Origin of the sequence: Sphingomonas sp., assembly GCF_035714405.1 — a bacterium.
Taxonomy (GTDB): Bacteria; Pseudomonadota; Alphaproteobacteria; order Sphingomonadales; family Sphingomonadaceae; genus Sphingomonas.
The window spans coordinates 1-55,209 of the sequence record NZ_DASTMA010000028.1; the positions used below are offsets into that span (position 1 = coordinate 1).

The 55,209-nt window shown below is 67.3% G+C and carries 55 protein-coding genes and 2 pseudogenes (1 of these 57 only partly in view); 35 read left to right on the forward strand and 22 right to left on the reverse strand.

Translation table 11 applies throughout. The features are described from left to right. A pseudogene (locus VFQ64_RS14920) lies at nucleotides 1-765 on the reverse strand (chemotaxis protein); the annotation flags it as partial. 145 nt (nucleotides 766-910) lie between these two features. Between VFQ64_RS14920 and sdhC the strand changes: the two are divergent. The 3 genes from sdhC to sdhA are packed head-to-tail and all read left to right on the forward strand — an operon-like array spanning nucleotide 911 to nucleotide 3,527. Then, a complete protein-coding gene (gene sdhC / locus VFQ64_RS14925; RefSeq protein ID WP_325104141.1) occupies nucleotides 911-1,324 on the forward strand; it encodes a succinate dehydrogenase, cytochrome b556 subunit in 414 nt (137 codons plus the stop codon). Beyond that, the gene (sdhD, locus tag VFQ64_RS14930) at nucleotides 1,324-1,710 is read left to right on the forward strand and encodes a succinate dehydrogenase, hydrophobic membrane anchor protein (protein WP_325104142.1); all 387 of its coding nucleotides are present in this window, start codon (nucleotides 1,324-1,326) and stop codon (nucleotides 1,708-1,710) included. Before sdhC ends, sdhD begins: the two co-directional genes overlap by 1 nt. Continuing rightward, complete coding sequence (gene sdhA / locus VFQ64_RS14935; RefSeq protein WP_325104143.1) at nucleotides 1,710-3,527, forward strand: succinate dehydrogenase flavoprotein subunit; 1,818 nt, start codon at nucleotides 1,710-1,712, stop codon at nucleotides 3,525-3,527. The genes sdhD and sdhA overlap by 1 nt, the downstream gene beginning before the upstream one ends. A 2-nt stretch (nucleotides 3,528-3,529) precedes the next feature. On the opposite strand, the gene VFQ64_RS14940 is transcribed toward sdhA, so the two are convergent. Both VFQ64_RS14940 and VFQ64_RS14945 read right to left on the reverse strand, forming a co-directional pair. Then, on the reverse strand, nucleotides 3,530-3,847 hold the full coding sequence (locus VFQ64_RS14940; RefSeq protein WP_325104144.1) for a type II toxin-antitoxin system PemK/MazF family toxin: 318 nt from the start codon (nucleotides 3,845-3,847) through the stop codon (nucleotides 3,530-3,532). Further along, entirely contained in the window at nucleotides 3,844-4,125 is a 282-nt protein-coding gene (locus VFQ64_RS14945) for a hypothetical protein (protein ID WP_325104145.1), read from the reverse strand. The genes VFQ64_RS14940 and VFQ64_RS14945 overlap by 4 nt, the downstream gene beginning before the upstream one ends. Nucleotides 4,126-4,144: 19 nt before the next feature. Between VFQ64_RS14945 and VFQ64_RS14950 the strand changes: the two genes are divergently transcribed. Then, entirely contained in the window at nucleotides 4,145-5,008 is an 864-nt protein-coding gene (locus VFQ64_RS14950; protein WP_325104146.1) for a glycoside hydrolase, read from the forward strand. Nucleotides 5,009-5,153: 145 nt separating this feature from the next. Here the strand turns inward: VFQ64_RS14950 and VFQ64_RS14955 are convergent, their stop codons facing one another. After that, nucleotides 5,154-6,161, reverse strand: a complete 1,008-nt coding sequence (locus VFQ64_RS14955; RefSeq protein ID WP_325104147.1) for an SDR family oxidoreductase — start codon at nucleotides 6,159-6,161, stop codon at nucleotides 5,154-5,156. 91 nt (nucleotides 6,162-6,252) lie between these two features. Between VFQ64_RS14955 and VFQ64_RS14960 the strand changes: the two genes are divergently transcribed. The 7 genes from VFQ64_RS14960 to zapE all read left to right on the forward strand — a co-directional run bounded on the left by VFQ64_RS14960 (nucleotide 6,253) and on the right by zapE (nucleotide 13,198). Next, a complete protein-coding gene (locus VFQ64_RS14960) occupies nucleotides 6,253-7,275 on the forward strand; it encodes a C13 family peptidase (RefSeq protein WP_325104148.1) in 1,023 nt (340 codons plus the stop codon). Between the two features lie 24 nt (nucleotides 7,276-7,299). Next, nucleotides 7,300-7,878 (forward strand): ATP-dependent Clp protease proteolytic subunit, encoded by a 579-nt coding sequence (locus VFQ64_RS14965; protein WP_325104149.1) that lies wholly within the window; start codon nucleotides 7,300-7,302, stop codon nucleotides 7,876-7,878. Between the two features lie 123 nt (nucleotides 7,879-8,001). Continuing rightward, a complete protein-coding gene (gene creD / locus VFQ64_RS14970; protein ID WP_325104150.1) occupies nucleotides 8,002-9,378 on the forward strand; it encodes a cell envelope integrity protein CreD in 1,377 nt (458 codons plus the stop codon). A 56-nt stretch (nucleotides 9,379-9,434) separates the two neighbouring features. Continuing rightward, entirely contained in the window at nucleotides 9,435-10,229 is a 795-nt protein-coding gene (locus tag VFQ64_RS14975) for a succinate dehydrogenase iron-sulfur subunit (protein WP_325104151.1), read from the forward strand. Nucleotides 10,230-10,485: 256 nt separating this feature from the next. After that, complete coding sequence (locus tag VFQ64_RS14980; protein WP_325104152.1) at nucleotides 10,486-10,935, forward strand: PaaI family thioesterase; 450 nt, start codon at nucleotides 10,486-10,488, stop codon at nucleotides 10,933-10,935. Next, nucleotides 10,932-12,104 carry an acyltransferase gene (locus VFQ64_RS14985; RefSeq protein WP_325104153.1) on the forward strand — a complete coding sequence of 391 codons (1,173 nt, stop codon included), beginning with the start codon at nucleotides 10,932-10,934 and terminating at the stop codon, nucleotides 12,102-12,104. The genes VFQ64_RS14980 and VFQ64_RS14985 overlap by 4 nt, the downstream gene beginning before the upstream one ends. Beyond that, nucleotides 12,101-13,198, forward strand: coding sequence for a cell division protein ZapE (zapE, locus tag VFQ64_RS14990; protein WP_325104154.1), 1,098 nt, complete (start codon nucleotides 12,101-12,103; stop codon nucleotides 13,196-13,198). The genes VFQ64_RS14985 and zapE overlap by 4 nt, the downstream gene beginning before the upstream one ends. A gap of 136 nt (nucleotides 13,199-13,334) precedes the next feature. On the opposite strand, the gene VFQ64_RS14995 is transcribed toward zapE, so the two are convergent. Both VFQ64_RS14995 and VFQ64_RS15000 read right to left on the reverse strand, forming a co-directional pair. After that, nucleotides 13,335-14,387: a phosphotransferase family protein gene (locus tag VFQ64_RS14995; protein WP_325104155.1), complete on the reverse strand. Its 1,053-nt coding sequence runs from the start codon at nucleotides 14,385-14,387 to the stop codon at nucleotides 13,335-13,337. Further along, nucleotides 14,384-15,478 carry a hypothetical protein gene (locus VFQ64_RS15000; protein WP_325104156.1) on the reverse strand — a complete coding sequence of 365 codons (1,095 nt, stop codon included), beginning with the start codon at nucleotides 15,476-15,478 and terminating at the stop codon, nucleotides 14,384-14,386. The genes VFQ64_RS14995 and VFQ64_RS15000 overlap by 4 nt, the downstream gene beginning before the upstream one ends. A 164-nt stretch (nucleotides 15,479-15,642) precedes the next feature. Between VFQ64_RS15000 and mdh the strand changes: the two genes are divergently transcribed. From mdh to VFQ64_RS15035, 7 genes are all read left to right on the forward strand, one after another. Continuing rightward, a complete protein-coding gene (mdh, locus tag VFQ64_RS15005) occupies nucleotides 15,643-16,605 on the forward strand; it encodes a malate dehydrogenase (protein ID WP_325104157.1) in 963 nt (320 codons plus the stop codon). Nucleotides 16,606-16,650: 45 nt separating this feature from the next. Then, nucleotides 16,651-17,535, forward strand: a complete 885-nt coding sequence (gene sucD, locus VFQ64_RS15010; protein ID WP_325104158.1) for a succinate--CoA ligase subunit alpha — start codon at nucleotides 16,651-16,653, stop codon at nucleotides 17,533-17,535. A 169-nt stretch (nucleotides 17,536-17,704) separates the two neighbouring features. Further along, nucleotides 17,705-20,662, forward strand: a complete 2,958-nt coding sequence (locus VFQ64_RS15015; RefSeq protein WP_325104159.1) for a 2-oxoglutarate dehydrogenase E1 component — start codon at nucleotides 17,705-17,707, stop codon at nucleotides 20,660-20,662. A 129-nt stretch (nucleotides 20,663-20,791) separates the two neighbouring features. After that, nucleotides 20,792-22,030, forward strand: a complete 1,239-nt coding sequence (gene odhB, locus VFQ64_RS15020) for a 2-oxoglutarate dehydrogenase complex dihydrolipoyllysine-residue succinyltransferase (RefSeq protein WP_325104160.1) — start codon at nucleotides 20,792-20,794, stop codon at nucleotides 22,028-22,030. 6 nt (nucleotides 22,031-22,036) lie between these two features. After that, nucleotides 22,037-22,597 (forward strand): Uma2 family endonuclease, encoded by a 561-nt coding sequence (locus VFQ64_RS15025; RefSeq protein ID WP_325104161.1) that lies wholly within the window; start codon nucleotides 22,037-22,039, stop codon nucleotides 22,595-22,597. Between the two features lie 26 nt (nucleotides 22,598-22,623). Further along, nucleotides 22,624-24,024: a dihydrolipoyl dehydrogenase gene (gene lpdA / locus VFQ64_RS15030; RefSeq protein WP_325104162.1), complete on the forward strand. Its 1,401-nt coding sequence runs from the start codon at nucleotides 22,624-22,626 to the stop codon at nucleotides 24,022-24,024. 265 nt (nucleotides 24,025-24,289) lie between these two features. Continuing rightward, nucleotides 24,290-25,078 (forward strand): methyltransferase, encoded by a 789-nt coding sequence (locus VFQ64_RS15035; RefSeq protein WP_325104163.1) that lies wholly within the window; start codon nucleotides 24,290-24,292, stop codon nucleotides 25,076-25,078. Nucleotides 25,079-25,081: 3 nt separating this feature from the next. On the opposite strand, the gene VFQ64_RS15040 is transcribed toward VFQ64_RS15035, so the two are convergent. From VFQ64_RS15040 to VFQ64_RS15050, 3 genes and pseudogenes are all read right to left on the reverse strand, one after another. Beyond that, nucleotides 25,082-25,210 carry a hypothetical protein gene (locus tag VFQ64_RS15040; RefSeq protein WP_325104164.1) on the reverse strand — a complete coding sequence of 43 codons (129 nt, stop codon included), beginning with the start codon at nucleotides 25,208-25,210 and terminating at the stop codon, nucleotides 25,082-25,084. A gap of 112 nt (nucleotides 25,211-25,322) precedes the next feature. Further along, nucleotides 25,323-25,994, reverse strand: coding sequence for a hypothetical protein (locus VFQ64_RS15045; RefSeq protein WP_325104165.1), 672 nt, complete (start codon nucleotides 25,992-25,994; stop codon nucleotides 25,323-25,325). Between the two features lie 6 nt (nucleotides 25,995-26,000). Next, nucleotides 26,001-26,192 (reverse strand): annotated as a pseudogene (locus VFQ64_RS15050) (hypothetical protein); the annotation flags it as partial. A gap of 274 nt (nucleotides 26,193-26,466) precedes the next feature. Between VFQ64_RS15050 and VFQ64_RS15055 the strand changes: the two are divergent. Then, nucleotides 26,467-26,790, forward strand: a complete 324-nt coding sequence (locus VFQ64_RS15055; protein ID WP_325104166.1) for a GCN5-related N-acetyltransferase — start codon at nucleotides 26,467-26,469, stop codon at nucleotides 26,788-26,790. 35 nt (nucleotides 26,791-26,825) lie between these two features. Here the strand turns inward: VFQ64_RS15055 and VFQ64_RS15060 are convergent, their stop codons facing one another. Further along, nucleotides 26,826-27,152 (reverse strand): hypothetical protein, encoded by a 327-nt coding sequence (locus tag VFQ64_RS15060; protein WP_325104167.1) that lies wholly within the window; start codon nucleotides 27,150-27,152, stop codon nucleotides 26,826-26,828. 126 nt (nucleotides 27,153-27,278) lie between these two features. Between VFQ64_RS15060 and uvrA the strand changes: the two genes are divergently transcribed. Beyond that, nucleotides 27,279-30,206: an excinuclease ABC subunit UvrA gene (gene uvrA / locus VFQ64_RS15065; protein WP_325104168.1), complete on the forward strand. Its 2,928-nt coding sequence runs from the start codon at nucleotides 27,279-27,281 to the stop codon at nucleotides 30,204-30,206. Nucleotides 30,207-30,242: 36 nt separating this feature from the next. On the opposite strand, the gene VFQ64_RS15070 is transcribed toward uvrA, so the two are convergent. The 3 genes from VFQ64_RS15070 to VFQ64_RS15080 all read right to left on the reverse strand — a co-directional run bounded on the left by VFQ64_RS15070 (nucleotide 30,243) and on the right by VFQ64_RS15080 (nucleotide 32,713). After that, nucleotides 30,243-31,961, reverse strand: coding sequence for a retron Ec67 family RNA-directed DNA polymerase/endonuclease (locus VFQ64_RS15070; RefSeq protein WP_325104169.1), 1,719 nt, complete (start codon nucleotides 31,959-31,961; stop codon nucleotides 30,243-30,245). Nucleotides 31,962-32,181: 220 nt separating this feature from the next. Then, a complete protein-coding gene (locus VFQ64_RS15075; protein WP_325104170.1) occupies nucleotides 32,182-32,481 on the reverse strand; it encodes a BrnA antitoxin family protein in 300 nt (99 codons plus the stop codon). After that, nucleotides 32,441-32,713, reverse strand: a complete 273-nt coding sequence (locus tag VFQ64_RS15080; RefSeq protein ID WP_325104171.1) for a BrnT family toxin — start codon at nucleotides 32,711-32,713, stop codon at nucleotides 32,441-32,443. Before VFQ64_RS15080 ends, VFQ64_RS15075 begins: the two co-directional genes overlap by 41 nt. A gap of 344 nt (nucleotides 32,714-33,057) precedes the next feature. Between VFQ64_RS15080 and VFQ64_RS15085 the strand changes: the two genes are divergently transcribed. The 3 genes from VFQ64_RS15085 (at nucleotide 33,058) to VFQ64_RS15095 (ending at nucleotide 35,441) form a co-directional block, all read left to right on the forward strand. Then, a complete protein-coding gene (locus VFQ64_RS15085) occupies nucleotides 33,058-34,449 on the forward strand; it encodes a hypothetical protein (RefSeq protein WP_325104172.1) in 1,392 nt (463 codons plus the stop codon). Nucleotide 34,450: 1 nt separating this feature from the next. Beyond that, entirely contained in the window at nucleotides 34,451-34,882 is a 432-nt protein-coding gene (locus tag VFQ64_RS15090; RefSeq protein WP_325104173.1) for a hypothetical protein, read from the forward strand. Nucleotides 34,883-35,021: 139 nt separating this feature from the next. Further along, nucleotides 35,022-35,441 (forward strand): hypothetical protein, encoded by a 420-nt coding sequence (locus VFQ64_RS15095; RefSeq protein ID WP_325104174.1) that lies wholly within the window; start codon nucleotides 35,022-35,024, stop codon nucleotides 35,439-35,441. Between the two features lie 179 nt (nucleotides 35,442-35,620). On the opposite strand, the gene VFQ64_RS15100 is transcribed toward VFQ64_RS15095, so the two are convergent. Further along, nucleotides 35,621-35,776, reverse strand: coding sequence for a hypothetical protein (locus VFQ64_RS15100; RefSeq protein ID WP_325104175.1), 156 nt, complete (start codon nucleotides 35,774-35,776; stop codon nucleotides 35,621-35,623). Nucleotides 35,777-35,787: 11 nt separating this feature from the next. After that, nucleotides 35,788-36,639, reverse strand: coding sequence for an SDR family oxidoreductase (locus VFQ64_RS15105; RefSeq protein WP_325104176.1), 852 nt, complete (start codon nucleotides 36,637-36,639; stop codon nucleotides 35,788-35,790). Nucleotides 36,640-36,786: 147 nt separating this feature from the next. Here VFQ64_RS15105 and VFQ64_RS15110 point away from each other — a divergent pair, with 147 nt between their 5' ends. The 4 genes from VFQ64_RS15110 to VFQ64_RS15125 all read left to right on the forward strand — a co-directional run bounded on the left by VFQ64_RS15110 (nucleotide 36,787) and on the right by VFQ64_RS15125 (nucleotide 39,921). Continuing rightward, nucleotides 36,787-37,368 carry an SRPBCC family protein gene (locus VFQ64_RS15110; RefSeq protein ID WP_325104177.1) on the forward strand — a complete coding sequence of 194 codons (582 nt, stop codon included), beginning with the start codon at nucleotides 36,787-36,789 and terminating at the stop codon, nucleotides 37,366-37,368. Further along, nucleotides 37,365-38,534 carry a zinc-dependent alcohol dehydrogenase gene (locus tag VFQ64_RS15115; RefSeq protein ID WP_325104178.1) on the forward strand — a complete coding sequence of 390 codons (1,170 nt, stop codon included), beginning with the start codon at nucleotides 37,365-37,367 and terminating at the stop codon, nucleotides 38,532-38,534. Before VFQ64_RS15110 ends, VFQ64_RS15115 begins: the two co-directional genes overlap by 4 nt. Nucleotides 38,535-38,650: 116 nt before the next feature. Then, nucleotides 38,651-39,433: an SDR family NAD(P)-dependent oxidoreductase gene (locus tag VFQ64_RS15120; RefSeq protein ID WP_325104179.1), complete on the forward strand. Its 783-nt coding sequence runs from the start codon at nucleotides 38,651-38,653 to the stop codon at nucleotides 39,431-39,433. Nucleotides 39,434-39,438: 5 nt separating this feature from the next. Next, entirely contained in the window at nucleotides 39,439-39,921 is a 483-nt protein-coding gene (locus tag VFQ64_RS15125) for a DUF4142 domain-containing protein (RefSeq protein WP_325104180.1), read from the forward strand. Nucleotides 39,922-39,959: 38 nt separating this feature from the next. Here the strand turns inward: VFQ64_RS15125 and VFQ64_RS15130 are convergent, their stop codons facing one another. From VFQ64_RS15130 to VFQ64_RS15145, 4 genes are all read right to left on the reverse strand, one after another. Next, entirely contained in the window at nucleotides 39,960-40,787 is an 828-nt protein-coding gene (locus VFQ64_RS15130) for a CoA ester lyase (protein WP_325104181.1), read from the reverse strand. Between the two features lie 220 nt (nucleotides 40,788-41,007). Continuing rightward, on the reverse strand, nucleotides 41,008-42,627 hold the full coding sequence (locus VFQ64_RS15135; RefSeq protein WP_325104182.1) for a choline dehydrogenase: 1,620 nt from the start codon (nucleotides 42,625-42,627) through the stop codon (nucleotides 41,008-41,010). Between the two features lie 12 nt (nucleotides 42,628-42,639). After that, entirely contained in the window at nucleotides 42,640-43,608 is a 969-nt protein-coding gene (locus tag VFQ64_RS15140; protein ID WP_325104183.1) for an NADPH:quinone oxidoreductase family protein, read from the reverse strand. Continuing rightward, on the reverse strand, nucleotides 43,605-44,165 hold the full coding sequence (locus VFQ64_RS15145; RefSeq protein WP_325104184.1) for a TetR/AcrR family transcriptional regulator: 561 nt from the start codon (nucleotides 44,163-44,165) through the stop codon (nucleotides 43,605-43,607). The genes VFQ64_RS15140 and VFQ64_RS15145 overlap by 4 nt, the downstream gene beginning before the upstream one ends. A 64-nt stretch (nucleotides 44,166-44,229) precedes the next feature. On the opposite strand from VFQ64_RS15145, the gene VFQ64_RS15150 reads away from it, so the two are divergent. Further along, the gene (locus tag VFQ64_RS15150) at nucleotides 44,230-45,774 is read left to right on the forward strand and encodes an acyl-CoA synthetase (protein WP_325104185.1); all 1,545 of its coding nucleotides are present in this window, start codon (nucleotides 44,230-44,232) and stop codon (nucleotides 45,772-45,774) included. Here VFQ64_RS15150 and VFQ64_RS15155 read toward each other — a convergent pair. Both VFQ64_RS15155 and VFQ64_RS15160 read right to left on the reverse strand, forming a co-directional pair. Further along, nucleotides 45,749-47,044, reverse strand: coding sequence for an Nramp family divalent metal transporter (locus tag VFQ64_RS15155; RefSeq protein ID WP_325104186.1), 1,296 nt, complete (start codon nucleotides 47,042-47,044; stop codon nucleotides 45,749-45,751). The two genes, VFQ64_RS15150 and VFQ64_RS15155, sit on opposite strands and share 26 nt — an antisense overlap. A gap of 42 nt (nucleotides 47,045-47,086) precedes the next feature. Further along, on the reverse strand, nucleotides 47,087-47,704 hold the full coding sequence (locus VFQ64_RS15160) for a DNA-3-methyladenine glycosylase 2 family protein (protein WP_325104187.1): 618 nt from the start codon (nucleotides 47,702-47,704) through the stop codon (nucleotides 47,087-47,089). A gap of 57 nt (nucleotides 47,705-47,761) precedes the next feature. Here VFQ64_RS15160 and VFQ64_RS15165 point away from each other — a divergent pair, with 57 nt between their 5' ends. The 7 genes from VFQ64_RS15165 (at nucleotide 47,762) to VFQ64_RS15195 (ending at nucleotide 54,590) form a co-directional block, all read left to right on the forward strand. Continuing rightward, nucleotides 47,762-48,079, forward strand: a complete 318-nt coding sequence (locus VFQ64_RS15165) for a 2Fe-2S iron-sulfur cluster-binding protein (protein WP_325104188.1) — start codon at nucleotides 47,762-47,764, stop codon at nucleotides 48,077-48,079. A 105-nt stretch (nucleotides 48,080-48,184) separates the two neighbouring features. Next, complete coding sequence (locus VFQ64_RS15170; protein WP_325104189.1) at nucleotides 48,185-49,288, forward strand: sn-glycerol-3-phosphate ABC transporter ATP-binding protein UgpC; 1,104 nt, start codon at nucleotides 48,185-48,187, stop codon at nucleotides 49,286-49,288. Nucleotides 49,289-49,325: 37 nt separating this feature from the next. Continuing rightward, a complete protein-coding gene (locus VFQ64_RS15175) occupies nucleotides 49,326-50,159 on the forward strand; it encodes a sugar ABC transporter permease (RefSeq protein ID WP_325104190.1) in 834 nt (277 codons plus the stop codon). After that, on the forward strand, nucleotides 50,159-50,977 hold the full coding sequence (locus VFQ64_RS15180; protein WP_325104191.1) for a carbohydrate ABC transporter permease: 819 nt from the start codon (nucleotides 50,159-50,161) through the stop codon (nucleotides 50,975-50,977). Before VFQ64_RS15175 ends, VFQ64_RS15180 begins: the two co-directional genes overlap by 1 nt. Then, the gene (locus tag VFQ64_RS15185; protein ID WP_325104192.1) at nucleotides 50,974-52,284 is read left to right on the forward strand and encodes an extracellular solute-binding protein; all 1,311 of its coding nucleotides are present in this window, start codon (nucleotides 50,974-50,976) and stop codon (nucleotides 52,282-52,284) included. Before VFQ64_RS15180 ends, VFQ64_RS15185 begins: the two co-directional genes overlap by 4 nt. Nucleotides 52,285-52,292: 8 nt before the next feature. Further along, complete coding sequence (locus VFQ64_RS15190; protein WP_325104193.1) at nucleotides 52,293-53,804, forward strand: alpha-N-arabinofuranosidase; 1,512 nt, start codon at nucleotides 52,293-52,295, stop codon at nucleotides 53,802-53,804. Nucleotides 53,805-53,864: 60 nt separating this feature from the next. Then, nucleotides 53,865-54,590: a FadR/GntR family transcriptional regulator gene (locus tag VFQ64_RS15195; protein WP_325104194.1), complete on the forward strand. Its 726-nt coding sequence runs from the start codon at nucleotides 53,865-53,867 to the stop codon at nucleotides 54,588-54,590. A 9-nt stretch (nucleotides 54,591-54,599) separates the two neighbouring features. Here VFQ64_RS15195 and VFQ64_RS15200 read toward each other — a convergent pair whose 3' ends face one another. Beyond that, nucleotides 54,600-55,209, reverse strand: the 3' portion of a protein-coding gene (locus VFQ64_RS15200; RefSeq protein WP_414712909.1) for an arabinan endo-1,5-alpha-L-arabinosidase. 419 nt of this gene lie beyond the right edge of the window; the window shows 610 of its 1,029 coding nt (coding positions 420-1,029); its start codon lies off the right edge, out of view; it ends in the stop codon at nucleotides 54,600-54,602.

Consider the following 55,209-nt stretch of genomic DNA (forward strand, 5'->3'; position numbering starts at 1 on the left):
TGCCGCCTCCACCTCGGTGCGCGCATCCTCGATCGCCCGGATCAGCCCCGCCGCGGTCTGCGCCGCCTCGCGCATCGCCACCGCCGACTGCTCCGCCGCCGCCGCAACCTCCGAAGCCTTGCCCAGGACGCCGCGTGCCGACGCGGAGCTCTGCGATGCCTTCAGCCGCAGCGCGCCGCCCTCCCGCGAGGTTTCCTCCACCATGGTGGCGATCTTCTCGCCGAAGTTGACGGCGAGGCGGTCGCGCTCGACACGTTCGGAGAAGCGACAATAGCCGTTGTAGATCGCGAAATAGATATCCGATTCCAGCGCGCCCAGGCGCAGCAGCAGGTCATGGAAGCGCGCGGCCTTCTCCCGATCGGTGACAGCCTTCAGGACGACCTTGTGGGTGGCGCGGCCGCCGGCGTCGATCATCGCCAGGATCGGCGTCAACCCGACGTCCATGGCATAGGCGGAGGCAACCGTACGCTCGGCCGACCTGACCCAGGCGTCCTCGTCGACCCGGTTGTAGCGGTTGCGCAGATAGGCGACCGCCAGTTCGTAGGTCTGCTCCTGGTCCTGCGGCGCCCAGTTCTGATGCTCGCCATAGACCTGCCGTCGGCGCTCCCAATGAACCTTGGCGATGGTGCGCGCCTCCGGTTCGATGACCGTCCACAGCTCACGCGCCAGGGCGACGTCGGCGGGCCCCAGACCAAAGGCGCGCAGGCGCTCGGCCAGGTCGATGGTCTTGGTGATGCTTTCGGGCGGGGGAAGGACGGCGGCCAAGGCATGTTCTCCGGAGTTGCTCCGGCTCTACGGCCCGCTTGGTTAAGAGGTGGTTAGAACCTGGGTCATCCCCACACCGCTTTGCATCGCTGGACCGCTTGCCTATAGGCCACGCCACGCCCGCCACTCGTAAGGACGCCCGCTCTTGGCCTCGCGCACATCCACCCGGCCGCTCTCGCCGCACCTCCAGGTCTGGCGCTGGGGCCCGCACATGCTGGTCTCGATCATCCACCGCGCGCTCGGCGTCGGCATGGCGCTGGTCGGCGCGCCGCTGCTGACCTGGTGGCTGGCCGCGACCGCGAGCGGCGAGGAGAGCTACACGTCCTTCATGGACCTGTTCACCACCGATGCCGGCGCGATGAACATCGTCGGCTGGGTGTTGGCGGTCGGGCTCAGCTGGGCGGTGCTCCAGCACATGATGAGCGGCATCCGCCACCTCGTGCTCGACACCGGCGCCGGCTATGAGCTGAAGCGCAACAAGATGGGCGCGCTCGCCACCATGTCCGCGTCCGTGACCCTCACCGCCCTGTACTGGGGCTACATCCTGGCGGCGAAATAATGGGTACGGGAACCAGCATCGGCCGCGTCCGCGGCCTCGGCGCCGCCAAGGAGGGCACCCATCACTGGTGGCGGCAACGCCTGACCGCCGGCCTCAACATCGCGCTGATGGCGTGGCTGCTGCTCGCCCTCGCGCGCCAGCCCGGCTTCGACTTTGCATCCGTCAAGATGTGGCTGTCGTCGGCCTGGGTGGCGGTGCCGATGGCGGTGCTGATCGCCAACGTCTTCTACCACTTCCGCCTGGGCCTGCAGGTGGTGATCGAGGATTACCAGCACGACCATACCCGCGTGGTGCTGATGGTGCTGCTCAACCTCTATGTGGTCGTGCTCGGCGCGATCGCGATCTTCTCCGTCCTCCGCCTCGCCTTCACCGGAGCCCCGCGCTGATGAGTTTTCCTGGTTCTTCTGGCGCCTACAAGATCGTCGACCACACCTATGACGCGGTGGTCGTCGGCGCCGGCGGCTCGGGCCTGCGCGCGACGATGGGGATCGCCGAAAGCGGGCTCAAGACCGCCTGCATCACCAAGGTGTTCCCGACCCGCAGCCACACCGTCGCCGCCCAGGGCGGGATCGCCGCGTCGCTCGGCAACAATTCGCCGGACCATTGGTCATGGCACATGTACGACACGGTCAAGGGCTCCGACTGGCTCGGCGACCAGGACGCGATCGAATACATGGTCCGCGAGGCGCCCGCCGCGGTGATCGAGCTCGAACATGCCGGCGTGCCGTTCTCCCGCAACGACGACGGCACCATCTACCAGCGCCCGTTCGGCGGCCACATGCAGAACATGGGCGAAGGGCCGCCGGTCCAGCGCACCTGCGCCGCCGCCGACCGCACCGGCCACGCGATGCTGCACTCGCTCTATCAGCAGTCGCTCAAGTATGACGCGGACTTCTATGTCGAGTATTTCGCGCTCGACCTGATCATGGAGAACGGCATCTGCCGCGGCGTCATCGCGCTGTGCATGGACGACGGCTCGATCCACCGCTTCCGCGCGCATCAGGTGGTGCTGGCGACCGGCGGCTATGGCCGCTGCTATTTCTCCGCGACGAGCGCCCACACCTGCACCGGTGACGGCAACGCGATGGTGCTGCGCGCCGGCCTGCCGCTGCAGGACATGGAGTTCGTGCAGTTCCACCCGACCGGCATCTACGGCGCGGGCGTGCTCATCACCGAGGGCGCGCGCGGCGAGGGCGGCTACCTGACCAATTCGGAAGGGGAGCGGTTCATGGAACGCTATGCCCCGTCGGCGAAGGACCTGGCGTCGCGCGACGTGGTCAGCCGCTCGATGGCGCTGGAGATGCGCGAGGGGCGCGGCGTCGGCCCGGAGAAGGACCACATCTTCCTCCACCTCGACCATATCGATCCCAAGGTGCTGCACGAGCGGCTCCCGGGCATCACCGAGACCGGCAAGATCTTCGCCGGCGTCGACCTCACGCGCCAGCCGCTGCCCGTCACGCCGACCGTCCACTACAACATGGGCGGCATTCCGACCAACTATCATGGCGAGGTCGTGCACCTCCAGAACGGCAACCCCGACACCATCGTCCCCGGCCTGTTCGCGGTCGGCGAGGCCGCGTGCGTGTCGGTCCACGGCGCCAACCGGCTCGGCTCCAACAGCCTGATAGATCTGGTCGTGTTCGGCCGCGCGACGGGCCTGCGCATCCGCGACATCATGAAGCCCGGCACCCCGCACAACCCGCTGCCCAAGGGTTCGGAGGAGCTGTCGCTCTCCCGCCTGGACACCTTCCGCAACGCGAAGGGCGGTTCGCCCACCGCGGTGATCCGCAACGACATGCAGCGCACCATGCAGAAGCATTGCGCGGTGTTCCGCGACAACGCGCTGCTGGGCGAGGGTCAGGCCAAGATCGCGGCGACCTATCAGCGCCTGACCGACGTGTCGGTGCAGGACCGTTCGCTGATTTGGAACACCGACCTGGTCGAGACGCTCGAGCTCGACAACCTGCTGGCGCAGTCGGTGGTGACGATGGAGTCCGCCGCCAACCGCAGGGAATCGCGCGGCGCCCATGTCAATGAGGACTTCCCGGATCGCGACGACGCGAACTGGATGAAGCACACGCTGATGACCTTTGAGGGCTGGGGCGGGCAGGGGGGTGCGACCGAAGTCTCGTACCGCCCGGTCCACGATTACACGCTGACCGACGACGCCGAGTACATCAAGCCGAAGAAGCGGGTATATTGATGTCAGCGGCCGAAGAGGCTCGCCAGCACATCTAGCGCGGCATTCAGGGTAGCTTGGTCGGCGCCCCCGACCCGCTTGATGCATCGGCGACGATCGACCGTTCTGATCTGATCAAGCAGGATCAATCCGGTTTTTCCCTTGAACGTCGTGGGTACCCGGAACGACGCAGGGTGGCTCCCGCCCGTCATCGGCGCCACGATCACGCGCCGGAGGATGCCGTTCAGCTCGTCGGGCGACACGATCACGCACGGTCTTGTCTTCTGGATTTCAGTTCCTACCGTCGGATCAAGCGTGACCAGCCATATGTCGCCCCGCTTCACTTGGCAGCGTCTTCAGCGTCGTCCCACACCCATTCATCATCCCCATCGTTGCCGAACGCGCACCATGCGGCCTCATCGGGATCCTCTTCAGCAGCAGCGACCAACGCAGCGTCTTCAGCCCAGCCTTGGCGCGGGTGCAGACGCGGCGTCGCGATCAGCTTCCCGCCCTCGACCTGCACGTCCATCGGCGTACCCGCCGTGGCACCAATCTCCTGCAATATCGCTTTCGGCACTATCATGCCGGTGGAATTGCCCATCTTGCGAAGCGTGGTCTGCATCAACGATAAATAGTTCGAGATGGCCGTAAGCACAATGTACAACTCACTGGCTGTTTCGATGCTAGCGGTGGTGATCGCATTTGCGCCGCCGCAACCGCAGCGGCCCGACTTGTTCTACACCCAACGCCTTGACGCCGGCGGCCTGCCTGTCATCGCCTCCGCCCGCGCGCCCGAGGAGGCGCTGGCCGCCGCCCGCGACGTCGTCACCGACATGCTCGCGGACCGGCCCGACCTCCGCCGCTGGCTGATTGCGAAAGGTTACCGCGTCGCGGTGATGGCGCCCGACGAGACCACCACCGACTTGCCCGAGCAGCGTCACTGGACCCGCCCCGCGCCTGACGATCCCCGCCTCACGCGGTGCGAGCGCAAGCATTATGCCACCCGCATCGGCGCGATGACGGACCGCGAATACTGGAACGCCCGCGCGCGCGGCATGTCCGGGCCGCTGACCAGCGCCGGGGCGGAGAACCTGCTGGCGCTGCCGGGCGACCGGTATCGCGGCGAGAGCATCCTGGTGCACGAGTTCGCGCATAGCGTCCTGCAGGCGGTCCGCGCGGTTGATCGGCCGCTCTTTGCTCGAATCCAGCGCGCCTATGCCGATGCGCTCAAGCGTGGCCGCTGGAAGGGCGAGTACGCCTCCACGACGATCGACGAATATTGGGCGGTAGGGACGCAGTTCCACTTCAACTCCGGGCGCCTGGTAAAGTTCGGGGAGGTCCAGGTGCTCTCCGACCGCGATCTCGCGCGCTACGATCCGGCACTCGCCGCCGTGCTGCGCGCGGCCTATGGCGACCGCCACCGCCTTGCCGGCGACCGCTGGTGGAACCATCCCGCACGGGTGCCGCCGGGGCCGCTCCCGAAGTTCACGGCTGAAGTTTGCTAAGAGTCGGCTGTTGCCAGATCACCCTTCCCGGCGGAAGTCGGGGCCCAGTCGGCCGCGCCGCGGACCAGGCTCCGGCGTCCGCCGGAGAAGCACCAGGTTCATCCGATCATGCGAGCGCACTCCGCCCGTCCGCTGCTCCCCGCGCTCAGTCGTCCTTCCGCCCGCGATTGGCGAACAACAGCGCCGCGGCCGCCGCGAGCACGCCCAGTCCGAGCGTCGTCTTCGGGTGCAGCACCGCGCTGGTGTAAAGGCTGTGCCGCAGCCGCGCCGGATGCTCGCCCGACCGCTCTTGTCCGGCTGGCCCCGCATCGAACAGGTTCGACGGCCCGGGCTGCGGCTTGTTCGGAGAATAAGCGCCCTTCGCCACCCGCGGCGCCAGCCATTCGTACAGGCCGGGAAAATGCTGCGAGAACAGCACTTGCGCGCGGCCGACGCCGCCCACCGTCACCTCGCGGCGCGGGTGTTCGCACGAGTCGAGGATCGCGTCCGCCACCAGTTGCGGATCATAGGCCGGCGGCGGAATCTGCGCCTCCTTGTCCGATCCGTGGTTCGACGCATGCTGGCCGATCGGCGTGTCGATGCCCGCCGGCTTCACCAGCGTGATCGAGATCGGCACGTCGTCGGCGGCAAGCTCCATGCGCAGCACCTCGACATAGGCCTTGGCGGCATGTTTGGTCGCCGAATAGATGCCCAGCGGCGGCGACGGCATGTCGCTCGCCAGGCTGCCGACCGTCACGATCGCGCCACCGTTCCTCAGATGCGACACCGCCGCCATGCAGCCATGCACGACGCCGAAATAGTTGGTGCGGAACAGCTGCGCCTGCTCGTCCAGCGGACAGTCGAGCACCGGCCCATAGATCGCGCTGCCGGCATCGTTGACCCAACTATCGATCCGTCCGAACTTCGCGACCGCCTGCGCCGCCGCCGCCTGCACGGCCGCGAAGTCGCCGACATCCGCCTCCGCGAAGTCGACACGGCCCCCGGCATTGTTGATCTCGCGTGCCACCTCGCCCAGCGTCTCGGCGGAGCGCGCGATCAGGAACACCGCCGCGCCCCGCCCGGCGGCGGTGCGCGCGGTGACCAGCCCGATTCCCGAACTGGCGCCGGTGATGACGATCACCTGCTCGGCGAGCGGCTTCAGCTTCAACGACATGCAAATCTCCTGTGCCCCGACGCAACCGGCGCGCCGCGTGCGAGGTTCCGGCGCTTGACACTCAACTCCCTGGGCCGAAACACAGGTTGCGATGCTCAGCCTCCTTCGCCCGCTTCTCGCCGCCGCCGCGCTGCTCCCGCTCACGGCCTCGGCGCAGACGCCTGGCTATCAGCCGCCGCAGCACCAGTACGCAGCCCCGCTGATCGACCGCGCCAGCCCGCAGGAGCTCGCCTTCCTCGCAGATCAGGGCATGGCGATCGAGCGCGACCGCCCGCCGGCGCAGCTGCTGGCCGAGCACCGCCGCCTCGCCACCGCGCTCGCGACATTGCAGCCGCAGCGCCCAGGCACCGTCGACGCCTATGTCGTTACCGTGGCGCTCGACAGCGACCCCGTGTTCGGCCGCGAGGCCCGCGAGGCGGCGCGCGTCCTCGCCCGCCGCTATGGCGCCCACGGCCGCAGCATCGTCCTCGCCGGCAGCGACGGTAGCGCCGAGAGCCGGCTGCCGATGGGCTCGCCCGCCAACCTTACCGCCGTGCTTGCCCGTGTCGCCGAGCTGATGGACGCGAACGAGGACGTGCTCGTCCTCTACACCACCAGCCACGGCGCGCCCTTCGGGATCGTCTACAACGATGGCGACCAGGGCTTCGGCGCGATCTCGCCGACGCGGCTGTGGACCACCCTGTCGACGCTCGGCATCCGCAACCGGCTGCTGCTCATCTCCGCCTGTTATTCGGGGATCTTCGTGCCGCTGCTGGCGTCGGACACCACCGCGATCGTTACCGCCTCGTCGGCCGATCGCACCAGTTTCGGCTGCCAGTCGGACAACGACTGGACCTTTTTCGGCGACGCGATGATCAACCACGCGCTGCGCAAGCCGGTGCCGCTCGCGATCGGGGCGGCGGACGCGGCGCGGCTGATCGGCGGCTGGGAGGCGAGCGGCAAGCTCGAACCCTCGCAGCCGCAGGTCTCGATCGGCGCCGGTGCCGCCACCTGGCTCGATAGGCTGGAGGCGCGCCTTCCGCCCGCCACCCCGCTCGTCGGCCGCCCGGCGACCGGCGCGCTGACCGCTGCTGCTGCAGCGCAGCAAAAGAAGCCGACGCGCGCGGAACGATAAGCGCCGGCGCCGGTTGGGCGGGCCATGACCGAGAACTACGACAGCATCGCCGTCAAATACCCGCTCCTCGCCGCGCCGCAGGTCCAGCTCGCCGGCGCCGTCGACTATAACATGTACAGCTGGTTCAAGACCCAGCTCGGCGGCGCGTCCGGGGACGGACCGCTGGTGGTCGCGATCACCACGCTCGGCGGCGATCCGGAGGTGGCGCGCGCGATGGCCGACGACATCCGCCTGATCCGCGAATATACCGGCCGCGAGACGCTGTTCCTGGGCAAGGTCGCGGTCTATTCCGCCGGCGCCACCTTCATGTCGGGCTTCCCCGCCGACAAGCGCTTCCTGACGCGGGGCAGCCGCATCATGCTGCACGAGCGGCAGATGAGCTCGACCATCGACCTGTCGGGCCCGCTCAACACGCTCCACTACAAGCTGGAGGCGAAGCTGGCCGAGATCGCGGACTCGATCCGCATCCAGGACGAGGGCTTCCGTGCGATGGTGCAGGGCACCCAGGTCCAGTTCGACGATCTGAAGCGCAAGGCGGCGTCGGCCTGGTACATCGAGGCGGAAGAAGCGCGCGACCTCGGGCTGGTGCTCGACGTGATTTGACGTCCGTCACCCCGGCTCGGCGACCCGCTCCACCAATCCTGCACACCCAATCCACCGAACCCATGCTGGCTAGCGCGCCCGCGCCGCGCCACTCCATCCTCGCCACAACAGCGAGGAGCCGCCATGTCCATCCGAAATCCCGACACCCGCGCGCCGGGCGTCAAACTGCTCGTCGCGGTGATCCTCGCCGTCATGCTCACCGTGCCCTTGTTCGCGGTCTATCTGCTCAGCTGGGACCGCCAGACCCAGGCGCAGACCGCGCGGGGCAGCATCGTCGCCGGCTGGGGCGGGCCGCAGCGGCTCGCCGGGCCGGTGCTCGTCATCCCCTATCAGGCGCAGGCGACGGAGACGGTGACCGAGAACGGCAAGGCGGTCGCCCGCTCCATCACCGTCCAGCGAGAACTCACGCTCGCGCCCGACCGGGCGAACCTCGCCGCCACCATCGCGCCCGAGCGCCGCAAGAAGTCGATCTACGAGGCCGTGATCTACACCGCGCGTGCGACCGGCACCGCCAGCTTCAGCCTCCCGGTCGATCTCGCCCGCAGCGGCGTCGCCGCCGCCCAGCTCGATCTCGCCCGCGCCGAACTCCGCTTCGGCCTCTCCGACCCGCGCGGGCTGGTCGGCACACCGCCCAGCGTCACCGTCGCGGGCCGCCCGGCGACGCTCAGGCCCGGCCGTGGTCCGGCGGAGACCGGCGGCTCCGGCTTCGTCGCCCCGGTCGACGCCTCGACCCTGGCCGGAGCGCCGCTGCCGGTATCCTTCTCCTTCGGCTTTCGCGGCAACGCCTGGCTCGGCCTCGTCCCGCAGGCGGGCGACACCCGCTGGCGCGTCACCTCACCCTGGGAAAGCCCGGGCTTTTCCGGCGGCTTCCTGCCGACGCAGCGCAGCGTCTCGGCCAAGGGCTTTGACGCCCGCTGGCAGGTCGGCAATCTCGCGCTCGGCCGCTCGCTCGTCGACACCGCCGATGCCGGCCGCACCGATGCGCCTGCCCGCAGCGCCGGCGAAGCTGCCGGGATCGCGGGCGACTACGAGGCGCGCGTCGATCTCGTCGCCCCCGTCGACCTCTACAGCCAGGTCGATCGCTCGGTGAAGTACGGGTTCCTGTTCATCGGCTTCACCTTTGCCGCGTTCCTGCTGTTCGACGTCATCGGCGGCGTGCGCGTCGCGGTCCCTGAATACCTGCTTGTCGGCGTCGCGCTGATCCTGTTCTTCGTCCTGCTGCTCGCCTTTGCCGAAGTGGTCGGGTTCGCCTTCGCCTATGTCATCGCGGCCGGCGCGATCATCGGGCTGCTGACCGCCTATTCGGCGGCGGTGCTGGGCAGCTGGCGGCGCGGCGGCCTCATCGCCGGGCTGCTCGCCGCCCTCTACGCGGTGCTCTATGTGCTGCTCAGTCTCGAGGCGTTCAGCCTGCTGATCGGCTCCGTCCTCCTCTTCGTCGCGCTGGCCGGCGTGATGTATGTCACCCGGCGACTGGACTGGAGCGGGGTGCGGGCGGCTTAAGGCGTTGTGAGTGGGGGCGAGGCTCGCTATCTCGCCCCCAACGCAAGAGGACCCAGATGGCCGATTTCCGCCTGCCCCCGAACAGCCGCATCCAGAAGGGCAAGGCGCACGCCGCGCCCGCCGCGGTTCAGGCCAAACCCGGCCGCCTGCGCAAGTTCAAGATCTACCGCTACGATCCCGACAGCGGCCAGAACCCGCGCTACGACACGTTCGAGCTCGATCTCGACCAGACCGGCCCGATGGTGCTCGACGCGCTCATCAAGCTGAAGGCGGAGCAGGATTCCACGCTGACCTTCCGCCGCTCGTGCCGCGAGGGCATCTGCGGCAGCTGCTCGATGAACATCGACGGCCGCAATGGGCTCGCCTGCACCACCGCGATCGAGGACGTGAAGGGCGAGGTGAAGATCACGCCGCTGCCCGCGATGGACGTGATCAAGGACCTGGTGCCGGACTTCACCCATTTCTACGCGCAATACGCCTCGATCAAGCCGTGGCTGCAGACCGTCACTACCGCGCCGTCGGGCAAGGAGCGGCTGCAGTCGCCAGAGGATCGCGCCAAGCTCGACGGCCTCTACGAGTGCATCCTGTGCGCCTGCTGCTCGACCTCGTGCCCCAGCTATTGGTGGAACGGCGACAAGTTCCTCGGCCCCGCGATCCTGCTCCAGGCCTATCGCTTCCTGGCGGACAGCCGCGACGAGATGACCGGCGAGCGGCTCGACGAGCTGGAAGACCCCTTCCGCCTCTATCGCTGCCACACGATCATGAACTGCGCCAACGTCTGTCCGAAGGGCCTGAACCCGGCCAAGGCGATCGCGGAGATCAAGAAGATGGAGATGGAACGCAGCCTCTAACGCCGCCTGCACACGCGCCGCGAAGCTGCTCGGGAGACCGGCAACTCGGCCGACAACTATCGCTGCGCAGCCCGACTTCTATCTTCCCTGGCGGAAGCCGGGGCCCAGTTGCCACGGTTCCGGTTGGGAAGGTTCGCCCTCCGCCACGAACAAGCTCGAAACTGGACCCCGGCCTTCGCCGGGGAAGCAGCAGTGGGACGCCGCTACGCCCTTTGTCCGGGGTGACGCAGCGATCCGACACCGCTAACGCACCCCCGTGACCGAACCCCTCTTCTGCTACGACGACGACCCCGCCGAACCCGGCTGGAAACGCTGGCAATTCCGCGATCCGACCCGCTTCAACGCCTTCATCGAACCCCTCCACGTCCGCATCGACGACGGGGTCGCCCGCGTCCGCATGCTGCCGCGCCGCGAGCACTCCAACATGCGCGATCATGTCCATGGCGGCGCGCTGCTCGGCTTCATGGACGTGGCGCTGTTCGCCGCCTCGCGCGGGCTCGGCGCGCTCACTGCCGGCGGCGCGGTGACGCTCGACCTGTCCGCGCAGTTCATCGGCGGCGGCCGGATCGACGAGCCCATGGAAGCCCGGATCGAGCTGCTGCGCGAGACCGGCCGCCTGCTCTTCCTGCGCGGCCTGATCGTGCAGGAGGGCCAGCCCACCATCGCCAGCTTCACCGGTACGCTGCGCAAGATGGGCGATCGTTGACCACCAGCGCGGTCGAGGCGCCGGTCGACGCCCGCCGCATCGCCGACACCGACAAGCTCGCCTTCGTCGACGCGCTCCGCGGCCTCGCCGTGCTGCTGGTGATCTGGGTGCATCACAGCCAGGCCTTCGACGCGCTGGCGCCGATCCGGTTCGCGGCCTCCTACGGCCAGATGGGTGTGCAGCTGTTCTTCGTCGCCTCCGCCTTCACGCTGTGCCGCTCGGCGCAGCTGCGGTCGGGCGAGCGCCACGCCACCCGCAACTTCTACCTGCGCCGCATCTTCCGCATCGCGCCGCTCTATTGGTGCGCGATCCTGGGTTACGGCCTGCTCGACGCGGCCCGCCGCGCCACCGGGCGCGCCGTCGGTGATAGTTCGTACACCGCCGCCAACGTCCTGCTGAACTTCCTCTTCGTGCACGGCTTGTCGAGTGCCGCGTACAATTCGGTGGTGCCGGGCGGCTGGTCGATCTCCACCGAGATGATGTTCTACGCGCTGTTCCCGGCGCTGCTGCCGGCCGTGGCGTTCACCTATCGCCAGCTGGGCGTAAGCGGACTCGCAGCCTGGACGGCGGCGGCGATCGGCGTCAGCCTGGTCGTGCAGACGGCGACGGCAGCGGCGGGCGGGCCGGAGATCGCCAACAACAACGTCGTCTATTTCAGTATCGCTAACCAGCTTCCCGTCTTCGTGATCGGCCTTGGTTGCGCCCTGCTGATCGCCGACGGAAGATTAGCGCCGCAGCCCGTACGCGACGCCGCGAGCTTCGCGCTCGCCACCATCGCCGCCTTCGCCTTGCTATACGGCGATCAGATCGGGCTGGCCGCTTGGATCGGACCGACTTTAGGCCCGCCGGTGGCGGCGGTCTCCTTCGTCTACCTGCTCAACCTAGCGCGCGCGGGGCGGCTGCCGGCGCTGGGCGGACTGCTCGCGCGGGTCGGACAGCTGTCCTATTCCATGTACGTCTGTCATTTCCTGTTTGCCTGGGCCGGGACCAACATCGTGTTGCGCACATTCGGCGCGACGCCGGGAATGCAGGCGCTGCTCTATCTGCCGACGCTCTTGCTCGCGATCGCCGGCAGCATGGCGGTGGCGAGCATCACCAAGCGCTGGATCGAGGATCCGGGCATCGCCCTCGGCAAGCGGCTGATCCGGCGGCTGCAACGTTCGGCATGAGCGGGGTCCTCGCCGCCTATGACGCGCTGGTCGCCGCGGGCGAGCTCCGCCCCGATCCCGAGCAGCAGGCCGCCGCCCGCCGCCTCGAAGCACTCGCGGCCGAACTGGAGCACCCCCGCAAGCGTGGCCTGTTCCGCCGTCAGGTCGTGCCGGCCCGCGGCGTCTATCTGTGGGGCGACGTCGGTCGCGGCAAGTCGATGCTGATGGACCTGTTCTTCGACCATGTCGCCATCGAGCGGAAGCGCCGGACCCACTTCGGCGAGTTCATGATCGAGGTCCATGGCCGCATCGCGGTGGAGCGCCGCAAGGAAGCGGGCGACCCGATCGCGCCGGTGGCGGTGGACCTCGCGGCCGAGACCCGCCTGCTCGCCTTCGACGAGATGATGGTCACCAACTCGCCCGACGCGATGATCCTGTCGCGCCTGTTCACCGCCCTGATCGCGGCCGGGGTGACGGTGGTCACCACCTCGAACCGCGCGCCCGGCGACCTCTATCGGAACGGCCTCAACCGCGAACACTTTCTGCCCTTCATCGATCTCCTGACGGCATCGCTCGACGTGCTCGCGCTCAACGGCCCGGTCGACTACCGCCGCGACCGGCTGGGACAGCAGGACATCTGGCTGGTGCCCAACGGCCCGGAGGTGACCCGCCAGCTCTCCGCCGCCTTTTTCCGCCTCACCGATCACGAGGTGACCGAAGCGGTTCCCACCTGCGACCTGGCGGTGCAGGGCCGCACACTGCACGTGCCCAAATGCCTGAAGGGCGTCGCGGTCTTCTCCTTCAGGAAGCTGTGCGCGGAGGCGCGCGGGGCGGCGGATTACCTCGCCGTCGCGCGCCGCTTCCACACCGTCATCCTCGTCGGCATCCCGGTGCTCGGGCCCGACAACCGCAACGAGGCGGCGCGCTTCGTGTCGCTGATCGACGCCTTGTACGAGCACAAGGTCAAGCTCCTCGCCGCCGCCGACGCGCAGCCCGACGGCCTCTACCCCACAGGCGACGGCCGCTTCGAATTCCAGCGCACGGTCAGCCGCCTCGAGGAGATGCGCTCCGAGGAATACCTCGCGCGCGGTCACGGCGAGCTCGGCGCGAGATGAGCCTCCCCCGCCAGGGGATGTGGCCGGTGCAGGCGGTCGGAGGGGGGAGGGTTCCGGAACGGGCATGCGGCAGTCCTCCCGCTTCCGTTACGCGCTCCGCGTGCTCCCCCGGTCCAGGACCGCCCCACCTCGGGGCTCAAAGCAGGTCAAGACTATCCAGATCGATCGCCATGCGCGCCGGCCGCGCCGCCATCGCCGCGAACATCGCGTCTCCCCGCGCGGTCCGTTCGACATATTGCGACGCGTTGATCGCCATCGCCAGCCCGGCGAACGCATTGCGCCGGTAGTCTTGCCAGAACCGGTCGCGCTCGGCCGGTCGGCCCAGCGCCGCGCGCCTGGCGAGATAACCGTCGATCAGCGCCCCCTCCCGCGCCGCGCGCGTCGCCGGATCGGCGAAGCTGGTGCCGATCAGATAGGCGACGTCGGTCGCCGCCTGGCCGCGGGTCACCGTCTGCCAGTCGAGCAGCACCGCGCGTGTGCCGCTCGCGTCGAACAGGATGTTGTCGAGCCGCAGGTCGCTGTGGCGCAGGCACTCGGCCGCGTCCTCCCGCGGCAGATACACATCCAGCCGCGCGACGAACGCGTCCGCCAGCGCCAGGACCTCCGCCTCGAGCAGCGGTGCGAACCGCGCGCGGAACTTCGGATAGCAGGCCGATAGAATGGCATGGAGCATCGCGCCGGCGGCAGGCGAACGCTCGCTCCACGGCAGCCGCGCCCAGTCGCCGCCCGCCGGCCGCCAGGCGTGCAGCGCCGCCGCGCCGTCGAGCGCGGCGGCGACCTGCGCGACGCTGCCGCCCGCGATCTGGTCACCCTGGGTGAGCGGCGCCATGTCCTCCAGCAACAGCACGAACCGTTCGCCGTCGTCGTCGATCGCGGCGTGATAGGGGCGGGGACACGGCACACCCGCGTGTGCGGCGCAGTCGCGATACCAGCCGACTTCGCTCGCATAGAGCCGGTACAGGGCGGCGCCGGCGCGGCTCACCGGGTCGGCGCTCGGGCATTTGGCGATAAAGCTCGCGGGCAGCGCTCCGTCGCGCCAGTTACAGGCGAAGCGATAGCTGTCGCATACCTGGCCGGTGCCCACCGGCGCATGGCTCAGCCCGGCGAGCGCGCCTGGCGAGGCGCCGAACACCTGTTCGACCCACGGGAGCGTGAATTGGTCGGGCGCGACCGGGATGAGCTCGCTCATCGGCTTGGCTCCAGCATCCCCGTCAGCCCGCTCGCGGCATGCGGCCCCAGGAACAGCTGCTCGACCGCGCCGTGGCCCCGTCGCATCCGGCCGTCGATCACCAGCTCGGCGTCCGCCGGCACCTGGACGTGGAGGTTGGCAAGGCCGGGCGGCGTTTCGAACCCGGCGCTGGCGACGTCGTACGCGACCGCCGGCTCGGCGCCGTGATCCATGCCGTGCCCCCAGCTCGGGTGCAGATAGCCGAGCCCCGACATGAAAAAAGCGGGCCCGCGCGGGGTGACCGTCAGCGAACAGCCGGGCCACGGCTCCAGCTGTACCCGGCTCAGCCTGCGGGTGCCGGGGTGATAGACGCAGCCGATGTCGGCGACGGTGAACTCGCGCGGGTCCGCACCGTCCGGCACGATCGCCCCACGCCGGTTCCACGCTGCGCCTGCCGCATCGTCGTTGCTGTGGAAGAACGCGCTCGCGTCGGGGAAGTTGAGCGGCATCCACAGCCACCAGAACTGCGGCGCGGCGGCGGCCGGCGCGGGCTGGGATTCGGGCGCGCCGATCGGGCGGATGCCCCAGCTGCGGTCGCGTGTGCCGAGGTGGCGGGCGGGGTCGATCGCAAGGGTGCGGCCCGCGACCGTCACTTCGCCCGACCAGCCGCCGTTCTGCGTCAGCCGCGTATAGTCCATCTGCAGCCGCGCGCCCTGCCGGCGCGTGAAGCGCGGCTCCTCGATCGCGGCGTGGCGAGCCGTGAACGTCAGGTCGGCACGCAGCGGCGATGCGTTGTCCCCGACGATCAGCCGCAGCCGCTGCAGCGGCTCCACCACCTCCACCCGGATCGGCCCGACCTGCAGGTCCAGCCGCTCGCCCCGCAACCGTCGCGACGCGCGCAGGTTGTGCTGGACGCCCTCGGTCATGACGCAGAACGCCGCGTCGATGATGTCCAGCTGCGGATACACGCCGAGCGCGGCGGCGAAGAACAGCGTCCCGTCGGCGCTGTAGCCGTTGAAGAAATAGCGGTCATAGAAGTTGCGCTCGGCCTGCGCGATCGCCACCGGTTCCGGCGTCTGGTGCAGCGGATAATCGTCGCCCCGCGTCAGCATGTCCCTCTCCTTCTTCTCGAGGGATGTTGCCCCGGCCGCCCCCGCTATGCAAACGGCGCCTCTATCGCTATTGCGAAGCATTCGCGATAACATGTCTTTGCGGTTGCCCGATCGTCAAAGTGAGCCTATGCGCGCGGCAACTTCGACACCTTCCGGAGAGCTACGTGGCCCGCAAGAAGATCGCGCTGATCGGCGCCGGTAACATCGGCGGCACGCTCGCCCACCTCGCCGCCCTCAAGGGTCTCGGCGACATCGTCCTGTTCGACGTGGCCGAGGGCATCCCGCAGGGCAAGGCGCTCGACCTCTCCCAGTGCGGCCCGGTCGAGGGCTTCGACGCGACGATCACCGGCTCTAACGATTATGCCGACATCGCCGGCGCCGATGTCATCATCGTCACCGCCGGCGTCGCGCGCAAGCCTGGCATGAGCCGCGACGACCTGCTCGGCATCAATCTTAAGGTGATGAAGGCCGTCGGCGAGGGCATCGCCGCCAATGCGCCGGACGCCTTCGTGATCTGCATCACCAACCCGCTCGATGCGATGGTCTGGGCGTTGCGCGAGTTCTCTCGGCTGCCCCATCACATGGTCGTGGGCATGGCCGGCGTCCTCGACAGCGCCCGCTTCAGCCACTTCCTGGCGGACGAGTTCAAGGTCTCGGTCAAGGACGTGCAAACCTTCGTGCTCGGCGGCCACGGCGACACGATGGTGCCGGTGCTCGAATACTCGACCGTCAGCGGCATCCCGGTCAGCGACCTGATCGCGATGGGCTTCTCCACGCAGGAAAAGGTCGACGCGATCATCAAGCGCACACGCGGCGGCGGCGGTGAGATCGTCGCGCTGCTCAAGACGGGCTCCGCCTATTACGCCCCCGCCACCAGCGGCATCGCGATGGCAGAGGCGTATCTCTACGACCAGAAGCGCATCCTTCCGGCCGCGGTCCACCTCACCGGCCAGTACGGCATCGACGACCTCTATGTCGGCGCGCCCGTCCTGATCGGCGCCGGCGGCGCGGAGAAGGTGATCGAGGTCCAGCTTTCGGACGAGGCAAAGGCCAACCTCCAGGTCTCGGTCGACGCGGTCAAGGAACTGCTGGTCGCATGCCGCGGCATTGATTCCAGCCTGAGCTGATCCCGCCGGCCGACGAGGCCAGCCCCCCGTCCAATCGGAGAAACCATGAGCATCCTCGTCGACCGGAACACCAAGGTCATCACCCAGGGCATGACCGGCGAGACCGGCAGCTTCCACACCAAGGCGGCGCTCGATTACGGCACGCAGATGGTCGGCGGCGTCACGCCCGGCAAAGGCGGCACCGAGCATCTCGGCCTGCCCGTCTACAACACCGTCGCCGAGGCGGTCGCGAAGACCGGCGCGACCGCGAGCGTCATCTACGTGCCGCCGCCCTTCGCCGCCGACTCGATCCTAGAGGCGATCGACGCGCAGGTGCCGCTGATCGTCACGATCACCGAAGGCATTCCGGTGCTCGACATGGTCAAGGTCAAGCGCGCGCTCAGCGGCTCCAGGTCCCGCCTGATCGGCCCCAATTGCCCCGGCGTACTGACACCGGGCCAGTGCAAGATCGGCATCATGCCCGGCTCGATCTTCAAGCAGGGCTCGGTCGGGGTTGTATCCCGCTCCGGCACGCTCACCTATGAGGCGGTCTTCCAGACCTCGAACGCAGGGCTGGGTCAGACCACTGCGGTCGGCATCGGCGGCGACCCGGTCAACGGCACCAACTTCATCGACGTGCTGGAGCTGTTCCTCGGCGACGACGCGACCCAGTCGATCATCATGATCGGCGAGATCGGCGGCTCGGCCGAGGAAGAGGCGGCGCAGTTCCTCCGCGACGAGGCCAAGCGCGGGCGCAGCAAGCCGATGGCGGGCTTCATCGCCGGCCGCACCGCGCCGCCGGGCCGGCGCATGGGCCACGCCGGTGCGATCGTCTCGGGCGGGCAGGGCGGCGCCGAGGACAAGATCGCGGCGATGGAAGCGGCCGGCATCAAGGTGTCCGCGTCGCCGTCCGAGCTGGGTACGACGCTGCTCGCGGTGTTGAAAGGGTGATCAAATCCTTCTCCCCTTGCGGGAGAAGGTGGCCTCGCCAAGCGAGGTCGGATGAGGGGTGCGAGCCGGCGGCTCGCATGATCGCGGGTGTAGCGCCCCTTACCGTTCCGCAGCGCTGGCGCGCTGCTCCCTCCCTCTCCCGCAAGGGGAAAGGGGAAAGGACGTTTTGATGGGCTACGAAAACCAGGACTTCAGCGACCTTGCCGCCGGCGTCAGCCCGGCGTTCGTGGAATCGCTGTACGATCGTTTCCGCACCGCGCCGGGGAGCGTCGAGCCCGGCTGGCGTGGCTTCTTCGAGGGCCTGGAGGGCACCGCGACCGGGCCGAGCTGGTCCAACCCCGCCTGGCCGCCCGCCACCACGGACGATCTCACCGCCGCGCTCGACCCGACGCAGATGGAGCCCGCGCCAAAGCCCGCGCGCGGCGCGAAGCCAGCCGCCGCGCCGGCGACGGCGCCGTCCAAGGACGACATCATCAAGGCCGCCGCCGACAGCATCCGCGCGATGATGCTGATCCGCACCTATCGTGTGCGCGGCCATCTTGCCGCCAATCTCGATCCGCTCGCCCTTGCCAAGCGCGAGATGCCCGAGGACCTCAAGACCGAGTATCACGGCTTCTCCGACGCCGATATCGACCGCCCCGTCTATCTGGGCGGGGCGATGGGCATGGAGTGGGGAACGGTGCGCGAGCTCGTCGACACGCTGCGGCGCAATTACTGCGGCAATGTCGGCCTCGAATACATGCACATCGCCGATGTCGACGAGCGTCGCTTCCTGCAGGACCGCATGGAGGGCAAGGACAAGGGCGCCGACTTCACGCCCGAAGGCAAGAAGGCGATCCTCAACAAGGTCGTCGCCGCCGAGCAGTGGGAGAAGTTCCTCGGCCGCAAGTACGTCGGCACCAAGCGCTTCGGCCTCGACGGCGGCGAAAGCATGATTCCGGCGCTCGAATCCGTCATCAAATATGGCGGCCAGATGGGTGTACGCGAGATCGTCATCGGCATGGCGCATCGCGGCCGGCTCAACGTGCTCGCCAACGTCATGGCCAAGCCGACGCGGGTAATCTTCCACGAGTTCGCGGGCGGCTCCGCCAACCCCGACGACATTGGCGGCTCGGGCGACGTGAAGTACCATCTGGGTACATCGACCGATCGCGAGTTCGACGGCATCCACGTTCATATGAGCCTGGTCGCCAACCCATCGCACCTCGAGGCGGCGGACCCGGTGGTGCTCGGCAAGATCCGGGCGATCCAGACGATCGCAAGCGATCTCAAGGAGCATACGGGTTCGCTGCCGGTGCTGATCCATGGCGACGCGGCGTTCGCGGGGCAGGGGATCGTCTGGGAGTGCCTCGGCTTCTCCGGCATTAAGGGCTACAACACCGGCGGCTGCGTCCACTACATCATCAACAACCAGATCGGTTTCACGACCTCGCCGCAATTCGCGCGTTCCTCGCCTTATCCCTCCGACGTGGCGAAGGGCGTCCAGGCGCCGGTCTTCCACGTCAACGGCGACGATCCGGAGGCGGTGACCTTCGCCACCAAGATGGCGATCGAGTTCCGGCAGTGCTTCCACCGGGATGTCGTCATCGACATGTGGTGCTATCGCCGCTTCGGCCATAACGAGGGCGACGAGCCGGGCTTCACCCAGCCGCTGATGTACAAGGCGATCCGCGACCACGCACCGGTCAGCGAGCTCTACGCGGGCCGCTTGGTCGAGCAGGGCGTGATCGACAAGGGCTGGCTTGCTGAGAACATCCAGCAATATACGCAGACGCTGGAAGGCGAGTTCGAGGCGGGACAGGGCTATAAGCCCAACAAGGCCGACTGGTTCGCCGGTCGCTGGTCGGGCCTGCACGCGCCCGCTGACGCCGAGACCGCGCGCCGCAACGTCGAGACCGGCATCGAGCCCAAGCTCTTCACCGCGCTCGGCCGCACGCTGACCACCGCGCCGGACGACCTCGCCATCCACAAGACGCTGGGGCGCGTGCTCGACGCGAAGCGGCAGATGTTCGAGACCGGCCGGAATTTCGACTGGGCAACGGGCGAGGCGCTGGCGTTCGGCGCGCTGCTGTCAGAAGGCTATGGCGTTCGCCTGTCCGGCCAGGACTCCGGCCGCGGTACCTTCAGCCAGCGTCACGCCGTGTGGGTCGACCAGACCGACGAGCACAAATTCGTGCCTTTGCAGACCATCCCGCACGGCCGTTTCGAGGTGCTCGACAGCCCGCTGTCCGAGTACGGCGTACTAGGCTTCGAATACGGCTATGCGCTCGCCGACCCCAAGACGCTGGTGTTGTGGGAGGCGCAGTTCGGCGACTTCGCCAATGGCGCGCAGATCATGATCGACCAGTTCATCGCCGCTGGCGAAGCCAAGTGGCTGCGCGCCAACGGCCTCGTGATGCTGCTGCCGCACGGTTATGAAGGGCAGGGGCCGGAGCATTCGTCGGCACGCCCCGAACGCTTCCTGCAGCTATGCGCGGGCGACAACATGCAGGTCGCGAACATCACCACGCCCGCCAACTACTTCCACCTGCTCCGCCGCCAGATGCACCGCAGCTTCCGCAAGCCGCTGGTGGTGATGACGCCCAAGTCGCTGCTCCGCCACAAGCTCGCTGTCTCCAAGGCCGAGGACTTCCAGGGCGACAGCCACTTCAAGCGCATTCTGTCGGATACCAACGGCGCGCCCGACGAGCGGACGAAGCGGCTGGTGCTCTGCTCGGGCAAGGTCGCCTTCGACCTGATCGAAGCACGCGATGCGGCGGGCGATACCGAGACGCAGATCGTCCGTATCGAGCAGCTCTATCCTTTCCCCGGCGACCCGCTCGCCGTCCGCCTGCGGCGAATGCCGGCGCTTGAGGACGTGGTGTGGTGCCAGGAAGAGCCGCGCAACAACGGCTATTGGTTCTTCGTCGAGCCCTTCATCGAGGATGCGCTGAAGGCCGCCGGAGCGCCGGTAAAGCGCGCGCGCTACGCGGGTCGCGCGCCGGCCGCGTCGCCGGCGACCGGGCTGATGAAACGTCACCAGCTCGAACAGGGTGCCCTCATCGCCGATGCGCTGGGCCATTCGGTCCGCGAGGAAGTCCGCCGCAACCGCGAAAGCGACAAGAAGGCGGGCAAGGCGGCGTCGTAGTTCCACCGCCGCATCCTCCCTCGCCAAGGCGGGGGTCCGGTTGCGGAGGTTGATGTAATCAAGCGGGGCGCTTGCCTACCGGCGCCCTGCAACTGGACCCCCGCCTTTGCGGGGGTGGAGGTCTGAAGAATGGCGACGGAAGTATTGGTCCCGACACTGGGCGAATCGATCACCGAGGCGACGTTGGGCGAATGGCTCAAGCAGCCGGGCGATGCGGTGGCGGCGGACGAGCCGATCGCCAGCCTGGAGACCGACAAGGTCTCCGTCGAGGTGCCGTCGCCGGTCGCCGGCGTCATGGGCCAGCATGCTGTCAAGGTCGGCGATACCGTCGCGGTTGGTGCGATGATCGCGACCGTGGACGCGGGCGGCGCCGCCGCGCCGGCGAGTGCGCCCCAGCCAGAGCCAGCGCCGGCCGAGCCCGCACCCACCGCGCCCGCGGGCGAAGGCGTCGCCGCGACCGGTGCCGCAGCACTCTCCCCGTCCGTCCGCCGCGCGGTGCTGGAACACGGCGTCGATCCCGCGACGATCAAGGGCACCGGCAAGGACGGCCGCCTGACCAAGGAGGACGTCGCCGCCGCCGCGACCACCAAGCCCGCGCCCGCCCCCACGGCCCAGTCCACTCCTCAGCCCGCGCCACAGCCGGCGGCAGCCCCGTCGACCACCGGCGACCGCAAGGAGGAGCGCGTCCGCATGACGCGCCTCCGCCAGACGATCGCGCGGCGGCTGAAAGAAGCCCAGAACACGGCCGCCATGCTCACGACGTTCAACGACGTCGACATGACCGCGGTCATGGAAGCACGGACGAAGTACAAGGACCTGTTCGAAAAGAAGCACGGCGTCCGCCTCGGCTTCATGGGCTTCTTCGTGAAGGCGGCCTGCATGGCGCTGAAGGACATCCCCAGCGTCAACGCCAGCATCGACGGCGACGACATCGTCTATCACGATTACGCCGACATCTCCGTCGCGGTGTCCGCCCCCAACGGCCTGGTCGTTCCCGTCATCCGCGACGCCGACCAGCTCTCCGTCGCGGGCATCGAAAAGACGATCGGCGACTTCGGCCGCCGCGCCAAGTCGGGCGAGCTCAAGATGGACGAGATGAAGGGCGGCACCTTCACCATCTCAAACGGCGGCGTGTTCGGCTCGCTGATGTCGACCCCGATCATCAACCCGCCGCAGTCCGCCGTGCTCGGCCTCCACCGCATCGAGGACCGCCCGGTGGTGCGCGACGGGCAGGTCGTTGTCCGCCCGATGATGTACCTGGCGCTCAGCTACGACCACCGCCTGATCGACGGCCGCGAGGCGGTGACGTTCCTGGTCGCGCTGAAGAATGCTATCGAGGATCCGACCCGCATATTGATCGACCTGTAGGATACCATGGCGACCGCGCAGCCCCGCCCCGTCACCGTCGAGGAGTTCCTGGCGATCAACTGGGACGATTCGGATATGAAGGCCGAACTCGACAACGGCGTTATCCGATTGATGGCGGGCGGCAGCACGGCACATGGACGCGTGCAGCGCAACGTTCTGGTCGCGCTCGACCTTGCGCTTCGCGGGAGCGGGTGCAGCCCGTTCGGCTCCGATATGGGCATTCGTACCAACGACATCGCACTGCGCTATCCGGACGTGACGGTGCTGTGCGGCAAGGAGGACAGATCTGCTGATCGGTCGCAGTCGCACGACGACCCGCGTCTCGTCGTCGAGGTACTGTCTCCCTCGACGCGCGATAAGGATCACAGCGTCAAAGTGCCGGAGTATCGCGAGATTGCCAGTCTCGGCCACATACTGCTCATCGATCCCGATGCAGGCGCTGTTCGCCACCTGTCGCGCACCGGCCCGCGCGGGTGGAACGACGAAATGGTCGAACCCGGGGAGGCAATCGATCTGCGACACCTTGGCGTGACGCTGACCTGGTCCGATATATTCAATCGCCGCTGAGCGCAGTCGTTAGAAAAAGAGAGATCATGACCGATCAGACCTACGACTACGACGTCCTCGTCATCGGCGCCGGCCCTGGCGGCTATGTCGCCGCGATCCGCGCCGCGCAGCTCGGCCTGCGCACCGCGTGTGCGGAGAGCCGCGGGACGCTGGGCGGGACCTGCCTCAATGTCGGCTGCATTCCGTCGAAGGCGCTGCTGCACGCGTCGGAGCTGTTCGCGGAGGCGACCGGCGGCCATCTTGCCAAGTTCGGGGTGAACATCGCCGGCGTGACGCTCGATCTCGACCAAATGCACGCCGAGAAGGCGAAGGCGGTCACCGAACTGACCGGCGGCATCGAGTTCCTGTTCAAGAAGAACAAGGTGACGTGGCTCAAGGGCCGGGCCGGTTTCACCGACGCGCACACCGTGCAGGTCGGCGATCAGACCGTCACCGCCGCCAACATCGTCATCGCCACCGGCTCGTCGGTCACCCCGCTGCCCGGGGTCCAGGTCGACCAGCGCGTCGTCGTCGACTCCACCGGCGCACTCGCGCTATCCAAAGTCCCCGAGCACCTGGTCGTGATCGGCGGCGGCGTCATCGGGCTGGAGCTCGGCTCGGTGTGGCGGCGGCTTGGCGCGAAGGTGACCGTGGTCGAATATGTCGACCAAATCCTGCCCGGCTTCGACGGCGAGGTGCGCAAGGAGTCCGCCAAGCTGTTCAAGAAGCAAGGCTTCGACATCCGCACCGGCACCAAGGTGACCGGCGTCACCGTCGCCGGCGACACCGCGAGCGTCCAGGTCGAGCCGGTCGCCGGCGGCGCAGGCGAGACGCTCACCGCCGACGCGGTCCTCGTCGCCACCGGCCGCAAGCCCAATATCGAAGGGCTTAACCTCGCCGCGATCGGTCTCCAGCTCAACCAGCGTGGCCAGATCGCCACCGACCATGACTTCCGCACGTCGGTCCCCGGCGTCTGGGCGATCGGCGATGTCATCCCCGGCCTGATGCTCGCGCACAAGGCGGAGGACGAGGGCGTCGCGGTGGCGGAAAACATCGCGGGCCAGACCGGCATCGTCAATCACGACGTCATTCCCTCGGTCGTCTACACCAACCCGGAGATCGCCGGCGTCGGCCTGACGGAGGAAGCGGCGAAGGACAAGGGCGAGATCAAGGTCGGCAAATTCCCCTTCGCCGCCAACAGCCGCGCTAAGACCAACCGCGACACCGACGGCTTCGTCAAGGTCATCGCCGACGCCAAGTCCGACCGCGTGCTCGGCGTTTGGATCGTCTCCAGCCTCGCCGGCACACTTATTGCGGAGGCGGCAATGGCGATGGAGTTCGGCGCGACGTCGGAGGACATCGCCTACACCTGCCACGCCCACCCGACGCATGCGGAGGCGCTGAAGGAGGCGGCTATGGCGGTCCAGGGCAAGCCGATACACATCTGATCGCCGCGAGACGCAGGTCAGCCGAGACGAGGGCTGCCCTGCTTACCGTTCGTGCTGAGCGAAGTCGAAGCACCGTCCCTGCAGGCGGTATTTCGATCCTGTCCTTCGACTTCGCTCAGGACGAACGGAGGTTCGCGTCGCCCGAACCACCGATGGCTCACGGAAGTTCGAGGTAAACGATGCCCCGCATCGTTTAGATGCCGGGGGCATGCTCGACCTCAAACTCTCCCGTGACGACCCCGCCGCATCGCGCTAAGCTCTCCCCATGCGCATCCTCCTCACCGCCACCGTCGCCGCGATCGCCACCGCAGCGATCGCCCAAACCCCCTCGCGCGAGCTCGCCGCCGCGATCGCCGCGCCGACCCGCACCCCTGCCAACGTCGCGCGCGATCCCTATCGTCACCCGGCCGAGACGCTGGCCTTCTTCGGCGTCAAGCCGAACCAGACGGTGGTCGAGATCTGGCCGTCGGCGGGGTGGTATACGGAAATCCTGGCGCCCTACCTTGCCAAGGGCAGCTATTGGGCCGCGGTCCCCGCGGGCGAGCGCGGGCCTGCCGGCATCAAGCGGCTACAGGCCGCCCATCCGGGTCGCTACGACAAGGTCCGCTTCGCCACCTTTCCCGCGGAGGCCGGCCAGCCCGCCGTTCCGGCCGGCACCGCGGACGTGGTGCTCACCTTCCGCAACGTCCACAACTGGACCTTCGGCGCGACGGACCGTACCCAGCTCGCCTTCGACCAGATGTTCGCGATGCTGAAGCCCGGCGGCACGCTAGGCGTCGTCGAGCACCGGCTGCCGGAGACGCAGACCAACGTCACCGAGGGCAAGAGCGGCTATATGAAGCGCTCCACCGTCCTCGCCTATGCCACCAAGGCCGGATTCAAGCTGGCCGGCGAGAGCAACGTCAACGCCAATCCCAAGGACACGCGCGATTATCCCAAGGGTGTCTGGACGCTGCCGCCCAACTACGCCGAAAAGGACGTCGACCGCGCCCGCTACGCCGCGATCGGCGAGAGCGATCGTATGACGCTGAAGTTTACCAAGCCGCGCCGCTGATGATCACTCGGCGGGCGCCCGCTCCCGGTCTCGCCACCATTTCGCGGCCAGCGTTGCGCCGAGGATAAACCCGCCCGGCGCGAACAGCACCACCGCCGCGAGACCGAGCTTGGGGAGGACACCTTGAGGCATGACGGCGCCATACCCCGATCATGGTGAACGAAGCCTTAGCCGCTGCCGCCCTCCAGCGCCGCGATCTGCGCGATGATCGCCGGCTCCAGCTTGTACAGATCGGTCATCGCGGTCACCAGGTGACGCGTCTCCACCTTGCCGCTGAAGGTGCCGACATAGCGCGTAGTGGGACTGTTGAAGTGCAACCGCGCGAGCGGCTTGCGGTTGTTGTCATCGAGCAGGATCGCGCAATAGGACTTGCTGTCGCGAATGACGACCCGGCCGGGTCGATGTGGCGCGCCGCGATCGCCTGGACGATGCGAAAGCCCGCGATCTCGTCCTCGGAGGTGATCACGCCGTCGCCGTCGGACGGGTCGTCAGCCTTGCCCTCCTCGGTGGTCACGGGTTCCGGGTTGGCGACATGCAGCGCAGAGGTCAGCCGCTCGTTGACCCGCTCCCGGATCAGCTGCGCGATCGCGGCCGCGATCAGCTGACCATAGGTCTCGCGCATCCCGGCGGAAAGCGGTGCGGTGCTGATCCGCTTGGCGATGGCGCGGACCCATTCTTCCGACGGTTGGCTGAACTCTCGCTCCACCTCGATCCGTACTTGGCTTTCCAGCTTGAGCCGCCCGGCCTCGGCGATGATCGCGCCGATATCGAACTGGCTGCGGGTGAACCGCTCCAGCGTCGCCGGGTCGGAGCGCTTGATCGCGTCGAGCGAGAAGATGAAGAACGGCTTGGAGTCCATGATGTTGGGCTTCTCGATGTCCGAGAAGAACTTGTAGACGACGCCATTGGTGAGCATCGCGACCCGCGCCTCGGTCGCGGTGAAATAGCGGAACAGCTGCTCGGCGTGCTTGACGTCTAAGTCGATCGTCGACGGTTTGCACTCGACCAGAATGTGGAGTTTGCCGTCCGCGCACAGCGCATAATCGACCTTGTCGCCCTTCTTGCCCGGAACATCGGCGATGAACTCGGGGATGACCTCGGACGGATTGAAGATCGTACCCCAGTGCTTGGAAGAAGGGCAGCACCAGCGCCGTCTTTGCCGCTTCTTCCGTCAGCAGCAGCTCGCGATGCTGAGCAGTCCGCTTTTCTCGAGCACTACGAGCTTCGTCGCCAGGTCCATCCCCGTTCCCCCCGTCGTGAGGGGCGGGAGCGTAATCGGTTGCAGCGTCGTGCAAAGCGGCTTCCGCAATATGAATGATTTGTAACGTTGCCGTGCCGTTGCAGCCGGTGCCATCCCGGAACGACCGGCAAGGGTCGTCCGTAGCGGGATGATGGACCGTGCCGCTCTCCAGGCTCGCTGGCTACACCTCACGCGCGAGGTGCTGCCCTTGCTGGCCGCCAGCCGAGATTGGCCGGTCAGCGCCGATCATTGCTTTCAGCGCATCCTGCTCGACCACGCGGTGGGCGGGCGCTGGTACGATCACATCGCCGGACGCCCCGCCTATACCCACGCCACCGACGAAATGCTCGCCCGTGCGGTGGCGATGGCGGAGGCCGTCGCGGCGGGGGAGGTGGACCTCGCGTCCCTCGACGCGCAGTCGCTGGCATGGCGGCGGGCGGCCATGGGCCAAGATCGTCTAGCTCGCCGATAGTCTGGCAGAGCGGGCGACAACGCGACCCTCTGCTCCTACTTCTTCGGGAACAGCCGCCCCAGCACCGCATCCACGCCGGCGCCGATCGCGTCCGCCAGTGCGTCGTTTCCCGCTGGCTGCCCGGGCACGGGCGGAACGGACGGCTTCACCGGCTGCACCCCAGCCTTCTTCGCTGCCGAAGCCTGCGCCATCGTTGCCGCCATGCCTGCCACCATCACCGCGCCCTTGGCGATCGCCGCGCGACCTTCGGGGCTTTGCGCCTTGGCGACCAGCTTCTCGGCGCCCTTCCTCAATTCCTTGGGGATCTTCACGCCGCCGATCTGCTTGGGCAACTTGCCCGTCTTCTTGCCGTCCTTCGCCATCCGATCCTCCGTGTGTCGCCAACATAGGACACCAGGGTCAAGCTGCAATGATGCTGGCGACACCGTGCCCGCCAACCTACATCCCAAGCTGGCACAAAGCCAGGAACGGAAGTAGAACTCTACCCCATGTCCCTCAGCACCATTTCCGTCCGCGGCGCGCGCGAGCACAACCTCAAGGGCGTCGACATCGACATCCCCCGCGACACGCTGACGGTGATCACCGGCCTGTCGGGCTCGGGCAAGTCGAGCCTCGCCTTCGACACCATCTATGCCGAGGGCCAGCGCCGTTACGTCGAGTCACTCTCCGCCTATGCCCGCCAGTTCCTGGAGCTGATGCAAAAGCCCGATGTCGACCATATCGAGGGCCTGAGCCCCGCAATCAGCATCGAGCAGAAGACCACGTCGCGAAATCCGCGCTCCACCGTCGCGACCGTTACCGAGATCTACGATTACATGCGCCTGCTCTGGGCGCGCGTCGGCGTGCCCTACAGCCCGGTGACCGGCCAGCCGATCGCGGCGCAGACCGTCAGCCAGATGGTCGACCGCGTCCTCCAGCTCCCCGACGGCACCCGCGCCATGCTGCTGGCCCCCGTCGTGCGTGGCCGCAAGGGCGAGTACCGCAAGGAGCTGCTCGAGTGGCAAAAGGCGGGCTTCACCCGCGTCCGCATCGACGGCACCGTGTACGAGATCGAGGACGCGCCCGCGCTCGACAAGAAGTACAAGCACGATGTGGAGGTGGTGGTGGACCGCATCGTCGTCCGCGATGACATCGGCACGCGGCTGGCCGAAAGCTTCGAGACCGCGCTGAAACTCGCCGACGGCCTCGCCTATGTCGACCTGGTCGATGCCGTCGTGCCGGGCCGTGAGGACGAGGCCGCCTCCGCCGGCGCGATGAAGAACGCCGGCATCCCCGCCAACCGCATCGTCTTCTCCGAGAAATTCGCCTGCCCGGTCAGCGGCTTCACCATCGCCGAGATCGAGCCGCGGCTGTTCTCCTTCAACGCCCCCCAGGGCGCGTGTCCGGCCTGCGACGGGTTGGGGGAGAAGCTGATCTTCGACGAGGACTTGGTCGTCCCCAACCACGATCTGTCGATCAAGAAGGGCGCCGTCGTCCCCTGGGCCAAGTCCAACCCGCCGTCGCCCTATTACATGCAGGTGCTGGGCAGCCTCGCCCGCGAGTTCGACTTTTCGGTCGAGACCCCCTGGCGCGACCTGCCGCCCGAGATCACCGCGCAGATCCTCCACGGCACCCAGGGCAAGCCCGTCACGCTGCGCTTCGTCGACGGCAAGAAGTCCTATGACGTCAACAAGCCGTTCGAGGGCGTGATCGGCAACCTCAACCGCCGCATGCTCCAGACCGAGAGCGCGTGGATGCGCGAGGAGCTGTCGAAGTACCAGTCCGCGCAACCCTGCGAGACCTGCCGCGGCGCCCGCCTCAAACCCGAGGCACTGGCGGTCAAGATCGCGCACCGCGACATCAGCTACGCCACCCACCTCTCCGTCGTCGACGCGCTCGCCTTCTTCCAGGCCATGCCCGAAGAGCTCGGCCCGCAGCAGCGCGCCATCGCCGAGCGCATCCTCAAGGAGATCGTCGAGCGCCTCGGCTTCCTCAACAATGTCGGCCTCGACTATCTCAACCTCGACCGCACGTCGGGCACGCTGTCGGGCGGCGAGAGCCAGCGCATCCGCCTCGCATCACAGATCGGCTCCGGCCTGTCCGGCGTCCTCTACGTCCTCGACGAGCCCTCCATCGGCCTCCACCAGCGCGACAACGACATGCTGCTCGCGACGCTGCGCCGCCTGCGCGACCTCGGCAACACCGTGCTGGTGGTCGAGCATGACGAGGACGCGATCCGCACCGCCGATTACGTCATCGACATGGGGCCGGGCGCCGGTGTCCATGGCGGCGAGGTCGTCGCCCACGGCACCCTCGCCGAACTCCTCGCCAGCAAGACCAGCATCACCGCCGATTACCTCAACGGCACCCGCGAGGTCCCGCTCCCGGCCAAACGCCGCAAGGGCACCGGCAAGAAGCTCACCGTCCACAACGCCACCGCCAACAATTTGAAGGGCGTCACCGCCTCGCTGCCGCTCGGCACCTTCACCTGCATCACCGGCGTCAGCGGCTCGGGCAAGTCGAGCTTCACCATCGACACGCTGTTCGCCGCCGCCTCGCGCCAGCTCAATGGCGCCCGCATCCTCGCGGGCAAGCACGAGAAGATCGCGGGCTTGCAGCATCTCGACAAGGTCATCGACATCGACCAGTCGCCGATCGGCCGCACGCCGCGCTCGAACCCCGCGACCTACACCGGCGCCTTTACCCAGATCCGCGACTGGTTCGCCGGCCTGCCCGAAAGCGCCGCGCGCGGCTACAAGCCCGGCCGCTTCAGTTTCAACGTCAAGGGCGGCCGCTGCGAGGCGTGCCAGGGCGACGGCGTGCTCAAGATCGAGATGCACTTCCTCCCCGACGTCTATGTCACCTGCGACGTGTGCCACGGCGCCCGCTACAACCGCGAGACGCTGGAGGTGAAGTGGAAGGGGCTGAGCATCGCCGACGTGCTCGACATGACGGTGGAGGACGCCGCCAGCGCCTTTGCCGCCGTCCCCGGCATCCGCGACAAGATGGCGATGCTGGTCGAGGTGGGCTTAGGCTACGTCAAGGTCGGCCAGCAGGCGACGACGCTCAGCGGCGGCGAGGCGCAACGCGTCAAGCTCGCCAAGGAACTCGCCCGCCGCGCCACCGGCCAGACGCTCTACATCCTCGACGAGCCCACGACGGGGCTGCACTTCGAGGACGTCCGCAAGCTGCTGGAAGTCCTCCACGCCCTGGTCGAACAGGGCAACACCGTGGTGGTGATCGAACACAATCTCGACGTCATCAAGACCGCCGACTGGGTGCTCGACCTCGGGCCGGAGGGCGGCGTGAAGGGCGGCGAGGTGGTCGCGGAGGGGACACCGGAGGCGGTGGCGGCGGAGCCGCGGAGTTTCACGGGGCGGTATCTGGCGCCGTTGCTGCGGGGTAGGGGCGACGTGCGGGCCGAGGCGGCGGAGTAGCTCAGACAGCCAACCTCAAAATTTGTATGCGACCTACTATTTAAGAGTATCCGCTATAGCAGTGTCTATAGCAGTGATGATCGCGTCGAAGCCGCTAAAGCTAATTGTACCAGCATTCTGCTGCACGTACGACGCCAAGGCGACTTTGCCAAAATGCTTCGCGGTATCGAGCTTAGAAGCAGAAGAGAATGTCTTGCCGTTCAATTTTACCTTCCTTACTTCCGGAGGCAGCATGTCCTCTATACATGTCTTGTTGGAAGATGCTGTATGGGGTGTCTTGATTAAATATAAGCCCTTTTCGAGCTTATACAGAATACCGGGATCATCGATCTTAATTCTTGTCTTATAGATGCCATTTATCATCGATATAACGTCTGCCCCCCCACTGTCATTGTCGATCAATATGATGACTGGCTTTACGTTGAGGGCTTTATTGAACGACTTGTGGCCCTTGCTATAGAGGTAAAGGAGACGCTTAATGTTTCCTGATCCCCCTGTAACGCCCAGCACCCGTGCCGCTTCACCGTCAAAGCGGAAAAATCTTACCAAGGTTGGCTTTCCCGTGGACGGATCGATGATGTTGTGGGTGGGCACCTTCGTTTCGGAGATAGCGGACTTAATGTAGTATATATCAGACGGTCCCTCAGTGAGGATTACCGGAAGATTGTTGATAAAGAAGTGTTTGAAGAGATAGAATCTTTGTAGTTGTGTCCAGAACTGGGTCGGAGTTTCCTGCTTTTCTTGTATGCCTCGTAGGTCTGACGCCTCTCGAATATGATGTATATGGCTTAAACGGCCTTCTAGAGCGGAGAGTGACAGGGATATCGGCTGAGCAGAAGGATCTGCATCCTTTTCGCATGGTTTGCCGAAACCACCGAACGGCGGCGGGGCGACGATCTTGCCGTTCCTGAAATAGTGATCGCACATCGCGCGTGTCCGCAGGTAAAACTCTCGCGGTACGTTTGGTCTGTCATTGACGACCAGCCCTGTGACCATTTGGCGGCTATGACGCTGACTCATGCGAGTCTTGCCAGAATTGATGTCGAAGCCAGCTCTGGCACAGATTCCTTCCAACGCGGGACTCGCCTGCCATCCCTGCGGATCGCCATCTACCTCGAGGGCAACATCTGAAGGAAACCCACGCAAGCTTGTGGAAATCGTTATGTCATCAGCGTAGCGCGAATAAAAGCATCTGCGAGGACTTAGAAACCGCGTCAGTCTAACGTCTAGAAACTCAGAGGCTAGGGAGGCAACATAGGGCGAGCAGGGGCTACCCTGAGGAAGTTTGTCCTGAAAACAGGCAATCTGAGCAATGGCAGTCGCTACATCCTTATGCAGCAGGAACCGCTTATCCTTGATAAAGAACCCTCGAACTCGACCAAAGTTAAACTGATCGAAAAAGTCCTCTAGATCAATGTTGAACACAAAACGCTGCTTCTTGTGAACATCTGCGTTGTTATAGATGTTTGTACCGCGCAGGAACCCATGTTGCAGCCGAGACGCAGCCTTCGGATCAATTGATGTGTCGTCCTCGCATTCATAGAGGACGTTGAGTAATCGTGTCTGGAGCCACTTCAACGGAGGGCAAGGTGCCAGAATGAAGCGGGTTTTCCCATTCTTCTTGTTAACGCAAAACGATTGATACTTAGCCGCATCCGGTATTTTGAAGAGTGTGTGTGCCAGCTCTCGAGGAGTGACGCCAAGTAAGTCGGCGAAGCTCATTCTGCTTTGGCAAGCCTGAAGATCAGCGAGCATATGGACCGTGGGCACTCCTATGCGACATCGCGCTCATCGTAACATCAGCAAATCATCACATCATGGCAGGCACATAAGCAAGCGGCCCTCGCCTACCTCTCATCCGTCGAGATGCTCAACGGTAAAATCTACCCACGGTCCTTTGAGTATACTAAAGAATATGACAGGCTTGGCAAGTGTGGGCTGAAGCGGAAGCCCTTGGACTAGCTAGCTGTCCAGCCTACAACCCCACCGCCTTCCGCAGCGCCTCGTTGATCCGCCCCTGCCACCCCGGCCCGCCCTCGCGGAAGCGGTCGAGCACGTCCGGGTCCAGCCGCAGCGTCACCTGACGCTTTGTGTGCCCGCGCACGGGCGGGCGGCCGCGCACGACGCCGTTCGGCCCGAGATAGCCCGTCGCCGGGCGGATCACCTTCCCGGCGATCGAGAACTCGGCAATGTCGAGCATCTCGTCCGTCAGCTCCGGTGCATCATCGGCCGGGTCAAGCCAGGGGGCCTCGGTATTTGGCTTGCTCGCGATCATTGGCTTTCCTCATCGAGAAGACACGCCGGCTGGGGGTCATCTCCGTCCAAATTATTGCCACCAGTCGCCCGTCAAGCAGGCCATAGGTGACGATCCGCCGCTCCGGATAGGCGAACCGGTCATCCTCGAACTCGAACACCGGCCCTTCGAACACCTTGGCGGCATCGGCGAAATCCAGCCCACGCTCCGCAAGGCATAATGCGCGCTTCTCCGGATCGAAGCTGATCTCCACAGCTTTATGTAACTACAGAAATCGCGCCGTCAAGCGGCACCTCGGCCAGGCTCGCGTCGCGCTCGCAGCGATGACAATGCCCGTCATCAAACACCGCGCCCAGCACCCATTCCTGCCGCTCGACGCTCCAGTCCGCCCAGGCGTCCCGGCTTACCCGATCACTCCCGCAGTCAGCACATATGATCCGTACCGGCATGGCTCGCCCGACCTCCGCCGCCAACCATCGCTCCGCCCAGCCAGACCGACAACACGAACCGCATCCATTCCGCACCGAAAAACCGCTGTCCTACAACCCCGCTCCCCGCATAGCTGCGTGGTCCTTGCCGACCGAAAAGGACCACGCCATGCAATCCCTCCACGACCAATGGCTCGAAACCAAGGCCCGGCTCGCCGCCGAAGACGCCGCCCGCGTCGCCGCCGCACCAGCCCCGCGCGCCCTCGACCTCGACCCCGACTTCGATGTCGCCACCGCGCTCGAATCTCAGCTCGAACCGTCCCGCCGCGCCGACGGCTGGACCGCGGCGCGCCAGCACGGCTTCCTCACCCTCGTTGCCACCGGCCACTCGATCGAGGCCGCCGCCCGCGCCCAGGGCCTGTCCGCCTCGTCCGCCTACAGCTTCCGCAACTCGGCCAAGGGCGCCGCCTTCGCGGTCGGCTGGCTCGCTGCGCAGATGCTCCAGCGCCAACGGCTCGCCGACACCGTCTCCGCCCGCGCGTTCGAAGGCCAGACCGTCACCGTCACCCGCCCCGACGGTTCCACCGTCGAGCGCCACTTCCACGACAATCGGCTCGCGATGAACGTCCTGGCGCGGCTCGACCGCATCGCGGCGGGCCAGCTCGTCCCAGGCGCCGCGGACACCGGCGAGACCCAGGCCGCGCGCCTCGCTGCGGCCGAGTTCGACCGCTATCTCGACATCCTCGGAGAGGGCCCCGCCCGCGCCGGCCTGTTCCTCGCCGCGCGCACGGTGGACGCCGCACCCGGCGCGCCGGAGCTCGCCGCGATCAGCACGCTCGCCCGCGCCGACCTCTACACCCGCACCGGCGCCGGCGTGATGGCGGAGGTGGACGTAACCGACCTCGACCCCGCGCAGCGCGTCGCCTGGAGCGCCGAGCAATGGGCCCGCGCCGAGGCCGCCGGGCTGCTCGTCATCGCTCCCGTTCCGGAGGCCGGTGAGGACGAAGGGGGCACTCAACATTCTCAACATTCGCCCGAGGCAGACGAGGACGATCCCGTCTGGTGGTGCGATCTGGCCGACGCGTGGCGCACCAGCTTCCCGCCGCCCGAGGATTTCGACGGCGAGGAGGAGGGCCGCTACGGGGACCCGGACTATGCGCGCGCGCTTTCCTGGGAGGAGGAACTCGACGCTGACCTGCCCGAACACGGCGACACGGAAGAAGACGCGGAGACGCGCGCCGCCCACGCGGCCGAGCGCGACCGCTGGTTCGCCGCCGCCAGGGCCAAAGCCGACGCCGCGCTCGATCGCAAGTACGCCCTCGCGCCCGACGCCGACAGCGCGCCAGCCCCGGAGGAGCGTGCCGCGACCGCTGAGGACGCCCCGGCCGTGTCCGACCAGCATTCCGGTCCCGCCGGCGCGGGAGCGGACTGGCTCGCCCAACCCTTCGCCCAACCCCTCGCTGTTCCCGAACCCGAAGCCGCCGATGCGGCGGCGCGCGCGGTGGAACTTGCAGGCGACGCCCCCCGTTCCCCCGTGCAGGCTATGATTCAAAGGATGTGAGATGAACGACAAAAAGGCCCCGCTCGGCATCGGCGCCGCGTTGCTGGGTGTGCTCGCCGCGCTGGTCGGTGCCGCGCTCGCCGGCCGCGCTGTCGCGAAGGGCAAGGGCCAGAGCGGGGAGGGGGCCACCAGTCCGGAGCCCGTCGCCCCCGCGCGTCCGGGCGCCGAGTCGCCCGAGGCGGACGGTCTCCCCGGCCACACCGCTCCCGCCCAGCCGGCGCCGACAGGGCAGGAGGGCCATCCGGTTCCCGATCTCGCCGCCGGCAACGATATCGGCCCCGATCACCGCGCGCCCGAAGCCTTCCGCCCCGACATGGATGCGCCGATGACCGCTGCCGAGCGCGAGGCGCTGCGCCCCGCCACCGGCCCCGCGCCCAGCCTCGTCGCGCCCCAAGGCGGCAGCATCCAGGGCCCGGGCGGCGACCGCTACTGATCCTCCCCAGCTTGCTGGGGAGGGGGGCCGCCCGCCCGCTTGGGCTGGTGGTGGAGGGGCAGGGACACGGGCGGCGGCTTTTGGCAACCAACTCCGTCCGCCGCTCGTTTCCGGTCCCCAAGCAACAGGAGTGCCAGTTATGCGTATCGCAACTTTGGGCCTGGTCGCCGCCGCGACCCTCGCCAGCGCCTGCTCCACCTATGGCGACGGCTATGACGCCGACCCGCGCTACCGGACCTATGGCAGCTACGACTACAACCGCCCCGACCCCAGCTACAACGGCTATTACGCCAACCGCTATTACGTCGATAACCCCCGCTACCGCGAGCGTCAGCTGTCGTCGAACGACCGGGTCTATGTCGGCGAAGACGGCCGCTACTACTGCCGTCGCAATGACGGCACCACCGGGCTGGTGGTCGGCGGCATCGCCGGTGGCGCGCTCGGCGCGGCGCTGACCAGCGGTCGCTCGGAAGTCCTCGGCGTCCTGCTCGGCGCTGCGGCGGGCGCAGCCGCCGGTCGCGCCGCGGATCGCGGCAACGACCGGGTCCGCTGCCGCTGACCGGGCAAGCGCGGCGCCAGCTGCGCCGGACGTCACGGGATCTACGCCCGTGACGTCCCCGGCCCATGACGCGCCGACGCGGCGAGAAACCGCTGTCCTACAACCCAGCACTTCCGGCACAGCGTCTGGCGGACGCTCCGGCGATCAGCCCGGCGCGCCGCCACCGCTCTTTCCCATCGTCAGGTCAGGCTCGACTTGCGCGGGATCGTTTCCTCGTTCGGCTGCCCCTTGTCGAGCTGGTCGCTCGGCCGCCGCGCGTCGCCGACCTGCTGATGCTCGGTCGACAGGTTCGGGTTTTCGGTCACTTCGGTCGGCTTGATCGGTTCGTCGCTCATCGTCTCTCTCCTTAACCGTTGACGATGGTGCCGCCATTCGGATGCAGCACCTGCCCGCTCATGTAGCTGGAGTCCTCGCACGCCAGGAACAGGAACGCCGGCGCCACCTCGTTGGGTTGCCCCGGCCGCCCCATCGGCGTGCTCTGCCCGAATGTCGCGAGCTTCTCCGGGCTCGCGCCGCCGAACGGGTTCAGCGGCGTCCAGATCGGCCCCGGCGCCACCGCGTTGACGCGGATGCCGTCCTTGACCAGATTCTCCGACAGCGACCGGGTGAAGGCGGTGATCGCGCCCTTGGTCGACGAGTAATCGAGCAGCTCGGACGCGCCCTGGTACATCGTCACGCTGGTGCAGTTGACGATCGCTGCGCCCTTGCTGAGATGCGGCCGCGCGGCCTGCACCATGAAGAACATGCCGAAGATGTTGGTCTGGAACGTCCGCCGCAGCTGTTCCTCGGTGATGTCGGTGATCTCCTTGTCGGGATGCTGCTCGCCGGCATTGTTGACCAGCACATGCAGCCCGCCCAGCTCCTCGACCACCTGCGCGACCGCGCGCTCGCAGAACGCCTTGTCGCCCACGTCGCCGGCGATGGTCACCGCCCGGCGCCCCTCGTCACGGATCGCCTGCGCCGTCTCCGCCGCGTCCTCATGCTCGCAGAGGTACAAGACGGCCACATCCGCCCCTTCGCGGGCAAACAGCACCGCCGTCGCCCGCCCGATGCCGCTGTCGGCGCCGGTGACCAGCGCCACCTTGCCGCTCAGCCGCCCGGAGCCGGGATAGCGCGGCCGCCACTCGGGCTTGGGTTCCATCTCGCTCTCATGTCCCGGCAGCTCGTCCTCGTGCACTTCTCCGATCAACGCGCTCATCGATGCCGCTCCTGCTGAGTTCCGGCCGCATAAGCGTCCCAGCCGCCGCTGCGGTTCCGGTTAACCTGCATCAACCACACGGGAATTTGGGAACCTGCGCCTGTGGTGAATGATTAACCCCGCGCCACCCCATCGGGAGAGAATTGCATGGCTGACGACACGGCCACGAGGGACGACGCGCCGCCCACCACCTCCAAACGCGCCGACATCGTCGCCGAAGCGCGCGCCGCGCTGGGCGATGCGGGCGGCGAGGTGGTCGGCAAGTCGGTCACGATCAACAAGCCCCTGGCCGAGGTGTTCGCCTATTTCCGCGATTTCGCCAATCTGCCCAGCTTCATGGAGAATGTCGTCTCCATCGACGTGCGCGACGACAAGCTGTCGCACTGGGTGGTCAAGGCACCCGGCGGCAAGACGGTAGAATGGAACAGCCGTGTCACCGATGAGGCGAAGAACCACCACATCGCCTGGGCGTCGGAACCCGGCGCCGATGTCGACAATGCCGGCCGCATCGAGTTTAGGAATGCCGGTGCGCGCGGCACGGTGGTGACGCTCAACCTCGTCTACGATCCGCCCGCCGGTGTGGTCGGCAAGCTGATTGCCAAGCTGTTCCAGCGTGAACCCGCCATCCAGGCGCGCCGCGACCTGCGACGTTTCAAGCAATTGCTCGAAACCGGCGAGATCGCGACGCCCGCCAAGAACGCCCGCGAATTCGAGGAGATGGGGCTGTGAAGGCGCTCACCTGGCACGGCAAGCACGACGTCCGCATGGACACCCATCCCGATCCGGGCATCGTCAACCCGCGCGACGCGATCATCAAGGTGACCTCGACCGCGATCTGCGGCTCCGACCTGCACCTCTATGACCACTACATCCCGACCATGCAGTCGGGCGATATCCTCGGCCATGAGTTCATGGGCGAGGTGGTCGAGGTCGGGCCCAAGTCGACGCTCAAGAAGGGCCAGCGCGTCGTTGTCCCCTTCACCATCGCGTGCGGCGCCTGCTACCATTGCACCAAGCACCAATATTCCGCCTGCGACAACGGCCTTCCGGCCGACAACCAGGACATTGCGCAGTCGGTCTACGGCCAGCCGATGTCGGGCCTGTTCGGCTACAGCCACATGACCGGCGGCTATGCCGGCGGCCAGGCCGAATATGTCCGGGTGCCCTTCAGCGATATCGGCCCGATCGTCATCCCCGACGGGGTCTCCGACGACAAGGTGCTGTTCCTGTCCGACATCCTGCCCACCGGCTGGCAGGCGGCGGAATATGCGCAGATCGAGCCGGGCGACACCGTTGCGGTCTGGGGCTGCGGCCCGGTCGGGTTGTTCGCGGTGCAGTCGGCGTTCCTGATGGGCGCGGAACGGGTGATCGCGATCGACCATTTCCCGACCCGGCTCGAACTCGCCAAGCGTTTCGGCGCCGAGACGATCAACTTCGAGCAGACCTCGACCTATGACGCGCTGATGGAGATGACGGGCGGCATCGGCCCGGACGCGGTAATCGACGCGGTCGGGCTGGAGGCGCACGGACTGTTCGTCGACAACGTCATCGACCAGATCAAGGCCTCGACCTTCCTCGGCACCGATCGCATCCATGCGCTGCGTCAGGCGATCATCGCCTGCCGCAAGGGCGGCCGGGTATCGATGCCGGCGGTCTATGGCGGCTTCGTCGACAAGTTCCCGCTCGGCGCGTTCATGGAAAAGGGGCTGACGCTCAAGACCGGCCAGACCCACGTCCAGCACTACATGCCGGCGCTGCTCAACGCGATCATGGAAGGCAAGATCGATACCGAGTTCCTGATCTCGCACCACATGCCGCTCGACGACGCGCCGCACGGTTACAAGATGTTCCACGACAAGCAGGACGAATATACCAAGATCGTCCTGAACCCCTGAGTCCCCCTCCCGCTTGCGGGAGGGGCAGGGGAGGGGATGTCCCACCCGGCCGGCTCCCGACAAGCCCTCCCCCAACCCCTCCCGCAAGCGGGAGGGGAGCAAAAGGATGTCAACCAGTGCCCAACAAACTCGCCATCGTCACCGGCGCCTCGTCCGGCATCGGCCTCGAACTCGCCAAGCTCGCCGCCGCGGACGGCTATGACCTGCTGGTCGCGGCCGACACTTCGTTCACCGATGCTTCGGCCGAGCTGAAGGCGGCCGGGGCGACGGTCGAGACGCTGGAGGTGGACCTCAGCAATTTCGAGGGCGTCGACCGGCTGCTCGCCGCCGCCGGCGGTCGCCAGATCGATCTGCTCTGCGCCAATGCCGGTCACGGCCTGGGCCGTGCCTTCCTCGACCAGGACCCGGCCGAGTGGCGGCACGTCATCAACACCAACGTCACCGGCACCACCTATCTGCTGCAGAAGGTGCTCAAGCAGATGGTGGCGCGCAACGACGGCAAGGTGCTCGTGACCGGCTCGATCGCCGGCTACATGCCCGGCAGCTTCCAGGCGGTGTACAACGGCACCAAGGCGTTCGTGGACAGCTTCGTCGCGGCGATCCAGAACGAGATCAAGGACGCGGACGGCGTCACGCTGACCAACCTGATGCCTGGTCCGGTCGAAACCGAGTTCTTCAAGCGCGGCGACATGATGGACACGTCGGTCGGCACCGATCCCAAGAAGTCCGATCCGGCCGATGTCGCCAAGGACGGCTGGGATGCGCTGATGAGCGGCAAGCACGCGATCGTGTCCGGCCTGAAGAACAAGGTTCAGGTCGCGGTCGCCAACGTCACCCCCAACGAGGTGCTGGCCGAGCGCCACCGCCAGATGGCCGAACCCGGCACCGCCAAGGAGTAACACGCATGTTCAAGCAGATGATGATTGCCGCCGCCCTGATCGTGGTCCCCGGCCTCGCCTCCGCCCAGGCGGTGAACGGTCGCCAATATGTCCGCATGGCCGGCGCCAGCGACCTGTACGAGATCCAGTCCAGCCGGCTGGTCCTCGCCTCCAGCCGCAACGCGGAGGTGCGCCGCTTCGCCAACACCATGGTTCGCCATCACACCAAGAGCACGGCGGACGTGAAACGCGCCGCGCAGCGGGCGGGCATCGTCCCGCCGCCGCCGCGCCTCGACGCGGTCGGCGCGCGCAACATCGCCGAGCTCCGTCGAACCCGCGGGGCGGCGCGCGATGCGGTCTACCTCCAGCAGCAGCGCGTGGCGCATCGACGCGCGCTGGAGCTGCAACAGGGCTATGCGGCCAACGGCGACGTCCGTCCGCTCGCGCGCACCGCGGCCACCATCGTCCCCGTCGTGCAGATGCACCTGGGCGAACTGCGGCGCATGTAGCCCCGCTTTCCCTCTCCCCTGACGGGGAGAGGGAAGCCTCAGGCGCTCGCCAGGATCCGCTCCGCCTCGATAAGGTGCAGCCGCTCCACCATGGCGCCGTCCAACCGGATCGCCCCGCGATCCGCGTTGGCCGGGTCGGCGAATACCGCCACCACTCTACTGGCCCACGCCAGCGCCTCCGGCGAAGGCGCGAACGCAGCGTTGACCGCGTCCACCTGACCCGGGTGGATCAGCGATTTCCCATCGAATCCGAGCATCGCTCCCTGCCGGCATTCCGCCGCGAGCCGCTCCGGGTCGTCCAGAGCATTGCACACACCGTCCAGCGCCACGATCCCCGCCGACCGCGCCGCGACCACGACCTGCGTCAGCACCGGCAACAGCGGCGTCCGCGCGGGGTCGGGCCGGCAGCACATCTCCTTGGCCAGGTCGTTCGTCCCCGCGACCAGTGCGGTCACCCCGAACTCGGCTGCGGCGCCGGCCAGCGCCGGCAGCGCCAGCACCGATGCACAGGTCTCGATCATCGCCCACAGTGCGACATCGCCGCCCAATGCCTCTCGCGCCCGCGCCAGGTCCGCCGGCCCATCGACCTTCGGCAACACCACGATGCCCGCGACACCGCGCAGCGCGGCGAGATCCGCCTCCGCCCAGCGTGTGTCGGCGGCGTTGACCCGCACCACGACGGCGCGATCGCCGAACCCGCCCTCACGCAACGCCGCGACCGCCTGCGCGCGCGCGTCGTCCTTGGCTTCCGGCGCGACCGCGTCCTCCAGGTCCAGGATCACCGCGTCGCACGGCAACGTGCGCGCCTTGGCGATCGCCCGCGCGTTCGACGCCGGCATGAACAGGGCGCTGCGCAGCCGTGTCATCGTGCAGGCCCCATCATTGCCGCTGTCCTACAAGCACGGGTTCGTGGCACCGGAAGCGCGTAGCTGCTCTTTGACATCGCCGCCCATCCTTCATCCACCGCGCCGTGCGTCGGCGTCGGGTATAGTACAGCAATCATGCCTCAACTTTCCCTCAACTTCCGACCGCCGCGGCCGACCAAGGCGGAATGGTTTATGCCTAAACTTTCCCTAAACTTCCGGATCACGCCGCCACCCGTTGCCGCCGAGCGGCGCGGATCAGATCGGCCGCACGTTCCGCGATCATGATCGTCGGCGCGTTGGTGTTGCCGCTGACCAGCGCCGGCATCACCGACGCGTCGATCACGCGCAGCCCCGCCAGCCCACGCACCCGCAGCTCCGCGTCGACGACGGCCATGCTGTCGTCGCGCGTCCCCATCTTGCAGGTGCCGACCGGGTGATAGATCGTCTCGGCGGTCGCGCGGACCCAGGCGTCGATCTGCGCGTCGCTGACCACATTGGCGCCGGGAGCGAGTTCGTCGCCGCGATACGGCGCCAATGCCACCTGCCCGACCACGCGCCGGCCGATCTTGACAGATTCGCGCAGCACACGCCGGTCCTCGGGCGTCGCCAGATAATTCGCCTCAATCTTGGGGTCGGCGAATGGGTCGGGCGAGTGGACGCCGATCCGCCCCCGGCTTTCCGGGCGTAGCTGGCACAGGTGGAGCGAGAAGCCGTCCTCGGTCGCCTTCACCTTGCCATGGTCGCGCATGATCGCGAGCACCCCGTGGATCTGGATGTCGGGTCGCGACAGGCCGGGCCGCGACGGGATGAAGGCGCCTGCCTCCAGGAAGTTCTGCCGCCCCGGTCCGCTGCCGCGCAAGAGGTAGCGCAGGCCGACCGTCAGCTGCCGAAGCCCGCGCGTCACCGCGAACACGCTTTGCAGCCCCTTGCTGCGCCAGTTCATGATGATGTCGAGATGGTCCTGCAGGTTCTCGCCGACCCCGGGCAAGGCATGGACGACCTCGACGCCGGCCGCGCGCAGCCGCTCGGGGTCGCCGATGCCGGACAGCTGCAGGATCTGCGGGCTCTGCACCGCGCCAGCACAGAGCAGCACCTCGCCCCGCGCGGCGGCGCTGTGTGGCTGACGGCGCTTGCCGACGACATAGTCGACGCCGACGGCACGGCCGCTCTCGATGCGGATGCGGGTGGTATGCGCGTCGGTGACGACCTCCAGGTTCTTGCGCTCGCGGATCGGCTGCAGATACGCCGCCGCCGCACTCCAGCGGCGACCGTTGGAGATGGTCAGGTCATACGGCCCGAACCCTTCCGGTTGAGCGCCATTGAAATTGTTGGTGACAGGAAATCCGGCCTGGCGGCCGGCCTCGATCAGCGCCTGGTTGAAGGGGCTATCACTCTCGCCCGGCGAAATATGCAGCGGCCCCTCATTGCCGTGCAGTGCGTCGCTTCGATGATGCCGCTCCAGCTTGCGGAAATAGGGCAGCACGTCGTCCCACCCCCAGCCGGTCAGCCCGCGCTGCCGCCACTCGTCGTAATCTAGCGGATGTCCGCGCGCATAGATCATGCCGTTGATGGCGGAGCTGCCGCCCAGCCCCTTGCCGCGCGGCCACCACAGGCGGCGATCGTCCAGGTGCGGCTCGGCCTCGGTCCAGAAACCCCAATTGTGTGCGCTCTTCTGCTTGATGAGCTCGCCGACACCCGCCGGCATCCGCACCAGCATGCTCGTGTTGCGCCCGCCCGCCTCCAGCAGGAGCACATGGTTGTCGGGGTCTTCGGTCAGCCGCGCGGCCAGCGTGCAGCCCGCCGAGCCGCCGCCGATGATGATGTAATCGTAAGCGTCCACGGGCATGTCCTTCTAAGGCTCGATGATCAGTTTACCGATGTGCGTCGCCGCCGCCATGGCCTCGAACGCCGCGCGCCATTCGGTGATCGGATAGGTGGCATGGATGCGCGGCCGGATGCGGCCCTCGGCCGCCAGCGCCCACACGGCATCGGCGGCGGCACGCCCGGCGACGGGATCGCGCCGGCCATATTCGCCGGCGCGGACGCCGATGACGGAAAAGCCCTTGATCAGCGGGATGTTGACCGGGACGCTCGGGATACGGCCGGACGTGAAGCCCACCACCAGCAGCCGCCCGCCGAATGCCATGCATCGGGTCGACTGGTCGAACACGTCGCCGCCGACCGGATCGAACGCCAGGTCCGCGCCGCCGCCGGTCAGCAGCTTCACCGCCTCGCGAAAGTCGCCCGCGTCCAGCCCGGCCGCGATCGGATAGGCGTGGGACACAATCGCCAGCTTGTCCCTCGACCGTGACGTGGCGATCACGCGCGCGCCCATCGCGTTGGCAAGGTCCACCGCGGCCAACCCGACGCCGCCGGTGGCGCCATGGACCAGCACCCACTCCTGGTCCCGCATCCGCCCGAGCGCCACCAGCGCGACATAGGCGGTGAGGTACGCCGCGCCGACCGCCGCCGCCTGGCCGAAGGACAATCCGTCCGGCACCCGCCGCACCGCGGCCGCGTCGACCGCGACGACCTCGGCGAAGCTGCCGAGCCGGGTGCCCGCCACCACCCGGTCGCCACGCCGGAAGCCGCTGTCCGTGTCCGCCGCCATGACCTGCCCCGCCATCTCCATGCCGAGCGTGAAGGGCAGGGGCGGCTTCAGCTGATAGGTGCCGCGCGACATCAGCAGGTCGGGATAGTTCAACGATCCGGCGCGCACCCGCACCAGCAACTGGCCGGGCTGGCGCACGGGCTCCGGAACCTCGCTCAGCGCCACGCCGGACAGGTCCTCGCTCAGCGATCCGACGACCAGCGCCCTCATGCGCGGCGCGCGAGGATGCCGATCAGCTCCTCCATCAGCGTCGGCATGTGCAGGTGCGGCGCGTGCAGCTTGCCAAGGCCCAGCATCATCAGCGCATAGGCCCGGACCGCCGCGTCATGGCGGTCAAAGCCGTTGGCCGCGACACAATCGGTCAGGAAGCCGAGCACGATGTCGTCATGCCGTTCCACACTCTGCTTGGCGCGCGGGTCGCTCTCCGCCCAGGCGCGCATCGCGATCGAGAGCCGCGACAGCCCGCGCCGGCGGACGGTCTGCGCCAGCAGGCGGATGCGCGCGACCGGCTCCGCCTCGGCGCGGCGGATCGCCTCGACCAGCTCGCTGATCTGCGTATCCGCGAAATACTCCGCCAGCCGCCCCTGATAGGCGTCGAAGTCGGTGAAATGATGATAGAAGCTGCCCGTCGACACGCGCAGCTCCTCCGCCAGCGGCCTCAGCTTCAGCGCGCGCAGCCCACCGCGCCGCAGCAACGTCTGCCCCGCCTCCAGCCAGTCGCGCGGCGTCAGGTCCGGCGCCCGTGCGAGATTGGCGATGCTTGACACGCTGGGAGGCATAACGAATGTTATGCCTGACAAGCGCGCCGGTAAAGGCGTCTCAGGAGAGCCGATGCTGCATCCCGTACGGCATGCCGAGACCACCCCCGACAAGCCCGCCTATATCATGGCGGCGACGGGCGAGACGGTGACCTATGCCGAGCTCGACGCCCGCGCCAATCAGGGCGCGCATCTGATCCGTTCGCTGGGGCTGCAGCCCGGCGAGGGCGTCGCGGTGCTGATGGACAACTCCGCCCGCTATCTTGAGGTGATGTGGGCGGCAGAGCGCACTGGCGTCTATTGCACCTGCATCTCGTCCAAGCTGACCCCCGCGGAGGCCGAATACATCGTCCGCGACGGCGGCTGTCGATTGCTGATCGCCAGCCACGGTGTCGCGAGCTTGGCCGAGGCGCTGAAGCCGCTGATCCCGGGTGTGCAGACGCTGATGGTGGACGGCGCCACGCCAGGCTATCCGTCCTACGAAGCCGCACGCGACGCACAGCCGGCGACGCTCATTTCCGACCCGCGGCCCGGCGGCATCATGCTCTATTCGTCGGGGACGACCGGGGTGCCGAAGGGTGTGCGCCATGCGCTGCCCGACGAGCCGTTCGGGCAGGTTCCGTCGCAGCTGTTGCGGCTGGGGCAGGGGCTCTACGGCTTCTCGCCCGACATGGTGTATCTGTCGCCGGCCCCGCTCTACCATGCGGCGCCGCTCAGATGGTCGATGGCGGTGCAGCAGCTTGGCGGCACGGTGGTGGTGATGGAGCGCTTCGACCCCGAAGCCGCGCTCGCCGCCATCGAGACGTATCGCGTGACCCACGCGCAATGGGTGCCGACCCACTTCATCCGCCTGCTCAAGCTGCCCGAGGCCGTACGCCATCGCTACGACATGTCCTCGCTCCGCGCCGTCTGGCACGCCGCAGCACCCTGTCCGCTGCCGGTCAAACGGGCGATGATCGACTGGTGGGGACCGATCATCGGCGAGTATTACGCCGGCACCGAAGGCAATGGCTTTTGCGCCATCTCGTCCGCCGAGTGGTTGGCGCATCCGGGCTCCGTCGGCCGCAACCTGACCGCGCAGACCAAGATCTGCGATGACGACGGCAACGAGCTGCCGCCGCGGACCGAGGGCACGGTGTATTTCGCCGGCGGCGGCGCCTTCGCCTATCACAACGACCCTGCGAAGACCGCGTCGGCGGCCAACCGGCACGGCTGGACGACACTGGGCGATGTCGGCTGGCTGGACGAGGAGGGGTATCTGTACCTCACCGACCGCAAGTCGTTCATGATCATCTCGGGCGGCGTGAACATCTACCCCGCCGAGCTTGAGAACCTGCTTGTCACGCACCCCGACGTCGCCGACGTGGCGGTGATCGGCGCGCCGCACGAGGAGATGGGCGAGGAGGTCGTCGCTATCGTCCAGCCGCGCGACATGGCGGAGGCGGGGCCGGCGCTGGCGGAGCGGCTCAACGCCTTCGCCCGCGAGCACCTGTCGCATGTCAAATGCCCGCGTCGCATCGACTTCCGCGCCGAGCTGCCGCGCCATGAGACCGGCAAGCTCTACAAGCGCCAGCTGCGCGACGAATATTGGGCTAGAGCATCCCCCACAGCAACGTGACGTTGAGGGTGATGATGACCGCGGCGATGAACCAGGCGAGGAGCTGGAGCCAGCGCGGCGCGGCATAGTCGCCCATCAGCTGCTTCTTGCCCGTGAAATAGACCAAGGGCACCACGGCGAAGGGGAGCTGCAGGCTCAGCACCACCTGGCTCAGGATCAGCAGCTGGGTGGCACCCTGATCGCCCGCCGCGCCCACCACGATCACCGCCGGCACGATCGCGATCAGCCGCGTCACCATGCGGCGTAGCCAGACCGGCAGCTTGAGGTCGAGGAACCCCTCCATCACGATCTGACCGGCGAGTGTGCCCGTCACCGTCGAGTTCTGTCCCGACAGCAGCAGTGCGATCGCGAACACCACGCTGGCGCCCGCCACGCCGAGCGTCGGCGTCAGCAGTCGATACGCTTCGTCGATCTCGGCCACATCGGTGCGGCCGTTGAAGTGAAACGCGGACGCCGCGAGGATCAGGATCGCGGCGTTGATGAAGAACGCCAGCCCCAAAGCGAGCGTGGAGTCCACGGTCGCCCAGCGGATCGCCTGGCGCTTGTCGTCAAAGGCGCGGGTCTGGACGATCGACGAATGGAGGTAGAGGTTGTGCGGCATCACCGTGGCGCCGAGAATGCCGATCGCGAGGTAGAGCTTGGCCGGGTCGGTGACGATCTCCGGCCGCGGCACCAGCCCCCCGAGCACCGCGCCCCACGCGGGCTGCGCATGGATCAGCTCGAACACGAAGCACGCGCCGATCAGCGCCAGCAGGCCGATGATGAACGCTTCCAGCTTGCGGAAGCCATAGCGTTGCAGCGCGAGGATCAGGAACACGTCGAGCGCGGTGATCGCCACCCCCCAGGGCAGCGGCAGGCCGAACAGGAGCTTGAGCGCGATGGCGGTGCCCAGCACCTCCGCTAGGTCGCAGGCGATGATCGCCACCTCCGCCAGCATCCAAAGCACGAACGAGGTCGCCCGCGAATAGCCCGCGCGACATGCCTGGGCGAGATCGAGTCCTGCGCCGACGCCCAATCGGACCGACAACGCCTGCAGCACGATCGCCATCAGGTTGGACAACAGGATGACCGACAGCAGCGTGTAGCCGAACGCCGACCCGCCGGCGATGTCCGTCGCCCAGTTGCCAGGGTCCATATAGCCGACCGCAACCAGGAAGCCGGGACCGATATAGGCCCGCAGATTGCCGATCCCGACGCGGCCAGCCGGCACGGGAACGGTGCGGAAGCTCTCCGACAGCGAGCGGCCGAGCGGGGTGGCGGTGGGCGTCATCGGCGGACCTTCTGGCGCAAGCGGCGGGCGGTCACAAGCAACTCAGATCACGCTCATGTCGGTGTTGTAATGGTGCCATGCAAAGATCGCCGCCGCGCCGCGATGCGGGCGCCACGCTTCGGCAAGCGCGCGCACCTGTTTCTCGGATGGGCGGGTCTCATGGCCGAGAAGCCGTCCGACCTCGATCTGCACCGCCAGATCGCCGGCGGGCCATATGTCGGAACGACCTTCCGCGAAGAGCAGGTAGATCTCCGCCGACCAGCGACCGATGCCCTTGACCGCGACAAGGGCCGCGATCGCCGCCTCGTCGTCGGCGGGCAGCGCCGCGAGCGGCAGGCGGCCGCTGGTAACCTCGTCCGCCAGGCTGCGGGCGTAACCGGCCTTCTGCCGGGACAGCCCGGCGGCGCGGAGCTGCTCGTCGGTAGCGGCGGCGACGCGTTGCGGACTGGTAGCGTCGCCGACTGCCGCGTCGAGCTTGCGCCACACCGCGTCGGCGGAGGCGACGCTAACCTGCTGCCCGACGATAGTCCTGAGCAGCGTCGCGAAGCCGCGTTCGCGCAGGCGGGGACCGGGATAGCCGACGCGCGCGATCCCCGCGGCAAAGGCGGGCTCGACCGCGGCGAGCGCGTCGAGGCTCGTCCTGATCTGCTCGGCGTTCATGCTTGATCGCCCCCTGGGGGCACGGCATGGCGCGAAGCATCATTGGTGGAGACAATCATGCCCAAGCTTATCGTCGTCCTGCGTGATGGGGAAGAACGCGTCCTCGACGGCGAGACCGGACTGTCGGTGATGGAGAACATCCGCGACGCGGGGATCGATGAGATCCTGGCGCTCTGCGGTGGCAATTGCAGCTGCGCGACCTGCCACGTCCATGTCGATCCCGAACATTTCGCCAAGCTGAAGCCGATGAGCGAGGACGAAAACGATCTACTCGACTCGACCAGCGAGCGCGACGCGACCTCGCGGCTTTCGTGCCAGATCCAGTTCGGGCCGCAGCTCGACGGACTGAAGGTCCGGATCGCCGAAGAGGACTGACACAGGCGCCCGCGCGCCGACGCCGCCATGCCCGAAGATCACGCCGCCGCTTGACAGCGGAGAGCGGCCCGGCTTTTACTCAGACAATTGGTTTGGGGAGAGGGTGTGGCGAGCGTCGAGCTGACCACGGTCAGCAAAAGCTATGGCGCGGTCCGCGTGATCGACGCCCTTTCGCTCGCAATCGGGTCCGGCGAACTCGTCGTCTTCCTGGGCCCGTCGGGATGCGGCAAGTCGACGCTGCTGCGCATGATCGCGGGGCTGGAGACCGTCGACGACGGCAGCATCTCGATCGGTGGTCGCCGTGTCGACCGGCTGGCTCCCGGCGACCGCGGCGTCGCGATGGTGTTTCAGCACTACGCGCTCTACCCGCATATGAGCGTCCGTCAGAACATGGCGTTCGGCTTGCGCAATGTCCGTCTCGCGCCCGCCGAGATCGAGCGGCGGATCGCCGACGCGGCGCGGGTGCTGGAGATAGAGCAGTTGCTCGACCGCAAGCCCGGGCAACTGTCCGGCGGTCAGAAGCAACGCGTCGCGATCGGTCGCGCCATCGTCAAGGAGCCGCTGGTATTCCTGTTCGACGAACCGCTGTCGAACCTGGACGCGGCGCTACGCGGACGGACGCGCGTGGAGATCGCGCAGCTGCATCAGCGCATGGCCTCGACGATGATCTTCGTCACCCACGATCAGGTCGAGGCGATGACGCTGGCCGACCGCATCGTCGTCCTGAACGACGGCCGTATCGAACAGATCGGCACGCCCATGGAGATTTACGCGCGGCCGCATTCCACCTTCGTCGCCGGCTTCGTCGGATCGCCGAAGATCAACCTACTGCCGGCCGCGGTGGAGGCCAACGGCACGGCTGCACGTGCGCTGATCGGTAGGGATATCGTTATCGACCTCCCCTTGGCCGGTTTGCGGCATCCGGCGCGCTTCGTCACGTTGGGTGTGCGTGCCGAAGCGGTCACGGTCGGTGGCGGCGGTCCGATCGAGGGCACTGCACGGGTGGTCGAGCGGCTCGGCGATCGCACATTGGTGCATGTCGAGCTTGCGACGGGGCAGGGTGGAGCGGGGCCTCAGATCATGGCCACCGACCGGGGCGATAGTCGCGTTGCGGTCGGCGATCAGGTCGCGATCAGCATCGATCCGACCGCCGTGACCCTGTTCGATGCGGCGGGCCGCAGTCATCATGCCGGTCTCGACGATGATTGACGCCCGAAGCCGCGGCGAGTGGCGCAATCTGGCCTTCGTGGCCCCATTTCTCGCGGTGTATGTGACGCTGCTAGTCTACCCGCTGGTCGCGGGCATCGGGCTGAGCTTCTATAAGGCGGACCTGTTCGGGTCCGAGGGGTTCGTCGGCTTGCGCAACTATGCGCGCCTCGCCGGCGACGCTTCGTTCCACGGGACCGTCGGCAACACCTTCTACTTCGTGCTGTTGACCGTGCCGGCGCTGGCACTGATTGGTCTGGGGCTTGCGCTGGTGCTCAACCGCCAGACGCGATCGGCTGCCGTGCTGCGCGGCATCTTCTTCGCGTCCACGGTGCTGTCGGTGACCATCGTGACGCTGGTCTGGCGGATGGTGTTCCTGCCGGACAGTGGGCTCATCACCGCGCTTCTGGCGCCGTTCGGTATCCCGCCGATCCCGTTTCTCGACAGCGAAGCACTCGCGCTGCCAGCGATCGCGGTGACGACGATCTGGTGGTGCATCGGTCTGCCGATGATGCTGTTCCTCGCCGCGCTCCAACAGGTGCCGCGCGAGCTGTACGAGGCCGCCAAGCTGGATCGTGCGAGCCGGTGGCGGACGCTCGTCTCCATCACCCTCCCGTCGATTTCCCGGACCTTCATCCTGGTGCTGATCATCGAAGTAATCCTGCAGTTCCAAGTGTTCGGGCAGGCGCAGATCATGACGCTGGGCGGGCCTAACAACGCCTCGCGCCCGATCGTGCTGTTCATCTATGAGGCGGGGTTCCGCCGCTGGGACCTCGGCTATGCGGCCGCGGCATCGCAGGTCCTGTTCGCGCTGATCCTGACGGCGGCCGCGGCGCAATATGCCGTGTCGCGGCGACGGGAGCCGGGGCGTTGATGCACGGACGCAGCAGGCTGGCTTTCGCGCTGGTGGTGCTCGCCGCCGTGCTCATGCTGTTGCCGCTCGTCTGGGTGCTGGCGCTGTCGTTCAAGCCCAATGCCGAGCTGATGGTCAGCACCTCGTCGGTGTTGCGTGCGCCTTATACCCTGGAGAACTACCGCACCATCTTCGGCCAGTCGGCGGTGTTCGGTTGGATCGCCAACAGCCTGATCGTGTCGCTCGGCATGACCGCGGGTGTGCTCGTGCTGTCGTCGCTGGCGGGGTATGCCTTTGCCCGGCTGGAGTTCCCCGGACGGCGGGCATTGCTGGTGTTCGTGCTGCTGGGACTGGCGATCCCGGAACAGGCGGTGATCCTGGCGCGGCATCAGATGTTCAGCGCGCTCGATATCCACAACACCTATCCAGCGCTGATCCTGCCGCACCTGGCCGCGCCGTTCGGCGTGTTCCTGATGACGCAGTATTTCAGTGCGATCCCGAAGGAACTGGACGAGGCCGCGCTGCTCGACGGCGCGTCGCGGTTCAAGATCTTCTGGCGCGTCCTGTTGCCGCTGACGATCCCGGCGCAGGCGACGCTCGGCATCCTCACCTTCGTCACGGGATGGAACGATTACTGGTGGCCGCTGATCTCCGCCACCCGCGCCGATATGTTCACGCTGACGGTCGGGATCGCCGCCAGCCAGATGAACTTCGCGCAGACCGAAGGGCTCGGCTTCCTGATGGCGCAGGCGGTATTCGCGAGCCTGCCGATCCTGATCGTCTACATCTTCTTCCAGAAGTACATCGTCCAGGCCGTCCAGGGCGCCGCCGCGCGATGAGGTGGCCGTGGCTCCTCCTCCTCCTCGCGACGCTGCCGGGCTGCGGCGGCACACCCGACCCGCGCACCCAGATCACGCTGCAGCGCTTCTTCGGCGCATGCGACGCGCAATATGGCCGCAGCACCGATGTCGCGAAGGCAGAGGGCGAGTGCGGGATCATCACCACGCTGGTCAACAAGTTCGAAGCCGACAATCCGGACATCGCCGTCAAGACCAACATCGTCTTCTGGCCCGGTTACGACCAGCTCACCGCGCAGCTCGCCGCCAATGACGAGCCGGACCTGGTGACGATGCACGTCTCCGTGCTGCCGGATTTCCAGGCGCGCGGGCTGCTGACGCCGATCGGCGGTGAACTGGTCGCCGCCGGCATCGACCCGGCGCGCTTCACCCCCGCGGCGGCGCGCGCGGTGACGTTGGGCGGCCGGATCTATGGCCTGCCCTTCGATAACTGGGCGCCGCTGTGGCACATCAACATGAACGAGTTCCGCCGCGCCGGACTGGTCCGGAACGGCAAGCCGATACTGCCGCGCAACGGGCCCGAGCTGCTGCGCCAGGCCGAGCAGTTCAAGCGTGCGACGGGCAAACCCTATCTCGTCCAGATCAGCGCCAACGAATATGCGACCTACGCGCGCAACCTCTACACATTCCTGATGCAGCAGGACGCGCGGTTCTTTGCCGATCCCAAGCGGATCCGGCTGCGCACGCCCGAGGCCAAAGCCTATCTCTCGCTGTTCAAGGAGATCAGGGATCGCGGACTGACCACGCGCAACCAGGACTATTCGGCCGCCACCGCGAGCTTTCTGAACGGAGGCGGCGGCGTCCTGCTGACGGGCAATTGGATGGTCGGGGCGTTCGACCTGGAGTCCAAGTCCAAGGGCAAGCCGCTGAGCAACGGCTATGCCGTCGCGCCGTACCCGCAGCTGTTCGGCGCGTCGCCCGCGCGCTATGTCGACGGTCACGTCTGGGTGATGCCGACCAATCCGCGGCGGACCCCTGCCCAGCGCGCCGCGGTGCTGCGGCTGATGCGCTTCCTCGCCGACCACGAGGCCGACTGGGCCCGGACCGGCCACCTGCCGACCTTCACCGACGTCATCGCCAGCCCGCGCTTCACGACCCTGCCGCACCGCGCGAATTATGCCGCGCTGACCAGGGTCGGCGCGCCGCTGCCGGCGGGCGTACGGCGTCAGTATCCGATCGAGACGATCATCGGCGAGGAGTCCGCCGCGGCGATCAACGGCAACAAGACGATCGACCGCGCGCTCGCCGACGCCGAACGCCGCATCAACGACCTGCTCGACAATATCTGAGGAATATCATGATCAAGGCTTCCGTCATCGCCGATGTCGATTTCAGCGTCGCGCCGCTCGATCGGCGCATTTTCGGGACCTTCGTCGAGCATATGGGCCGTTGCGTTTACGGCGGCATCTATGAGCCCGGGCATCCTACCGCCGGTGCCGACGGGTTGCGCGGCGACGTGCTCGAGCTGACGCGCGAGCTCGGACCGACGATCGTGCGCTACCCAGGCGGCAACTTCCTGTCCGGCTACAACTGGGAGGACGGCGTCGGCCCCAAAGACCAGCGGCCCGTGCGCCTGGACCTCGCCTGGGGATCGACCGAGACCAACCAGTTCGGCACCAACGAGTTCATCGACTGGTGCCGGATCGTCGATGTGGAACCCATGTTCGCGGTCAACATGGGCACCCGCGGACCCGACGAGGCGCGGGAGTTCATCGAATATTGCAACCACCCGGGCGGTACCGCGCTGTCCGACCTGCGCCGCGCGCACGGCTATGAGAAGCCGCACGACATCAAGTTCTGGTGCCTCGGTAACGAGATGGATGGACCGTGGCAGATCTGTAAGAAGACCGCGACCGAATATGGCCGCGCGGCGCAGGAGACCGGCAAGCTGATGCGCATGGTCAGCGATGGCCTGTCGCTCGCCGCCTGCGGCTCCTCCTATCGCGCGATGCCGACCTATGCGGCCTGGGAGTATGAAGTCCTCGAGCATTGCTTCGAGGAGGTCGATTACATCTCGCTGCACCAATATTTCCGCAACGATGATGACGACATCGCCAAGTTCATGTCGGCGCTCGACGATCTCGACGGCTTCATCAAGTCGGTCGCGGCGATTGCCGACGCGGTCGCCGCCAAGCGCCGTTCGACCAAGCGCATCATGCTGTCGCTCGACGAATGGAACGTCTGGTACAAGGCGCACGGGCCCTCCGACCTGAAGAAGCCAGGCTGGCCACAGGCGCCCGACCTGCTCGACGAGATCTACAACGCCGAGGACGCACTGATCGTCGGCGGCGCGTTGATCGTCCTGATGAACAATGCCGACCGGGTAAAGGTCGCTTGCCTCGCCCAGCTCGTCAACGTCTTGGGCGCGATCCACACCGATACCGGCGGGCCGGCCTGGCGTCAGACCATCTTCCACCCCTTCGCACTCGCGTCGCGGCACGCGCACGGCAACACGCTGCGCACCCAGAGCGACGGTCCGATGGTCACGACGCTCGCGCACGGCGACGTGCCGGTGCTGATGCATGCCGTAGTGCATGATCCGCAAACCGGCCGCGCGACGATCTTTGCGCTCAACCGCAGCGCCGATGCGCCGATGGAGCTCACCGTCGCGTTGCGTGGCGCCGGCGAGGCGATGACGCTCGAGCTTGCGACCGAGCTTCACCACCACGACCTGAAAGCCATCAATGATCGCGACAACCCCGACCGGGTCACGCCCGCGACCAACGACACGGCGCGGGTCTCCGGGCATCGGATCACCGCCGAGCTGAAGCCGCTGTCGTGGAACGTCATCGTCGTGGCGACGCGGTGAGCGGCTTGCGCCGCAGGCCGAACGCCGATTAGATCAGGTGATGGGATCGATCGCTCGCTAATGGCGAACCGCGTCAAGGCGCCGACTGCGCTGCGGCTGCACGGCACCATTGCGCGCGATATCGGGATGGCGATCGTGTCCGGCCGTTTCGCCCCAGGCCATGTCCTCGACGGCGAGATTTCCGCCAGCGAGGGTCTCAGCGTCTCGCGCACCGCCTATCGCGAGGCGATGCGGATCCTCGCCGCCAAGGGCCTCGTCTCGTCGCGGCCCAAGATGGGCACCTCCGTCAGCGGGCGGGCGGCGTGGCACCTGCTCGACCCGGACGTGTTGGCCTGGATCTTCAAATCCGAACCGGACGAGCATCTGGTCAACAGCCTGTTCGAGCTTCGCCGGATCGTCGAGCCCGAGGCCGCGGCGCTCGCGGCGTTGCGTCGGACCGACGATCAGCTGGTGGCGATGGCGGATGCGCTGGACGGCATGGAGCGCTTCACGCTTGCGCATGAGGAGGGGCGGGCCGCCGACCAGCGCTTCCACGCCGCCCTGCTCGACGCCAGCGGCAATGCCTTCCTGACCTCGCTGACGAGCGGGGTCAGCGCCGCGGTAGAATGGACCACGATTTTCAAACAACGCCGCAGCCCGCTTCGCCGCGACCCGCTGCCCGACCATCGCCAGGTGTTCGAGGCCGTCCGCGCGGGCAACGCGGTCGCCGCCCGTGTTGCCATGACCACGCTCGTCGAACAGGCCTATCGCGACACCACCGGCGCCGATCAACCCGCCGCAGCGTGAGCCAAAAGCTTATTGAGCGATGACGGGCCAGCCGTCCTTGGTCCAGCCGATCGGTGCGATGCGAAGCGTCGGCACACCCTTGTTGCGCGCGTCATAGGCGTGCCAAGCCATGATCTCGCGATCACCAATGCGCGCGATGCCCGGGTGACCTGGGCCACGGAAGCGCCGCGTCTTGTCCAGGCTGGCGTGGAGCACGACCTGCCCATAGCCCTGCATCATCCGCTTGCCATCGTAATCGACATAGGGGCCGGTCACGGCCTTCGACCGGCCGACCACCGTGTAATATGTGCTGGCGGCGCCGCGACAGCAGGAGTCGAAGGAAGCGAACAGATAATAATATCCGCCCCGGTCGATGATGAACGGCGCTTCGACCGCGCCGGGGCTGGCGCGCCGCGCGATCGGATAGAGCGTCTTGTCGGTCGTCGAAGGCTTGCCGGTCGCGGGGTCAAGGCGGATCATCTTGAGGCCGGTCCAGAAACTGCCGAACGATAGCCAGTGGTTACCTTCGCGATCGGCGATGAAATTGGGGTCGATCGCATTGTGATCGCTGGCGCGCGTCGATGCATAGACCAGCCCCTGATCGGTCCACTTGTAATCGGGCGAGCGCTGGTCGAGCGTC

What these genes read in the sequence shown, in the direction of transcription:
- sdhD (WP_325104142.1), top strand. Translation starts at nt 1,324, where the DNA reads ATGGGTACGGGAACCAGCATCGGCCGCGTCCGCGGCCTCGGCGCCGCC.
- sdhA (WP_325104143.1), top strand. Translation starts at nt 1,710, where the DNA reads ATGAGTTTTCCTGGTTCTTCTGGCGCCTACAAGATCGTCGACCACACC.
- VFQ64_RS14945 (WP_325104145.1), bottom strand. Translation starts at nt 4,125, where the DNA reads ATGCAGACCACGCTTCGCAAGATGGGCAATTCCACCGGCATGATAGTG.
- VFQ64_RS14950 (WP_325104146.1), top strand. Translation starts at nt 4,145, where the DNA reads ATGGCCGTAAGCACAATGTACAACTCACTGGCTGTTTCGATGCTAGCG.
- VFQ64_RS14955 (WP_325104147.1), bottom strand. Translation starts at nt 6,161, where the DNA reads ATGTCGTTGAAGCTGAAGCCGCTCGCCGAGCAGGTGATCGTCATCACC.
- VFQ64_RS14960 (WP_325104148.1), top strand. Translation starts at nt 6,253, where the DNA reads ATGCTCAGCCTCCTTCGCCCGCTTCTCGCCGCCGCCGCGCTGCTCCCG.
- VFQ64_RS14965 (WP_325104149.1), top strand. Translation starts at nt 7,300, where the DNA reads ATGACCGAGAACTACGACAGCATCGCCGTCAAATACCCGCTCCTCGCC.
- creD (WP_325104150.1), top strand. Translation starts at nt 8,002, where the DNA reads ATGTCCATCCGAAATCCCGACACCCGCGCGCCGGGCGTCAAACTGCTC.
- VFQ64_RS14975 (WP_325104151.1), top strand. Translation starts at nt 9,435, where the DNA reads ATGGCCGATTTCCGCCTGCCCCCGAACAGCCGCATCCAGAAGGGCAAG.
- zapE (WP_325104154.1), top strand. Translation starts at nt 12,101, where the DNA reads ATGAGCGGGGTCCTCGCCGCCTATGACGCGCTGGTCGCCGCGGGCGAG.
- VFQ64_RS14995 (WP_325104155.1), bottom strand. Translation starts at nt 14,387, where the DNA reads ATGAGCGAGCTCATCCCGGTCGCGCCCGACCAATTCACGCTCCCGTGG.
- VFQ64_RS15000 (WP_325104156.1), bottom strand. Translation starts at nt 15,478, where the DNA reads ATGCTGACGCGGGGCGACGATTATCCGCTGCACCAGACGCCGGAACCG.
- sucD (WP_325104158.1), top strand. Translation starts at nt 16,651, where the DNA reads ATGAGCATCCTCGTCGACCGGAACACCAAGGTCATCACCCAGGGCATG.
- VFQ64_RS15015 (WP_325104159.1), top strand. Translation starts at nt 17,705, where the DNA reads ATGGGCTACGAAAACCAGGACTTCAGCGACCTTGCCGCCGGCGTCAGC.
- odhB (WP_325104160.1), top strand. Translation starts at nt 20,792, where the DNA reads ATGGCGACGGAAGTATTGGTCCCGACACTGGGCGAATCGATCACCGAG.
- VFQ64_RS15025 (WP_325104161.1), top strand. Translation starts at nt 22,037, where the DNA reads ATGGCGACCGCGCAGCCCCGCCCCGTCACCGTCGAGGAGTTCCTGGCG.
- lpdA (WP_325104162.1), top strand. Translation starts at nt 22,624, where the DNA reads ATGACCGATCAGACCTACGACTACGACGTCCTCGTCATCGGCGCCGGC.
- VFQ64_RS15035 (WP_325104163.1), top strand. Translation starts at nt 24,290, where the DNA reads ATGCGCATCCTCCTCACCGCCACCGTCGCCGCGATCGCCACCGCAGCG.
- VFQ64_RS15040 (WP_325104164.1), bottom strand. Translation starts at nt 25,210, where the DNA reads ATGCCTCAAGGTGTCCTCCCCAAGCTCGGTCTCGCGGCGGTGGTGCTG.
- VFQ64_RS15045 (WP_325104165.1), bottom strand. Translation starts at nt 25,994, where the DNA reads ATGCTCACCAATGGCGTCGTCTACAAGTTCTTCTCGGACATCGAGAAG.
- VFQ64_RS15055 (WP_325104166.1), top strand. Translation starts at nt 26,467, where the DNA reads ATGATGGACCGTGCCGCTCTCCAGGCTCGCTGGCTACACCTCACGCGC.
- VFQ64_RS15060 (WP_325104167.1), bottom strand. Translation starts at nt 27,152, where the DNA reads ATGGCGAAGGACGGCAAGAAGACGGGCAAGTTGCCCAAGCAGATCGGC.
- uvrA (WP_325104168.1), top strand. Translation starts at nt 27,279, where the DNA reads ATGTCCCTCAGCACCATTTCCGTCCGCGGCGCGCGCGAGCACAACCTC.
- VFQ64_RS15070 (WP_325104169.1), bottom strand. Translation starts at nt 31,961, where the DNA reads ATGCTCGCTGATCTTCAGGCTTGCCAAAGCAGAATGAGCTTCGCCGAC.
- VFQ64_RS15075 (WP_325104170.1), bottom strand. Translation starts at nt 32,481, where the DNA reads ATGATCGCGAGCAAGCCAAATACCGAGGCCCCCTGGCTTGACCCGGCC.
- VFQ64_RS15085 (WP_325104172.1), top strand. Translation starts at nt 33,058, where the DNA reads ATGCAATCCCTCCACGACCAATGGCTCGAAACCAAGGCCCGGCTCGCC.
- VFQ64_RS15090 (WP_325104173.1), top strand. Translation starts at nt 34,451, where the DNA reads ATGAACGACAAAAAGGCCCCGCTCGGCATCGGCGCCGCGTTGCTGGGT.
- VFQ64_RS15095 (WP_325104174.1), top strand. Translation starts at nt 35,022, where the DNA reads ATGCGTATCGCAACTTTGGGCCTGGTCGCCGCCGCGACCCTCGCCAGC.
- VFQ64_RS15100 (WP_325104175.1), bottom strand. Translation starts at nt 35,776, where the DNA reads ATGAGCGACGAACCGATCAAGCCGACCGAAGTGACCGAAAACCCGAAC.
- VFQ64_RS15105 (WP_325104176.1), bottom strand. Translation starts at nt 36,639, where the DNA reads ATGAGCGCGTTGATCGGAGAAGTGCACGAGGACGAGCTGCCGGGACAT.
- VFQ64_RS15110 (WP_325104177.1), top strand. Translation starts at nt 36,787, where the DNA reads ATGGCTGACGACACGGCCACGAGGGACGACGCGCCGCCCACCACCTCC.
- VFQ64_RS15125 (WP_325104180.1), top strand. Translation starts at nt 39,439, where the DNA reads ATGTTCAAGCAGATGATGATTGCCGCCGCCCTGATCGTGGTCCCCGGC.
- VFQ64_RS15130 (WP_325104181.1), bottom strand. Translation starts at nt 40,787, where the DNA reads ATGACACGGCTGCGCAGCGCCCTGTTCATGCCGGCGTCGAACGCGCGG.
- VFQ64_RS15140 (WP_325104183.1), bottom strand. Translation starts at nt 43,608, where the DNA reads ATGAGGGCGCTGGTCGTCGGATCGCTGAGCGAGGACCTGTCCGGCGTG.
- VFQ64_RS15150 (WP_325104185.1), top strand. Translation starts at nt 44,230, where the DNA reads ATGCTGCATCCCGTACGGCATGCCGAGACCACCCCCGACAAGCCCGCC.
- VFQ64_RS15155 (WP_325104186.1), bottom strand. Translation starts at nt 47,044, where the DNA reads ATGACGCCCACCGCCACCCCGCTCGGCCGCTCGCTGTCGGAGAGCTTC.
- VFQ64_RS15160 (WP_325104187.1), bottom strand. Translation starts at nt 47,704, where the DNA reads ATGAACGCCGAGCAGATCAGGACGAGCCTCGACGCGCTCGCCGCGGTC.
- VFQ64_RS15165 (WP_325104188.1), top strand. Translation starts at nt 47,762, where the DNA reads ATGCCCAAGCTTATCGTCGTCCTGCGTGATGGGGAAGAACGCGTCCTC.
- VFQ64_RS15180 (WP_325104191.1), top strand. Translation starts at nt 50,159, where the DNA reads ATGCACGGACGCAGCAGGCTGGCTTTCGCGCTGGTGGTGCTCGCCGCC.
- VFQ64_RS15185 (WP_325104192.1), top strand. Translation starts at nt 50,974, where the DNA reads ATGAGGTGGCCGTGGCTCCTCCTCCTCCTCGCGACGCTGCCGGGCTGC.
- VFQ64_RS15190 (WP_325104193.1), top strand. Translation starts at nt 52,293, where the DNA reads ATGATCAAGGCTTCCGTCATCGCCGATGTCGATTTCAGCGTCGCGCCG.
- VFQ64_RS15195 (WP_325104194.1), top strand. Translation starts at nt 53,865, where the DNA reads ATGGCGAACCGCGTCAAGGCGCCGACTGCGCTGCGGCTGCACGGCACC.